The sequence below is a fragment of the Enterococcus sp. AZ088 genome (assembly GCF_051714845.1).
Taxonomy (GTDB): Bacteria; Bacillota; Bacilli; order Lactobacillales; family Enterococcaceae; genus Enterococcus; species Enterococcus faecalis.
Genome location: NZ_JBIOSQ010000001.1, coordinates 2,666,030 through 2,723,700 on the forward strand (window position 1 = coordinate 2,666,030; position 57,671 = coordinate 2,723,700).

The window sequence follows — 57,671 nt, forward strand, 5'->3', positions numbered from 1 at the left end:
AATTTATTCACTTTCATTGATAGTCACCTTTTCTTTCATGATTTTCACAAACATCAAAAGTTTGTGATACATTACACATTATAATGGTTTTAAAAACGTTGTCAAGACCATCCCCTAAAAATATTTACATTTCGGTCTTTTTTTCATCAAAAACTCATCGTTGGAGTAAATTTGTTGACAATTAAAATTTATATTAGACAAATTCGTGAAATACTTATATAATGTTAGTCGATTGTGTACTTATTAATCATTATCACTATTTTACTACTTACAATATTAAGGAGCGGATTGTCAATGACAAAGCAAAATATTGTCGTTGTAGGTGCTGGGTATGCTGGCGTTTCAGCTACTAAATTTCTAGCAAAGAAATTTAAAAAAGATACGGACGTAACAATCACATTGATTGATCGCCATTCTTACCACACTATGATGACCGAATTGCATGAAGTAGCAGGCGGACGTGTTGAACCAGAAGCAATTCAATACGACTTACAACGTTTGTTCTCACGCAAGAAAAACGTAAAATTGGTAACAGATACTGTTACTGGGATCGACAAAGAAAACAAAGTTGTGAAAACTTTAGCAGGTTCTTATCCATTTGACCAGTTAATTCTGGGTATGGGTGGCGAACCAAACGACTTTGGAACACCAGGCGTGAAAGAAAATGGTTTCACCTTATGGTCATTTGATGATGCAGTGAAAATTCGTCATCACATTGAAGCAACCGTTGCTAAAGCAGCCATCGAACCAGATGCTGAAGTCCGCAAAGCAATGTTAACATTCGTTGTCTGTGGTTCTGGTTTTACTGGGATCGAAATGGTCGGCGAATTAATCGACTGGAAAGATCGTTTAGCGAAAGATGCCAAAATTGATCCAGACGAAATTACATTAATGGTTGTTGAAGCAATGCCAACCATCTTAAACATGTTATCTCGTAACGATGCTGCCAAAGCAGAACGTTATCTAGAAAAGAAAAATGTTCAATTATTATTGAACTCACCAATCGTTGAAGTTGCAGCAGATCACATTAAATTAAAAGATGGTTCTGAAGTACCAACGCATACGTTAATCTGGACAGCTGGTGTGAAAGCAACTTCTGATGCCGCTGACTTTGGTTTAGAAGCAGCACGTGGTAGTCGTTTAGTTGCGAATGAATACATGCAAGCAAAAGGCTACGAAGACAAAAACATTTATATCATTGGTGACTTGGTTTATTACGAAGAAACACCAAATACACCAACTCCTCAAATCGTTCAAGCAGCTGAACAAACAGGTCATACTGCAGCTGCCAACATCGTTGCAGATATTAAAGGCGGCGAAAAACATGCCTTTAAAGGAAACTACCAAGGATTCATGGTTTCCATCGGCGCGAAATGGGGCGTTGCCAACTTATTCGATAAAATTCATTTGAGTGGTTTCTTAGCCATCATTATGAAACATATCGTTAACTTGAAATACTTCTTTGATATTCGTTCTGGTTACTACATGTTCCAATACATTATGCACGAAATCTTCCATATTAAAGATGATCGTTCTGTTGCTCGCGGACATACGTCTCGTTACGGCAATGTCTTGTGGAGTGTTCCGCTACGTGTCTTCTATGGTATGGTTTGGTTAGTCGAATCAATGAAGAAAATTGTCGGCAACGGCGATTACTTGAAACCAAGCACTTGGTTTGGTGACGGTTCTTGGTTCACAGATAAAGTCGTTTTCCCATTCCCTTGGTTACAAGAACAAGTAACAACAGGTGCTTCTCAAGCAACTGAAACAGCAACAACTGCTGCAAGTGGTGCGGCGGATGCGGCGGCAAGCGGTGGTGCCGATGCGGCAACACAAGCAGCGCACTTTGGTTTAAGCTACGCTTACGGCGAAACACCAATGCAAGTGTTTGATCACATGCCTAAATGGTTCGAAAGCGTAATGAAATTTATGATGCCAAACCAAGAAGTTGCTTTGTTCATGCAAAAATTCATGACAATCGTTGAAGTATGTATTGCTTTAGCATTGATTGCTGGTTTATTCACTTGGTTATCAAGTGCTGCTACAATTGGTTTAACAATTGCCTTCTGTTTATCTGGCATGTTCTATTGGGTAAATATCTGGTTTATCTTTGTCGCTTTTGCTTTGATGAACGGTTCAGGCCGTGCTGTCGGTTTAGACCGCTGGGTAATTCCATGGATTCAACGCAAACTTGGTAAAGCGTGGTATGGTACCCCGAAAGCTAGATACGGCGGTAAGTAAGCAATCGATAATCGATTGACAACTACGAGCAAAAGCTGAGACACATGTCTCCAGCTGACTATCATAGGATTTAGTATGTGGGACAGCAGTCAAGCATGACTTTTGTCCCACATATTTTCTTTTATATAATATGGTGGCTCAACTGGAAAAGAATACTTCTTTTCCGTTCATTATGTTATGATAGACAAGAAAAAAACACCAAAGGAGAGAGAAGAAAATGACGATCAAAGAATTCATTAAGAAAAGTCGCTTGAAAACATGGGACGTTATTATTATTGCTGTTTTAGTTCTTGGTTCTTTTCTGCCCCTTGTTGTTTTTGCCATGCAAAACCGTGGTCAAGAAGCGGCTACGTATCAAGCAGTCTTGAAAGTAGACAACAAAGTAATCAAAGTCTTTGACTTAAAAAAGGACGGCCCGCATTATACATATAAATACGAAGCAAAAGACGGTGATTACAACCTGATTGAAGTAGATGGTGATCGTATCCGCGTGAAGGAAGCCAACTGTGCTGACTTAGTGGATGTTCGGCGAGGCTGGATTTCCAAACCTGGTGAAACCCCGATTGCCTGTCTACCCCACAATTTGTTTATCACCGTGGAAGCTTCTGATGGGAGTGAAGACGGTAGCTTAATTTATTAAGCACGACAACTATGAGCAAATTACACAAGAATATTTATATTGCTATGCTCGTTGCCCAAGGGGTCATTATTGGCTTAATCGAAAATATGATTCCTTACCCTTTCGCATTTGCTCCTGGGGCAAAGCTCGGTCTAGCAAATTTAATTACTATTATTGCGATTTTCACCATGCGTAAGCGTGATAGTTTTTTCCTAGTCTGTTTACGTTTGATTTTAACGACATTACTGGGCGGTACACTTTCGACCTTTTTCTATAGTGCCAGTGGTGCCTTATTAAGTTATTTCGGCATGTTGCTTGTCAAGCAGCTGGGGCCAAAACGGGTCAGCATTATCGGGATTAGTGCCGTTGGTGGTTTCTTACACAACGTTGGTCAGTTGCTAACGACCTCTTTCTTTGCTCATTCGTGGGCGCCGATGCTGTACTTACCATTTTTATCTCTGTTTGGGTTACTCTCAGGGATTGCCATTGGGATTGCCGCTAATTATTTACTACAACATGTCCAGACGTTACGAAAATTCCAACTGAATTATGAACAAACAACGAAACATAAGTGGAGTCAATTTTTCTAATTGAAAACCTGTCCGCCACAATTAAAGGAGTCATCTTATGAATATACATCCTATGTGGAATACCTATCCTACGTTATCAAAAGAATTAACAACTACTCTTCGCTTGATGGAACAAGCGGTTCAAATCGATAATCAAGAGATTCAAGCTGCTGTCCATGATATGATTCATTCTGGCGGCAAATTGCTACGTCCAGCCTACCAACTGTTGTTCTCTTATTTTGGTGAACAGCGGGACCCTAAAAAGGCGACAGCGTTAGCGGCTTCCATTGAATTACTGCATACCGCCACGTTAGTTCACGACGATATTGTCGATGAAGCTGATACGCGTCGTGGCTTGCCAACATTGCGTTCGCGCTTTGGAAATAGCACAGCCGTGTATACAGGCGATTATCTTTTTGTTTGCTGTTTCAAGCTCTTATCTGATTATTCTTCTTCATTAAAAAGCATTCAATTAAATTCGCGTAGTATGGAAAAAGTCCTGACTGGTGAGCTTGGTCAAATGGACAATCGCTATAATTTCGAGGTAACGATTGACCAATATTTAAAAAACATTTCTGGGAAAACAGCGGAATTGTTTGCGCTAAGTTGTTTTGTCGGTGCCTATGAAAGTGGCACCTCCCAACGTTTTGCCAAACGTTGTGGTGAAATCGGCGAAAATATCGGACTGGCTTTTCAAATTATTGATGATATTTTGGACTATACACAAACTGCTGACGCTATCGGCAAACCCGTCTTAGAAGACGTACGTCAAGGCGTGTATTCTTTGCCCTTGATTTATGCACTTGAAGCCAATCGTGAAGTCTTGTTGCCACTTTTAATGAAAAAAGAAGCCTTGACCGATGAAGAAACACAGGAAATTTATCGTCTTGTCCATGAACTAGGTGGCGTAGAAAAGGCCCAACAATTAGCCACTCATTACACAGAAAAAGCGCTGAAAGAAATCAGCAAACTTCCTGAAACAAAGGCCCAAGCGAAAGAACAATTGTATGAAATTACACAAACGATTTTGACAAGAGAAAATTAAAAAAGCCGCTGGATCCTATTGAGGATTTAGCGGCTAGCTTTTTAGGTGATACCTTGGTATAATAAACACGAAGAGAGCGTACTAGACATACGCTCTCGGGTAGACCGTTTAAGACGGTAGCTGAATTAATTAGGAAATAAACCCGTTAATCCTGGCTAAAGATTATGACGGGTTTATTTTTTGTCGTTTTTATTACTGATTTTGACAATTAATGTTGCGAAAGCGATCGCAAGCATCAATGCTTCAAAGACAGTCACTACTATTCCTTTCTAGGGAAAGAGCAAACAAGCAAAAACATTGGCAGTCCCCCTTTTTTTGAGAAATTGCCACCGTCATAAACTTCCTACTTGTGTAGTATAACACATTTATGCCTTCCTAGAATACGCTTACTTTTTTATTTACTATTCGACTTTTCCGTTTCAACTTGCTATAATAAACACGAAGAGAGCGTACTAGACATACGCTCTCGGGTAGACCGTTTAAGACGGTAGCTTTAATTGTGGATAAATAAACCCGTCAATCTTCGCTAAAAGTTATGACGGGTTTATTTTTTGTCGTTTTTATTACTGATTTTGACAATTAATGTTGCGAAAGCAATCGCAAGCATCAATGCTTCAAAGACAGTCACTACTATTCCTTTCTAGGGAAAGAGCAAACAAGCAAAAACATTGGCAATCCCCCTTTTTTGAGAAATTGCCACCGTCATAAACTTTCTACTTGTGTAGTATAACACATTTGTACCTTCCTAGAATACGCTTACTTTCCTGATTATTCAACAGCCGCTTTCTTTTGTAATAAAAATCGCGCACCGTTTACTGGGATAAAACGATTCAGCCAACTAAAATTTTTTAGACTAAACAGACCGACCATCTTTTTTGATGGTCGGTCTGTTTAGTCTATTGCTCCGCCCTTACTCCTTCTCCGACAATGCTCGCCAGACATCAAATGTTTGTTTTAAGCCTTGGACATTATGAACACGTAAAATTTCTACGCCTTGTTGTGCTGCATACAAGGAAGCAGCGGCTGAGCCAAAATCACGGTTGGCTGGTTCTGGTTCGTTCGTTAAAGCGCCGATGGTTCGTTTGCGAGAAACGCCGTATAGTAACGGATAATCTTGGTAGCGAAAGGCGTTAGGATCTTTTAACAGTTGAAGGTTTTCTGCGACAGTTTTATGAAAGCCAATCCCTGGATCGAAACAAATTTTTTCTAAGGAAAGCCCATATTTTTGGCATTGTTCAATTTTTTCTGTATAAAATTGGTGCAACTCTTCTTTTAAAGAAAGCGATTGGCGTTTTCTAGAATGCATAATCACAACTTGGACTTCAGGATATTGTGCGAGGACTTCTGCCATCCCCGGAGTGTCTAATCCTTTGATGTCATTAATCATTGTGGCGCCAGCTTGGATCGCGGCTTCTGCTACTTCGGGATAGTAGGTATCCACAGAAATCTGCGCTAGAGAAGTCTCACGTATTTTTTTAATTAACGGTAATACTCGTTCTGCCTCAACTTGTGGAGAAACTTCTTCGTAGCCAGGACGTGTGGATTGGCCGCCAATGTCTAAAATATCGGCCCCCGCTTCTAGTAAATGAAGCGCATGTTGATAGGCCACGTCGACCGTTGTGTAGCTACCGCCATCAGAAAAAGAGTCGGGGGTCGTGTTGACAATCCCCATAATTTGGTAATTCTTTTTTAAATCAATCATTGTCACATTGCTCCTTTATCTGCTGAATCATCTTTCGTAAAGCCCGCATTCTAGGACTTATCTTCATTCGTTCACTCGTGGACAACTCCGCTAAGGTTTTGCCTCGATCTGGTAAATAAATAATCGGATCAAAGCCATAACCACCTGTACCGCGCGGTTCAACTAATTCACCAGTCAAAGTGGCTTCCGTTTGCAACAGTTTGTCGTCGTCGAGTACATAGACCAACGTGGCTGATAAGGTTAACTCTCGGGTCGACTGTTGCCCTTCAAATAAGTGCAACAGTTCGCGGTTCTGTTCTTCCGGATTGGCTGAATGGAAAAAGCGGCTTGTATGAATACCTAATAAATCAGGAAAAGCAGTTAACGTTAAGCCGCCATCATCACCTAACACTGGGCGGCCAATTAATTGTTGGAAAAAGCGAGCTTTTAGATAAGCATTTTCAGCATACGTAGTGCCAGTTTCTGCAGGTTGTTCTTGACTGGTTGTATACTTTCGATAAGAGACAAGTTGAATAGCGGGGTCCTTAAGTCCTGATTGCATTTCTTTTAACTTACCTTGGTTATTCGTGCCAACAATGATTTCCATTTTCTAACGTATCTCCATTAAAAATTGATTTTTCCACTCTTGTTCTTTAAATAGTCCGGTAAATTGAAATGTTTTGGTGCTACTTTGTGGTGTTTTCACGCCGCGCATCGTCATACACATATGTTCCGCTTCAATGGCTACTGCAATGCCTTTAACGGGAATATTTTCTTGAAGTTTGCGGGCAATTGTCACTGTTAAATCTTCTTGAACTGTGGGACGTTTGGCACAATGTTCTACTAATCTTGGTAACTTGCTTAGTCCCAATACTTTGCCACCTTCTGGCAGATAAGCGACATGTACTTTTCCATAAAATGGCAATAAATGGTGTTCACACATTGAATAAAAGGCAATATCTTTTACTAAAACCATTTCGCCTTCATTTAAGCTATCAAATAATTTATAATCGTCAAATTCAGGTTCGGTTAATCCACTAAAAACTTCTGCATACATTTTAGCTACACGTTTGGGTGTATCAATGAGTCCTGACCGTTGAGTATCTTCCCCCACTGCTTCTAAGATTGTGGTAACTGCCTGCTCAATTTGCGCTTGTTTTTCCTGCTCCATCTCTACCATTCCTTTTCGCTTACTCGCACTTCTTCTTGATTGCCACTGCGCTGAATCCATGTAGCTATTGGCGCGCCCAATAGTTGTTCCTCTGCGTAAACATCACTTAAGGGAATCAAAACAAATGACCGTTTTGTTAATTCTTGATGAGGAACTTGTAAGTGGGGCAATGTGACTGACTGCTCCCCTAATAATAAAATATCAATATCAATAATCCGCGGACCCCAGTGAATTAATTTTTTACGTTTCATTGCTTGCTCAATCCCTTGGGTAACAGCCAATAACTCTTCAGCGGTATAGCTAGTATCAATTTTCAATACGGCGTTCAAAAAATCATCTTGGTCTGTATAGCCGTAAGGATCCGTTTCATAAAGTTTTGAAGAAGCCACGACCTGAATCTGCGGGTCTTCGTTTAAATAATTGCGGGCTTTCACTAAATTTGCGTACGGATCGCCGACGTTACTACCTAATGCTACATAGCCAATCATCTATACTTCTCGCTCCATTTCAATTTCAATATTGTCAAAAAGGCCGGGCATCGGCACACTATATTTTCTAATTTTAATGATAATTTTGTTCAATTGTTCTTGATAATCTGCAGAAATATCATCTAAAATAGCACTCGCTAAACCTTCGATTAAATCGTACGAGTGATTGTTTACTCGTTGGGCAATCAATTCATTCACTTCGGCATAATTGACAGTTTGAGTGACATCATCTGTTCGCCCTGCCTCGGCTAACGACAACTGCATTTCAAGGTCGATTTCTACTTGCTGTCCTAGACGTTTTTCTTCTGCCAAAACACCATTTTTTGTGAAAAATTTCAAGTTGTTGATTCTAATTTTATCCATCCTCTAACTCCCTACCCTCTGTTTTGCTGATTTTTTTAATCATAGCATATTTCTTGGAAAAGTCAGTAGTTAAAAGATGGAAAAGTGGTTATTGGCATGATATAAAAAATTACTTTTTACGAATCAAATAGTATAACTCGTGTATTCAAAAAAGAGCGTTGCTGATGCAACGCTCTTTTTCGGGGTTTATTCTCCTTTTATCGCATTGTTACAAATTCTTCTGAGCCTGTTGGATGAATCGCAACAGTATTATCAAAATCTGCTTTGGTCGCGCCCATTTTAATAGCGACTGCAAAGCCTTGTAGCATTTCGTCAACACCGATGCCGATGCCATGCAAACCGACAATTTTTTCTTCTTTGCCGACACAAATTAATTTCATGTCGCATTTTTGACGGTATTCTCCTAAAGCAAAATACATTGGTGTAAAGCTAGAGCGATAGATTTTCACTTGGTCTTCACCATATTCTTCAAGCGCTGCTTTTTCCGTCAAGCCAATTGTCGCAACTGGTGGATGGGTAAAGACCACCGTTGGTACCAAGTTATAATCCAAATATAAATCGGTTTGTCCGTTAAATAAGCGTTCAGACAGGCGCCGACCAGCGGCAATTGCGACTGGCGTTAAGTCGATTTTCCCAATGACATCGCCGACTGCGTAGATGCCATTTTGCGTGGTATTTTGGAATTTATCTACTTTGACGTAGCCTTTTTCATCAAGGGCTACTTTCGTATTTTCTAAGCCTAATTGATCCGTGTTCGGCTGACGGCCTGTCCCGAAAATCACGGCATCTGTCGTGATTGATTCACCATTTTCAAATGTAATAACGTACTCATTCTGCGCCGTTTTTTCAATTTTAGCTGGTGTTGCATTCGGATGAATTTGCATGCCCATTTCTTGATAGCGTTCTACGACTTTTTCAGAAAGCATGTCATCAAAGCTTCGTAATGGTCGTTCATGACGGAAGGCCCAATGTGTTTCTGCACCTAAGCCATGTAAGGTTCCTGCTAATTCGGCTGCGATGTACCCTGCACCCACAAAGACCACACGTTTTGGCATTTCTTCTAACGCAAAGAAGCCGTTTGAATCTAAGGCATATTCTTCTCCTGGAATACCTAGTTTTTTCGGACGACCACCTGTCGCGATTAAAATGTGTGGCGCCGTATATTCTGTTCCATTGACTTCAATTGTTTGCTCCCCAGTAAACGTAGCGTAACCATGGATACGTTCAATGTTGTTACTGTCTAAACCACGATTATACGCACCATGTAAGAAGTCAATATATTTTTCACGATTTTCAACTAATTGTTTAAAGCTAAAATTTTTGATTTCAACATCAAACCCGTAGCCTGCTGTGTCTCTTTCCATCATTTCCATCATGCTGCTGGCTTGCCACATGACTTTTTTAGGCACACAACCAACGTTGACACAGGTCCCACCAATTTCGTTGCCCTCAATTAAAAGGACGTTGGCTCCGTGCATTCCTGCGCGGTTAGCAGAAGCAATCCCGCCACTACCGCCACCAATAACAATATAATCATAGGTTTTCATTTATTCTGGCTCCCTTTCAATTTGAACTTTCTCCCTTATTATCGCAAAAAATAGCAAAAAAAGACAGTCGTATTACTTACTTTTGTTTAGTTTTCTGCTGCTTCTGTTTTATTGATTCGTTCCGTAAAAGCACTGGGGGAAAGGAATTCAATCGTAGCATTGTCGAAGGGAATTCCTAAATCTTCTTTCGTTACGTTTGGATTCATTGTAATGACGTAAAGTTTTTTGCCTAAGGAAAGTGCAATCCCAATTTCTAAATAACTTAGTCGGTCAAAGTCACCATTAATAAAAACGTAGGTTGCTTCGTGAAGATACCGTTTTATCACTTCAATATCTGTAAACATTCCGGTTTGAACACAATCTGCTAAACCGAAGCCCACCCCCCCACAGCCATGCTCATCTTCAAACAGCTGAGGATCTACCAAAAGGTCCGTTTGAATATGAGGGTTTTGACCAATTTGGTAGGCGAATAATTTAGCCATAGTTATTCCTCCTTCTTTTTCTTTTACTATAGCACAAAAAGGAAACCCTCATATGCCAGAGGATTTCCTTTCTTTTAATACATGTTCCCAACCACTTTTACTCGTAAGCGGGTTGCATTTTCTGGATGATAGGCGAGTGGTGTTTCTTCCACCTCGACTAACTCGATTGTGCCAGGGACTGCACCCGCAAGTTCAGCTTGTTGGACGGCTTTTTCTTGGGCATCGGCCAATGCCGCGTCTCGTTGGATTTTTGAATAGACATAAATTTGTTCGTATTGTCCGCTAATCTGAGCGATAGAGGCACCGATGGCATTCGCCACTGCCCCGTTTTCGTTGCGAATTAGCGCTTTAACGCCTGTCAATTCTTCGGGGATGATAATACTCCCACCACCAACTAAAACGACCGTCACGTCTGCGGAACTGGTTTTCATGCGATCAATCGCTTCACTGACCAATTCGCCAATTTTTTGGTACACTTTTTCCGCAAACGCTTGGTCTAAATGAGCCACTTTACTAGGATCACCAACTTGGGCATGGCCTAAGCGAACCGCAATATCAGTGGTCGTTAATTGTGTGCCGCCAAAAACAAGGGCCTCTTGTGTAATACGGTAGCCGACACTATCGGGGCCAACTGTCACAGAACCATCTGGTTGTTCACGCACTAGACTGCCGCCGCCGACACCGATTGACACGATATCTGGCATTCTAAAATTGGTCCGTACTCCGCCAACATCAACGGCCAGTGAAGATTCTCTTGGAAAGCCATCCACTAACACGCCAATGTCTGACGTTGTGCCACCAACATCTAAAACAACCGCATCTTTCAAGCCGGCTAAGTAAGAAGCCCCACGAATACTATTGGTTGGTCCACAAGCAATGGTTAAAATAGGAAACTGTTTGGCATACGTTAACGACATTAACGTACCATCATTTTGACATAAGTACACTTGGGCGTGATGAATTTTTTCTTGTTCTAAGGCTTGTTCAAAGCCCTCGCTGGTCACTTTAATTACTTTGTGCAACGCAGCATTCAAAATTGTCGCATTTTCCCGTTCAATTAAACCGACAGACCCAATCATTGAGGAGCAAGATACAGGAACATCTGCCCCTAACACTTCCTTCGCAAGTGCTTGAACAAACAATTCTTGGTCATTTTTTAAAGAAGAAAAAACGCCAATTACTGCGATTGCCTCTACTTCTCCTCGCCAAGAGGCCAAAATCCCACGTAATTCTTCTTCGTCCAGTGCAGTCAATGGTTGTCCATCATATTCGTAGCCGCCATGTGCTAAAGCATACGTTTCTGAAAGAGTGGCCACTAAATCCTTGGGCCAAGCTGTGTAAGGCAAGACCGAAGCGGTTGCTGGATAGCCCAAACGAAGGACCCCAACTTTTGCTAATTTTTTTCGCTCAACAATGGCATTCGTACATTGGGTCGTGCCCAACATTGCATGTGTGACTTTGGTTGGGTCCACTGCTGATTCTGCCAAGACTTTATTTAAGGCACCGGCAATCCCTGTTTGAATATCATCGGTTGTTGGAACTTTCACTGAATGAATCAAGTTTAATTGATGATCTAAAATAACAGCATCTGTATTTGTGCCGCCGACATCGATACCGATTTTATACATTTATTTTTCCTCCTTCGCTACTAAGTTTTCTAGTGGTTGATAATCCATTTCGTAGCCGAAATACCGAGGACCCACTGTTTCGATACCTTTTTTCGTTCGCCAAGCGGCATTCGCTTTCAAGCCCATTACTTGGACACGTTTGCCGTATTTCAAGCTTTCTGTTGTCACAGGCGTTAAAGTTTCTAAATCTACCATACAAATCAAATCAGGCGTCATCGCAATCACCTGACCATCTTTCTCGGCAATTAAATTTTCATTTTGAAAATGGACGACTGCTTCTGAACCAGCATCACTGTTTAAGCCACTCAATTTGACACGTCCCAAATTGAAGCCACCTTTTACTTCTCGTTCCACATCTAGAATTTTTCCTTGGAACAATTCAAAGCCATCCGTAACTTCTACTAATGCTTGGCGTTTTTCTTGTTCATCTGCATAGGTACCTCGAATCACTTTGCCAATTTCTTCTGATAATGTCACGATGTTGTGAATACCATAGTCTTGTAATTGTTTGCCTGTCGCGGGATAAATACTCACTAAAGCACTGGCGCCCATTTCAACTGTTTGAACACGAGCAAGACGTTCTGTCCAAGTATTATCAATCGTTTCCATAATGCCAATATTTCCTTTTTCATCGGTAATTGCCATAGGGGTCGCTGACATCCCATTCAAATGGAACGTTACCATAGGCAATTCTGGAAAGGCCCGACCCATACCATCACAATCCACCAAGGGAATGCCTAGCTTCGCTGCAACAACAATTGGAATCATTGAATTGACGCCCCCAGCTTCCATTGGAAAGGTCCCCGCAATCGTTTCTTGGTCTAAATATTTTCCTAACTTCTCAAAGACACGGACGAATTCGTCGCCTTTGGGAAATTTTTCAATTGCGACAGATGGGGCACCCATCATTGCGGCAGGTAGGAAAAAATCCTCCGCAGCTATCTCTTCTGGAGAAACCAGTTTGACAGGTCCGTTTTCTTCGATGGCGGACAAAGCCATCATTTTACCAATATAGGGATCACCGCCACCTCCTGTCCCTAAAAAAGCTGCTCCTGTGGCTATATTCTCAATTGCTTCTGCATCTAAATAACGCATTCTCCGACACTCCTCTTCTTCATTCCATTTCTAATGATTCGGTGTTCGTCTGTTGACGTTTTGCACCGAAATAATAAATAACAAACGATAAAACAATGCCAATTAGCGGTTGGTTAGGCAATTGAGGGGCATTGGGAAAGAAACTCATAATCACCGGAATGCCCCCCACTGCAGCACCAATTAGCCATGAAAAAACACCTAATTTATTCACGCCAGGCGTTGGCTGCCATTTGGTTCGATCGCCTTTGTTAATCAACCAATAGGCAGCAATCATTACACCAGCCACTGGTGGCACCATCGCAGAAAGGACAGACATAATCGGCGTAAAGTAATTTAAGATCCCCACAACTGCTAATAAGGTTCCAATGGCGCCGGCCGCACCGACAGCGACTTTTTCTTTTTCTTTTGGAATATCAAAGACATTAATCAAGGCCAGTCCGCCAGAAAAAGCATTCACGGCATTCGTGGTCCAAGTTGCTAAAATTAGCGCAATAATTCCTAAAACTGGAAAACCGAGATTCATAAAAACTTCCGTGATATCTGCGGTGTTCGAAGCAATGGTCAAGACCGCACCAACGCCAATCATCAACAAGCCTGTCGGTAAAATCCCTAAGGTGGCCGCTTTAACCACATCTTTACGAGAAGAAACATACTGAGAGTAATCTCCAGCAATTACTGCGCCTAATGCAAAAGAACCGACAGTCATTGAAAGACCTGACATAAAGCTTCCTGCTGTTTGAGGTGTATATTGACTAACAGCTTCCCAACCGTTGTTTCTTAACGAAGCCACCAAGCCATAAAGACAAACCAGAACTAACACAGGAACCGCAAAATAATTCAGAATTTTCAATATTTTTATGCCATAAAGAGCCGAAATAAGCATGATAACTCCCCAGATTAAGGAAGAAAGCGACACAGGTAAATCAATGCCGTAAATTTTTAAAAAGTTCGTGAAAGCGCCGCCGCTGACATTGGCTTGCAAACCAAACCAACCTAAGCAAGCAATCGCTAGAATAATGGAAATAATCTTTTGCGAACCTTGAATGCCAAACACTTGAGAAGCGACTTTGACAGAAGGTTCTTGTAAGTCGGAACTTTGAATTCCTTGTAAAATCATTAAAATAACAATAATACCGTAACCAATAAATCCTGTTAACAAAGCTTCCCATAAAGGCATGCCTGCAACTAACGTTCCTCCAATAATTAATCCTGGCACGCTAATCATTGCGCCCGCCCAAACAAATGCTAAGCTAAGCCACGATTGTTGTTGCTCGTTTTTTAATTTCATTCTCATTCCTCCTTAATTATTTTTTCAATTATAACGAAAAATCAGTCATAGGTCTTTTTCAAATTGAAAAAAATATCAAGGAAGTTTTGGCTTAAAATAAAAAAGCAGACAATCGGCTACTGCCGATTGTCTGCTTTTTTCATTCATTCATTCGTGACCAAGCGATATAAGATCATCGCCAAATAGACTTCATAGGCTTCGGCGGCGTTGGTCATATCATAGCCGAGCGCTTCATTAATTTTACTGATACGATATTTGACCGTATTTTTATGAACAAATAGGCGTTCTCCGCATTCTTTAAAATCACTACTTGCATCTAGTAAAAACGTCCCTAATGTCATTAACTGTTCTGATTCTTTTAAGAGAGGTTGGATAACTGCTAAGCGTTGTTGGATTGCTTCTTCTCCTGCTTGGAGATACGTCATCATTTGTTGAACTGTACGAATTTCTGCGATTGATAACACTTTTCTTTGTGGATAGACACGCTTTAAAAACGGCGCGACTTGATTAGCAGTTTGGTAGCTGACACGCACTTCAGTCGTGTTACGAACTTTCGGACAAAGGATGATTTCACCTAAATAGTCCTGATAGTCTGTGGCTTGCAAGTATTCTTTACTAATCGTGGCTTCAGGCTGTTTGTGTAAATAATTACCTAAGAGAACAATCAGGTAATTTTCTGTTTGCTGGACAATCGTTGTTTGGTAATAGTAACGTAGGAAATCTTTCAAATCTTGCTGAATAGCGTGGATTTCTTGTCCTTGTTGCCAAATAGGCAAAAGCCACATCGTTTCGACAGAAGAAATATCAATCATTAATTTTTTGGCTAATTGGTACATCTTATCACTTTCATCGTTAATGATTGCTTGGACTAAGGCATACTCACTGACTTCGTCATAGTTTTTCCCCCATAAATTCAGAGCCATCTGAACGACTTCCACCGCTTGATTCATCTCAAAAGAGGTTAACTGCTCTTCTTCTCGAATGAAGTAAAGCTTCAATGTTTGTCCATCTTTCTGAGGAAGTTTTTGCGAGGTAATGAAGTAGGTCGTTTCTCCTAGCGCTACTTTCTCTTGTGATTGATAAAGTAACTTGGTTAAGGGTAATTTCGTGCTTCGCGGCCAATTGATGGTGCTGATGATTTCATTGGTATAGGTGGTTAACGCAATGTTGACTTTTAAAAAATCGGATAGGATTTTCAAGGTCATTTCCACACTGCGGTTTTGTTCAGGCAAAAGGGAAACTTTTTCCAAGAGGTCCGTTGCAAAAGAAGCCATTTTATTTTTATTGACTAACAATTTCATGACTTCATAAATGACTTCGTTGTAGCGTAATGTGGGATCATTTTTAGGCATTTGGATTAAAATAAAACCTAAAGAATCCGCTAATTGAATCACTTCCTCTGCAACTTTCGGTACGATAATCCCAACGTAGTACAAGATTAGGCCTACTTCGCCTAATTCATGGAGATGCCGAATCGTTTCACATTGCTTCACCACATCATGACGAATGGCACAAAATGAACCAATCAAAATTTCGCCAGCATGGTATTCATTTGTTTTGTGAAGTTTTTCCGAAAACAAAGACATATCAGAGACTTCTAAAAAAGAAAGAGAAGCAACAGATGTGTCCAATTGGTTTTTACCAGAAAGTACCGTTGCTTCTCGCAAAGACGGTAATTTTAATAAATCATTCACGCGGACACTCATAATTACTCCTCCTTTTGGCTGGTTTATTTTTTCTTACGAATCATATCGCCGACTGCAACAGGTTGCGTCACTTCCATTGTTAATAACATCATGGGATTAGGTGCCCGATCGATCGCTTCACCGTCTTCATTATACATCTCTTTAACGGTTTGGTGGAAATGGGTAAACCCGGGACCATAAAATTCAATTTCATCGCCGACACTGAAAAGGTTCCGTTGACGAATTGTCGCGACTTGCGTCTTTTCGTTGTACGCAATCACTTCGCCAACAAATTTATATTGTGGAATTTTACGACGTTCGCCGAATAATTGTTCATTTTCACTTGGTGTATTGTAATAAAAACCAGTTGCTAATTCACGTTGTGCTACTTTCCATAATTCATCAATCCACTCTTGTTGGCAGACATAGTTTTCAGGATCTTCCATGTAAGAATCGACGGCTTTTTTATACACATTAGCGACTGTCGAAACATAGTGAATGGATTTCATGCGGCCTTCAATTTTAAAACTATCGACACCATTTTCAATTAATTCTGGAATATGTTCAATCATAGACATATCTACGGCGCTCATTGAAAACTCTTCTTCAACTTCCCCTTCACTGGTTTTGCTCCGACGTTCTGTCCCAAAAGGCATATCAAATAACTCGTATTTCCAACGACAAGATTGAGAGCAACCGCCACGATTGGCATCCCGCATCGACATATGGTTGGATAAAGTACAACGACCTGAATAAGAAATACACATTGCTCCATGAATAAAGGCTTCAATTTCAATGTCCGTATTTTCACGAATCGCTGCAACTTCCTCCATTGAAACTTCGCGCGCTAAAACCACACGTTCTAAGCCTTCATTTTTCCAAAATTCTAATGTTTCATAATTAGTTGCTGAAGCTTGTGTCGATAAATGGATAGGTAAACCTGGTGCTTCTGTCGCACAAATTTCGATTAAAGCTGGATCGGAAACAATCACAGCTGAAATTCCGATGTCTCGCAATTCTCTGAAAAACGCTCCTGCCCCTTCCTGGTTTCCTTCATGAGTGACCATATTGGCAGCGACATAAACTTTCGCATTATGTTCGCGGGCAAAGGCTACGCCTTCCGCCATTTCTTCTGGCGTGAAATTTCCTGCGCGGCTACGCAGACCGTAGGCATTCCCTCCGATATAAACGGCATCGGCACCGTAACGAATTGCGACTTTTAGTTTTTCTAGCGTCCCGGCTGGAGCCAACACCTCGGGACGCTTCAATGTTCGTTCTGTCATTACTTTCATGTTCTTCTTCCCCTTAAATGAATCAATTTATTTTATTGCATCGGCACTTAAATCAAAGAAACCATTGTCTAAGCCACGACCTGTTGGATGTAATTTTTCAATTTCAGCTGTTGCATGAGCTGCTTGATCTTCTGACCAAGTTCCCGCTTCAAGTGCTGCTTTCGCTTCAGCAAATAAGCGAGCAATCGCGACAAAATTTTCACCTGGCGTGTAAAGGCCATCGAGCTTCCATGTACGATAGTGATGGTCATACAAGTTTGTTAACTCATTCATCAAGTTCACATCGTTATTGGCAAAAATATGCGTACCATGACTATCTTCATAAATGGAATAGTGGGTTTCTGGTTTTTTGGGTTCAGAAATAAACAGCCCTTCGTCTTTCGTAACCCCTTTGTCGTTCTTTGTGTAATTGTAGTAATTTTGAATTAATGGGCGTTTCGATTGATGAATACAGGTCGCCCCATAGACAAGAATTTCAGCTGGAACTGCTAAGTTTTCTTCCATTGCGACCATTTCTTCAAAAGGTACTTCCCGAGCTAGGACAGCTCCGATGGCTCCTCGTTTACTCCAAAAATTGATTTGACGTGAGCTCGTTACTAAGGTTTCGCCATCATAAACGTAAGGAATTTCTAATCCATCTCGTTGCATAATAAACACAATCCCTGGATCACCCAAAGTAATTTTATCGACGTTGATTTCTTTTAAAAATGTCAGATACTCTGGGACTAATTTCATTTTTTCAGGGTGCATAATGCCATTTACTGCAACTAGCACTTGTTTGCCCATTTCATGTGCACGTTTCACAATCTCGCGTTGTTCATCTCGTGTAAAAGATACGGGCAAACGCAACCCGAATGTTTCTTCTCCAATATATAATGTATCCACACCTGTTGCGAGTAATTCTACAGCCTGCTCAACAGATTCTGCAGTTGCAATCAGTTCAATCATAAATATAGCCTCCTTCTTTATGACCGTTTAATAGTATCATACGTTCACAAACTTTAAAAGAGCCTATCTGTATTAAACGTACATTTTTCACAATGTTTCCGAAAAAAATTTTGGTAGAAAAGCGCCAACCGCTTACCTACCAAATGCTCTTTTTTTAATTACTGGTCATCTGTTCTTTGGTCACTCGTTCAAGTGGTATTTTCGTTCATAAAACGTTACTACAACGGTGAATAGCCACGCTGCCGCTAAGCCTAACAAGCTGCCTAAAACAATCCCCAAAAAGCGGAATTGAATCAACGTTATCACGTACTGCTGACGAACGAGCAATGAAAGCATCAGAGCCATAGGCGTTGTGAAAAATTGCGCCAATCCATAATTACGACGAATAAAATACTCAACGGTCACAAATAAGATTGTAATCACGACAATCGATTCAAAAGTTGTCAAAGCTAAATTAAGCAGAAAAGCGGAAATAACCAATCCAATCGTTGTGCCAAAAATTCGCTGAATATTTCGCTGCTTAATCGCACGTAAATTGTCTCCTTGTAAAATGGATGCACAGGAAACGACTAACCAATACGGATTCTGTAAATGTAAACTTTCGCTGATATATACAGCAAAAAATAAGACAAAGCTATAATATATGCTATCTAATGGCGCTTCTGGATGCCGATAAATTCGTTCCCGTAATGATCGCTTAGCTAGCGGGGCACTGATTTCCTTCTCTGTAAAATGCAACACTAGTGCAAACAAAATGGAAAAGCCAATGCCTAATAACATACAGCCACTCATGAACGGAATTTTTGCTAACGGAATACTCGTACTGGCACCCATCGCTGTCACCATCACACCAAAGAAGGCCCCTGGTTTTGAAATATCGTAGACTTCAAAGAAAAAGCGGCCACCAAAACCGACCAGTGCAACAACAATGGGAATGAGCCATGCAATATGGGTCGATAACATGCCTAACAAATTTCCTAAAAAAAGGTAACTACCGACCACAGATAAACGAGTCATTAACTGTTTTAATGGTAACGGCTGATAATATAAAAAAGTAAAAATACCTAACGAGCCAAAGCTTGAAATCAATAATTGATGATTGATATAGCCCAAAAAAAGAATGCTGAACATAACCAAGCCAGCAAACACTAGTCGAAAAGGATTATCCTTTGGACGCTGATAATGTAGTAATTCTCGAAAAAAAGATTGTTCCATTCCATCACCCCTCCTTATTAACGTAGCACAGAAAAATCAATCTGGCAATTCTCAAAAAGAAATCGCCACTGGAAAATAGAAAAGCCTGGCATAAAAACCCTAAATGGTTTTTGTACCAGACTTCGCATCTCATCTATACAGTTTGTAATTCTTTCGCTTCTGTCTTTGGTGCTTTTGGTGCCCGCACATTTAACGTGATTTTGCCTTTGCTAGCGCCTAAAGTTACTTTATCCCCTAACTGAATTTGACCAGAAAGAAGGGCTTCACTTAAACGATCTTCCACTTCTTTTTGCAAGGCCCGACGAATTGGACGTGCGCCATATTCTGGATCAAACCCGACTTTACCAATAACTTCAATTGCAGCTGGTGTGATTTTCACTTTAACCTCTTGTTCGGCCATCCGTTTCACGACAGATTGACTCATAATTTTCACGATTTCATGAATTTCCTCTTGTTTCAAGGAATGGAATACAACCGTTTCATCAATTCGGTTTAAGAATTCTGGACGGAAGGCTTTTTTCAATTCTTCCATGATTCGTTTTTGCATTAATTCATGATTTTTAGAAATGTCTTTCACATTGAAGCCGACATGTTTTTCTTCACGAATCGCTGTTGCTCCTAAGTTGGAGGTCATGATTAAAATCGTGTTACGGAAATCGACTTTTCGTCCTTTGGCATCCGTTAAATGGCCATCATCTAAGACTTGTAATAAAATATTAAAGACATCTGGATGGGCTTTTTCTACTTCATCTAGCAAAATAACGGAATAAGGACGTTGACGAATTTTTTCAGTTAGTTGGCCGCCTTCTTCGTAGCCGACATAACCTGGAGGAGAACCGATTAAACGGCTAGTACTGTATTTTTCCATAAACTCAGACATGTCCACGCGAATCAAAGCTTCTTCGCTGCCAAACATCGCTTCGGCTAAGGCTTTGGCAAGTTCTGTTTTCCCAACCCCAGTTGGTCCTAAGAACATGAAGGAACCAATCGGTCTTGCTGGGTCTTTCAAGCCACTACGCGCACGACGGATAGCGCGTGAAACAGCTTCAACTGCTTCATTTTGGCCAACGACCCGTTGATGTAAAATGGTTTCTAATTCCATCAATCGTTCGCTTTCTTTCTTCTCTAGCTGCTGCAAAGGAACGCCTGTCCATTGTGAAACAACCCCAGCCACGTCTTCTTCTGTTACTTGTGTACTGTAACCAGACAGACTTTTTTCTTTCACTGCAATCAATTCTTCTAGTTTTTCCATCACTTGTTTTTCTTTTTGACGAATCCGAGCAGCACTTTCAAATGATTGGTTTTGAATGGCCTCTTCTTTTTCCGTAATTAATTGAGAAATTTCGGTACGCAATTCATTAATTTCTGAAGGTTGATCTGCCTTATCTAAACGAACTTTTGCTGCAGATTCGTCCATTAAATCAATTGCTTTATCTGGTAATTGGCGGTCATTTAAATAGCGAATCGATAATTGAACCGCTGCATGTAGAGCTTCATCTGTAATTTCTACGCCATGATGTTTTTCATAGCGTGAACGCAAGCCTTTTAGAATTTCTTCTGCTTCTTCTGGCGTTGGTTCTGCTACTTGAATACGGGCAAAACGACGTTCCAAAGCGGCATCTTTTTCAATATATTTTTGGTATTCATCCAGAGTTGTCGCACCAATTGTTTGCAACTCGCCACGTGCTAAAGCAGGTTTTAAAATATTTGAAGCATCAATCGCCCCTTCTGCACCGCCAGCACCGATCAAGGTATGCAATTCGTCGATAAATAAAATGACTTGTCCATCTTGATAGATTTCATCGACAACTTTTTTCAAGCGATCTTCGAACTCACCTCGATATTTGGTTCCAGCAACCAAGGCACCCATGTCTAGCATCATTAAACGTTTGCCTTGCATATCTTCAGGGACTTCCCGGTTGACAATTTTCTGGGCTAACCCTTCTGCTATCGCTGTTTTCCCAACACCTGGTTCACCGACTAAGACAGGATTGTTTTTGGTACGGCGACTCAAAATTTGGATCAAACGACGGACTTCGGTCCCGCGACCAACTACTGGATCCAAGCTTTGTTCTCGTGCTAACTTGGTTAAATCTCTTGCTAAAGAATCCAATGTTGGCGTCCCTTGTGGCGCATTTTTATTTTGACCATTCCGACGACGTTGTGCGCCATTGGGTTCGGAAACGCCCATTTTTTTCAATAATAATTGACGCATTTTGGATAAGCTTAATCCTAAATTCACTAAAATTCTAGACGCTAAAATTTCTTCGTCTCTTAACAAGCCTAATAATAAATGCTCAGTACCAATCTTTTGAGCCCCTAAGCGCTTCGCTTCATCTCCAGCATAGGCAAAGATTTGTTTGGCTCTTGGTGAATAAGGTAAGTATAAGTTGTTATTCCCCATTGGACTTTGCATGGTGCCATAGCCACTTAAATGCTCAATTTCTTCACGGATGTCTTCTGTGTCAGTATTCAATTGTCGTAATGTTTTTCCGGCAATCCCATTCGGTTCTAAAACGAGTGCTAATAATAAATGCTCAGAACCGACGGATTGATGACGAAAATACTTCGCTTCTTCTTGGGCAATCGCCAGTACGGCTTTCGCACTTTCTGTAAATAGTTCATCCATAGTTATTCCTCCTCATAGCTCAAGCGCTCTAAAAATGAACGCATTATTTGAGCTCTTAGAAAATCTTCGTGATTCCCCAGACCATTTAATGTGCTTTTACTTAAAGCAGCTAGCATTAAATTGCCTTCCTTTTTCGTAATCACTTCTTCTTCATACAATGTTTGAATAAATGTTAGCGCATCTTTTTCTGTTAAGGTTGCGCCAATCAATTGATCCATTTGTTTTAGTAATTGATCGTTATCTGAAATTTGTACTTTGACAATGCGAATATAGCCGCCTCCACCACGTTTACTTTCAACTGCGTAGCCTCGTTGGATGGTAAAACGTGTATTAATTACATAGTTAATTTGTGAAGGAACGCAATTAAATAAATTAGCCATTTCCGCCCGACGGATTTCAATTTTATTACTTTCTTCTAAAATCTTTTTTAAATAAGCCTCGATTAAATCTGACGTATTTTGATTACTCATAGTCTTCCATCCTTCTTCTCTCTTGACTAATATTGACCATTATTATATCGAACTTTGCCTATTAAATAAAGAGGAACGCTTTGACTTTAATAAAAAAATGCAAAACAGGAGGAGTAACCTCAGTCAAACTGACTTAAGTTCCCCTCCTAAAAATGAAAATATGTTATTGAATTACAGGCAGACAATGGCTCCGCCTTAATGTCTCACAAAAGCGTTTCTTCGCCGTAGGCTTGATCCAAGGCTTGTTGAATATCTTCGATAATAGATGTTGGCTCTTCCAAACCAACGTACATGCGAATGTGCGCTGGCGACAAGCCTCTTTTCTGAACAGCCGTCAAGTTATTGCCTTTGAATACAGGCAAGGCCAAACTTTCAAAGCCACCCCAACTGACCCCAATTGTGACCAGCGTCAATGCGTTCACAAATGTTTTCAAACGTTCAAAATCGGTATCTTTTAAATCAATCGCAAACAAGGAGCCATAACCTGTTAAATATTTTTCTGCTAACGCTTGTTGTTGTTGATTTCCTACAAAAGGATGATATAAGCGACTGATTCGCGGATCCTTTTGCAAAGCCGACAGCACCGTTTGGATGGCTTGAGACTGATGCGCCAACCGAACGGGCATGGTACGAATACCTCGTAACGCTAACCAAGAATTGAAGGGACTATTGACTGCGCCTAATGCTTGATGACCATGTTCAAAAATTTGATCTACAAGCGCTGCTTTGCCAATGACAGCCCCTGCTACAATATCCGAATGACCACCAATATATTTGGAACAAGAATGAATCACCAGGTCCACATTATGGCATAAAGGATGCTGAAATAACGGTGACGCCCACGTATTATCAATGACAGTGTATGCGCCGATTTTTTGTGCTAACGCAGTTATTTTTTCTAAATCTAGCAGTTCAAACTTTTGTGAGGACGGACTTTCAAAGTAAATGACTTTGGTGTTTTCCTGAACAAATTGAAAAAGTTCTTCTGTTTCTGCAACGTCTACCTTGGTCAAGGATACGCCAAATTTCTCTAAATATTGCACAAACGAAACAGATTCTCCATAAATTGTATTGACCATTAAAACATGATCACCTTGTTGGAGCAACGTAAACAGCGTTGCCGAAATAGCGCCCATTCCTGAGGCAAAAACTTTACATTTTTCTCCACGTTCCAAACGAGCAATTTTTTTCTCTAAAATTTCTGTTGTGGGGTTGGTGCCACGTGTGTAAACATAATTATTTTTTTCATCTATACTCGCCGCCATAAATTCTTCGTAAGTTGGAAAATAAAAGGAAGAGGTTTGAACCAACTCGGGCACCATCGGATGATACATTTTTTCCATTCCTTTTTCCACTTCACAGCAAATATTTTCATCATTCTCAACATGCATTTCCTTCACTCCTCTTTCTCTACAATGTTTCTGGTACTTCATGGGCTTCTTCTTTTTGATATTGTCGATCTAAGGCTTTTACAAATGGATAATAAATAACGACACTAGCGGCAACAGCTAAAACTTGCGTCACTGCACCTTGCCATTTTCCCACTAAAAAGCCCGAAAACAGAAAGGGCGTAGCCCATGGTGCTTGAATGTTTGTAAACATTGGCATGAACCCAATTTTCATTGACAGAAAGGCAATCAAGACCGATACAATCGGCGCGACCGCAATCGGAATCAATAATAAAGGGTTAAAAATAACTGGGAGTCCAAAAATCAAGGGTTCATTAATGTTGAAAAATGCTGGAACAAACGAAATTTTCGACATGGCTTTCATTCTAGATGAATGTCCGACGATGGCCATTGCAATAGCCAAGCCAATCGTGCAACCAGCGCCTCCAATTGTGGCAAATTGATCGAGCATTTGGACCGTGCCAAAGTTGCCACTTTGAGCAGTTAATTGTCCTAATTCCGCTAAGCTTTGGTTTTTGTCTGCATTCGCATATAAAATAGGATATAACATGGAATTGATGACAGTTGGATGAATCCCAAACCACCAGAACAATCCATTTAAGCCAGCCACAATAATAATTGCAAAAGGGGTTCCGATTAAACCTTGCAGTGGCGCTTGAATCACCGCATAAATTAATTGCGGGAAGGAATCCGCAAACGAAAGCCCAATCCCATTAATCAATAAAGCCACCGCTACCACAAAAATCCCAGGAATCAATGCACTAAAAGCTTGGCTCACCATAGAAGGCACGCTGTCAGGCATTTTGATGACTAATTTTTTCTTAATACAGAAACGAGTCAACTCAACCGAAAGAATTGACATAATAATGGCCGTAATCACCCCTTGCGTTCCTAACCAATCAAACGATAAAACTTTCGTCACAACTTCGCCTGATTCAGTGGTCACCGTTTTCGGTAAAACGACTACGTAAGCGACAATTCCTAAAATTAATGAAGTTAAACGGTCCATTTCGTAACTTTCCGCCAATTTATAGGACATCGTCCCAGCAAAAATAATTCCCATCATGTTGAAAGTTGCTCGATAAGCTGGTGAAATCATATCCGCCCAACCTGCACCGAAAATTCCAGCCATAAAATCGCCATACCCTGCTACTGGAAAATCTGTAATCAACATAAAAATCGATCCAATAATTGTTAACGGCATAATTGCAAAAAAACCATTTCTTAAGGCTTGAAAATAACGTAAACTTGTAATCCTTGAAACTTTAGGCACTACGGTTTGCTCCACCCAGTTTGTTAACTTATCCATTTCACTTCTCTCCTTAATCCTTTGTGATATCCTCATCATAAAGAAACCGCTTTCTGATGTAAATACAACTAACTGATTCTGTAACTATGTTTCATAATTCATACGCTTAAGGTATACTGAAAGCGAAACAAAGTACCACAGAGAGGTGAACCCATTGAATCTAATCGAATGTTTAGAACAAAAAGAACGCTATACATATAACGAAGGGCTAATTATTGATTTTATTTTATCTCATACTGAACGAGTCCTGCATATGTCGATTTATGAACTAGCAGAAGCCACCAACTCTTCAACCTCCACGATTGTTCGTTTGTGTAAAAAAACAGATACTAGCGGTTTCAAAGAATTTAAAATCCGCTTGTCCCGCGACTTAGAAATTCACTACCAGGCAATTCGGAATGTTGATGCGAATATGCCTTTTTTAGCTCAAGATTCTGATTTACTAATTGCCAAGAAAATTGCGCAGTTAACGACTGAAACCGTTCAATCCACTCAACAGTTATTAACCGAGGCCATGTTAAATAAAAGCATTGATTTACTTTTAACCGCTGAAAATATTTTAGCAGTGGGTGTCAGTAACTCCTACATTCGCTTAACGGATTTTCAAACAAAGTTATTACGCATTCAGCTATTTATCCATTTAATCCCTTATCAAGCTGAACAATTTTATTTAGCCATCAATGCCACCAAAAATGACGTAGCCATCCTCGTCTCTTACAGTGGTAACACTGCAGAAATCGTAAATGAAGCACGGATTTTTGCAGAAGGAGGCACCCCGATTATTGCCATTACTTCAGACTTGAACAGCCAATTAGCTAAATACGCCACAGTGATTTTGCCCATTCCTAACGTTGAACATGCAGATTTCAAAGTCTCGACCTTCTCCTCTCAACTAGCCATCGAATATATTCTCAATGTCCTTTATTCCTGTATTTTTAGTCGCAATTTCGATAAGAACTACACATCACAAAAAAATACACCTACTTCGATACTTAAATTTTAAACAAAACAAAAAAACAGTACTGATGATCAGTACTGTTTTTCACAATCGGGAAGACAGGATTCGAACCTGCGACCCCTTGGTCCCAAACCAAGTGCTCTACCAAGCTGAGCTACTTCCCGAGCTATGAAGTTAAAGTAATAAAAAAAGACTATCGAATTAAAAAGAAACTCACGTGCACCTTTTTAAAACTTAGTCAATCACTCAACTATGCACCCAAAGGGAGTCGAACCCCTAACCTTTTGATTCGTAGTCAAACACTCTATCCAGTTGAGCTATGGGTGCTAAAAATAAAACAATGCCGAGGACCGGAATCGAACCGGTACGGTGATCACTCACCGCAGGATTTTAAGTCCTGTGCGTCTGCCAGTTCCGCCACCCCGGCGTAATGAATTGGCTAAGCGGAAAACGGGGTTCGAACCCGCGACCCCCACCTTGGCAAGGTGGTGCTCTACCACTGAGCTATTTCCGCAAAATGGTGCCGGCTAAAGGACTTGAACCCTCGACCCTCTGATTACAAATCAGATGCTCTACCAACTGAGCTAAGCCGGCTAAATATGCGGGTGAAGGGACTTGAACCCCCACGCCTTGCGGCGCTAGATCCTAAATCTAGTGCGTCTGCCAATTCCGCCACACCCGCAAATGAAATATGAATATGAGCCGTACAGGGCTCGAACCTGTGACCCTCTGATTAAAAGTCAGATGCTCTACCAACTGAGCTAACGGCTCAAAAAATGGAGGTTAACGGGATCGAACCGCTGACCCCCTGCTTGTAAGGCAGGTGCTCTCCCAGCTGAGCTAAACCTCCAAAAACAACAATTCGCGTGGCGACGTCCTACTCTCACAAAGGGAAACCCTTCACTACAATCGGCGCTAAGAAGCTTAACTTCTGTGTTCGGCATGGGAACAGGTGTATCCTTCTCGCTATCGCCACCACACTGGGTGTTGTTTCTTATTGAGTTGAATCTTCATTCACTCAAAACTGGATTGAAGTTTGAATCAAAATAACCAAGTTGCTTTTACTTATCCATTCTTTGGTTAAGTCCTCGACCGATTAGTATTGGTCCGCTCCAACTATCACTAGCCTTCCACTTCCAACCTATCTACCTGATCATCTCTCAGGGGTCTTACTTTCTTAAAGAAATGGGAAATCTCATCTTGAGGTGGGCTTCACACTTAGATGCTTTCAGCGTTTATCCCTTCCCTACATAGCTACCCAGCAATGCCCTTGGCAGAACAACTGGTACACCAGCGGTAAGTCCATCCCGGTCCTCTCGTACTAAGGACAGCTCCTCTCAAATTTCCAACGCCCGCGACGGATAGGGACCGAACTGTCTCACGACGTTCTGAACCCAGCTCGCGTGCCGCTTTAATGGGCGAACAGCCCAACCCTTGGGACCGACTACAGCCCCAGGATGCGACGAGCCGACATCGAGGTGCCAAACCTCCCCGTCGATGTGGACTCTTGGGGGAGATAAGCCTGTTATCCCCAGGGTAGCTTTTATCCGTTGAGCGATGGCCCTTCCATGCGGAACCACCGGATCACTAAGCCCGACTTTCGTCCCTGCTCGACTTGTAGGTCTCGCAGTCAAGCTCCCTTCTGCCTTTACACTCTTCGAATGATTTCCAACCATTCTGAGGGAACCTTTGGGCGCCTCCGTTACCTTTTAGGAGGCGACCGCCCCAGTCAAACTGCCCATCTGACACTGTCTCCCACCACGATTAGTGGTGCGGGTTAGAGGGTTCATAACACAAGGGTAGTATCCCACCAGCGCCTCCTCCGAAACTAGCGTTCCGGTCTCATCGGCTCCTACCTATCCTGTACATGTGGTACAAACACTCAATATCAAACTACAGTAAAGCTCCATGGGGTCTTTCCGTCCTGTCGCGGGTAACCTGCATCTTCACAGGTACTAAAATTTCACCGAGTCTCTCGTTGAGACAGTGCCCAAATCGTTACGCCTTTCGTGCGGGTCGGAACTTACCCGACAAGGAATTTCGCTACCTTAGGACCGTTATAGTTACGGCCGCCGTTTACTGGGGCTTCAATTCTGAGCTTCGCCGAAGCTAACCCATCCTCTTAACCTTCCAGCACCGGGCAGGCGTCAGCCCCTATACTTCATCTTACGATTTTGCAGAGACCTGTGTTTTTGATAAACAGTCGCTTGGGCCTATTCACTGCGGCTGACCGAAGTCAGCACCCCTTCTCCCGAAGTTACGGGGTCATTTTGCCGAGTTCCTTAACGAGAGTTCGCTCGCTCACCTTAGGATACTCTCCTCGACTACCTGTGTCGGTTTACGGTACGGGCAGTTGTTTTCTCACTAGAAGCTTTTCTTGGCAGTGTGACATCAGGAACTTCGCTACTATTATTTCGCTCCCCGTCACAACTTGTCCTTAAAGAGTAAAGCATTTAACTCTACTCAAGACTCATTGCTTGGACATGCACTTCCAATCGCATGCATTCCTTAGCCTACTGCGTCCCTCCATTGCTCAAACAAAAACAACTGGTACAGGAATATCAACCTGTTGTCCATCGCCTACGCCTATCGGCCTCGGCTTAGGTCCCGACTAACCCTGGGCGGACGAGCCTTCCCCAGGAAACCTTAGTCATACGGTGGACAGGATTCTCACCTGTCTTTCGCTACTCATACCGGCATTCTCACTTCTAAGCGCTCCAGCCGTCCTCACGATCGACCTTCAACGCCCTTAGAACGCTCTCCTACCACTACACCTAATGGTGTAGTCCACAGCTTCGGTAATATGTTTAGCCCCGGTACATTTTCGGCGCAGGGTCACTCGACTAGTGAGCTATTACGCACTCTTTAAATGGTGGCTGCTTCTAAGCCAACATCCTAGTTGTCTGTGCAACCCCACATCCTTTTCCACTTAACATATATTTTGGGACCTTAGCTGGTGGTCTGGGCTGTTTCCCTTTCGACTACGGATCTTATCACTCGCAGTCTGACTCCCGGATATAAATGAATGGCATTCGGAGTTTATCTGAATTCGGTAACCCGAGATGGGCCCCTAGTCCAAACAGTGCTCTACCTCCATCATTCTCAATTCCGAGGCTAGCCCTAAAGCTATTTCGGAGAGAACCAGCTATCTCCAAGTTCGTTTGGAATTTCTCCGCTACCCACACCTCATCCCCGCACTTTTCAACGTACGTGGGTTCGGTCCTCCAGTGCGTTTTACCGCACCTTCAACCTGGACATGGGTAGATCACATGGTTTCGGGTCTACGACTACATACTCATTCGCCCTATTCAGACTCGCTTTCGCTGCGGCTCCGTCTCTTCGACTTAACCTCGCATGCAATCGTAACTCGCCGGTTCATTCTACAAAAGGCACGCCATCACTCATTAACGAGCTTTGACTTGTTGTAGGCACACGGTTTCAGGATCTATTTCACTCCCCTTCCGGGGTGCTTTTCACCTTTCCCTCACGGTACTGGTTCACTATCGGTCACTAGGGAGTATTTAGCCTTGCGGGATGGTCCCCGCGGATTCCGACGGAATTTCTCGTGTTCCGCCGTACTCAGGATTTTCCTAGGTGTTGTTAGCATTTCGTCTACGGGGCTTTCACCCTCTTTAGCGGAATTTTCCAAATCCTTCAACTATACTAACAGACTACCATATTGGAGTCCTACAACCCCAACAAGCAAGCTTGTTGGTTTGGGCTCTTCCCGTTTCGCTCGCCGCTACTCAGGGAATCGAATTTTCTTTCTCTTCCTGCAGGTACTAAGATGTTTCAGTTCTCTGCGTCTACCTCTAATCAGCTATGTATTCACTGAAAAGTAATATCCTATAAAAGATATTGGGTTCCCCCATTCGGAAATCTCTGGATCATAGCTTACTTACAGCTCCCCAAAGCATATCGGTGTTAGTCCCGTCCTTCATCGGCTCCTAGTGCCAAGGCATCCACCGTGCGCCCTTATTCACTTAACCTTATCAACCTTACGGTTGGGTCTTGATCACTTCTTCTAGCGATAGAAGGTTAATCAATAAATAAGCAATTGAACTTATTAAAAAACTCATTCAACGCGGTGTTCTCGGTTTGTTTTGATTCTTTTTACTTCAATATCCAGTTTTCAATGAACGAATCTGATAGCAAAAGCTATCAATGGAGCCTAGCGGGATCGAACCGCTGACCTCCTGCGTGCAAAGCAGGCGCTCTCCCAGCTGAGCTAAGGCCCCGAACTTATTTGATTGAGAGTAGACCTCTCAAAACTGAACAAAGTAAAGACGAAATGTGTATTTCCGTAATATTCCTTAGAAAGGAGGTGATCCAGCCGCACCTTCCGATACGGCTACCTTGTTACGACTTCACCCCAATCATCTATCCCACCTTAGGCGGCTGGCTCCAAAAAGGTTACCTCACCGACTTCGGGTGTTACAAACTCTCGTGGTGTGACGGGCGGTGTGTACAAGGCCCGGGAACGTATTCACCGCGGCGTGCTGATCCGCGATTACTAGCGATTCCGGCTTCATGCAGGCGAGTTGCAGCCTGCAATCCGAACTGAGAGAAGCTTTAAGAGATTTGCATGACCTCGCGGTCTAGCGACTCGTTGTACTTCCCATTGTAGCACGTGTGTAGCCCAGGTCATAAGGGGCATGATGATTTGACGTCATCCCCACCTTCCTCCGGTTTGTCACCGGCAGTCTCGCTAGAGTGCCCAACTAAATGATGGCAACTAACAATAAGGGTTGCGCTCGTTGCGGGACTTAACCCAACATCTCACGACACGAGCTGACGACAACCATGCACCACCTGTCACTTTGTCCCCGAAGGGAAAGCTCTATCTCTAGAGTGGTCAAAGGATGTCAAGACCTGGTAAGGTTCTTCGCGTTGCTTCGAATTAAACCACATGCTCCACCGCTTGTGCGGGCCCCCGTCAATTCCTTTGAGTTTCAACCTTGCGGTCGTACTCCCCAGGCGGAGTGCTTAATGCGTTTGCTGCAGCACTGAAGGGCGGAAACCCTCCAACACTTAGCACTCATCGTTTACGGCGTGGACTACCAGGGTATCTAATCCTGTTTGCTCCCCACGCTTTCGAGCCTCAGCGTCAGTTACAGACCAGAGAGCCGCCTTCGCCACTGGTGTTCCTCCATATATCTACGCATTTCACCGCTACACATGGAATTCCACTCTCCTCTTCTGCACTCAAGTCTCCCAGTTTCCAATGACCCTCCCCGGTTGAGCCGGGGGCTTTCACATCAGACTTAAGAAACCGCCTGCGCTCGCTTTACGCCCAATAAATCCGGACAACGCTTGCCACCTACGTATTACCGCGGCTGCTGGCACGTAGTTAGCCGTGGCTTTCTGGTTAGATACCGTCAGGGGACGTTCAGTTACTAACGTCCTTGTTCTTCTCTAACAACAGAGTTTTACGATCCGAAAACCTTCTTCACTCACGCGGCGTTGCTCGGTCAGACTTTCGTCCATTGCCGAAGATTCCCTACTGCTGCCTCCCGTAGGAGTCTGGGCCGTGTCTCAGTCCCAGTGTGGCCGATCACCCTCTCAGGTCGGCTATGCATCGTGGCCTTGGTGAGCCGTTACCTCACCAACTAGCTAATGCACCGCGGGTCCATCCATCAGCGACACCCGAAAGCGCCTTTCACTCTTATGCCATGCGGCATAAACTGTTATGCGGTATTAGCACCTGTTTCCAAGTGTTATCCCCCTCTGATGGGTAGGTTACCCACGTGTTACTCACCCGTCCGCCACTCCTCTTTCCGATTGAGTGCAAGCACTCGGGAGGAAAGAAGCGTTCGACTTGCATGTATTAGGCACGCCGCCAGCGTTCGTCCTGAGCCAGGATCAAACTCTCATAATAAAAGTTAGAACAATCTTACGATTGTTAAGCTCAATTTGTTTGCTAGCATATTGCTTGCTTGTTAAAAATGTTTGTTGTCTTGAATTGAATCAAGACGCCCTACACATTTGGTTCGTCTATTCTTTGTTCAGTTTTCAAAGGTCTACGTTACCTCGCAGCAACTTTTATATCATAACAAACTTTCGTTTGAATGTCAAGAACTTTTTTGAAAAAGTTTTTTAAGTTGTTTTGCTCGGTTGTTGTTGTCTGTCGTGACAACTTCTATATCTTATCATCTCGTTTGTTATTTGTCAACAACTTTTTTGTTGTTTTTTCAAACTTTTTTCGAGAGATTTGAAATCAAGAATTGTTATTTAATTATTGATTTCTGAATCGCTCAGCTGTGTGACTCGCCTTGCGACATGTAATAATATACCAAGATTTCAAGCATTGGTCAATCATTATTTTCACTTTTTTTAAACTTTTTTTCAATACCGATTATTATGATTGGTATAGGTATTTTCGTTCGTTTTTTACCCCCTTTCATCCTTTTTTGGCTATAGTTTATTAACTTTTAGCAAAATCTTCTAAATTTATCGTAATATATCAAGGATTTTGTCCTTTTTAGCAATTATTTGTTAAAATATGGAAAAGAGATTTTTTATATATGGAGGAAATGAACGCTTATGAAAATTTTAGTTGCAGATGATGATAAAGAAATTGTAGAACTATTGAGTATTTATATTCATAATGAAGGATACGAAGTCGTGAAAGCTTATGATGGAAAAGAAGCATTATCCAAATTGCACACAACACCAGATATCGATTTATTAATCTTGGACATTATGATGCCAATTATGGATGGAATGGAAGTAGTGAAAGAACTTCGAAAAGAATCGCAAATTCCAATTATTATGTTAACAGCAAAAACAACCGATATGGATAAAATCAAAGGCTTAGTTGCTGGTGCAGACGATTATGTCACCAAGCCTTTTAATCCTTTAGAAGTAATGGCTCGGGTGAAGTCTATTTTACGTAGAAGCCAAATGCAATTAACCAAAGAAGAACCCGATGAATTAGAAGTCGGCCCATTAATGATTAATAAGGACTCTCACGAAGTCAAAACAATAGAAGGAAAAGAAATTCAATTAACCGCTCTTGAGTTTGGTATCCTCTATCTATTAGCTAGTCATCCAAATCGTGTGTTTAGTGCGGATGAAATTTTTGAGCGTGTGTGGCAACAAGAAAGTATTGTTTCTGCTAAAACCGTGATGGTTCACGTCAGTCATTTAAGAGATAAGATTGAAGAAGCAACTGGTGGAGAAAAAGTCATTCAAACAGTGTGGGGAGTTGGATATAAGATCGATGCTCGTTAAACCTAAAAAGATTGAAAAACAAAAACGAATTACCTTAACTTCTAAAGAAATCAGCGAGTTATTAGCAGAAGCAATTGTGACAATTGTTTTATTACTACTATTAAATGTCTCAATTATGTTCCTTTTAGGACAACTACTTAGTGAAAACTCGCCCTTAGCTGGTGTCATCTGGGCCACTAAGGATGCGGTCGCTAAAGAATTAAATACTGATTTGTTTTGGAGCTGGAATAAATTTGTCTTACCCATTTTCTTTTTAGTAGATGCAGCTGTTCTCTATTGGCGCTTAATTCGTCGCTACCATCAAATGCAATTGCGTCATATTATCAGTGAGTTACATTACATCGCTGATGGTAATTACAATCACCGCATTCCGTTTGAATTAAGTGGTGATTTAGCAAAAGTCGTGACGAGTATTAACGGTCTAGTGGATAGTACTGTCGCAGCCATTGAAGATGAACGGCGAATTGAAAAATCAAAAGATGAATTAATTACGAATGTCAGTCATGATATTCGAACACCGTTAACTTCTATTATTGGTTATCTGGGATTGATTGAAGATCGTCAATTTCATAGCCAAGAAGATTTACTGAAATATACGCATACCGCTTACGTCAAAGCGAAACAAATGAAATTATTAGTTGATGATCTTTTTGAATATACAAAAGTCCGTCAACCAAGTGTACCGATTCATACGACGACTTTTGATATGGCACAATTAATTGAACAGCTTGCTGCCGATTTTGAATTGGAAGCGAAAAAGATTAATATGCAAATCCAAGTAAAAGCCAATCCAGCTTCTTTAATGATGGAAGGCGATACGGAAAAACTAGTCCGAGTCTTTAACAACCTTCTTTCAAACGCTTTGAAATATGGCAAAGGTGGCCATCATATTGTGATGGAAGTAGACAAAGTCGGCACCGAAGCAATTATCGCTGTTCGCAATGATGGACCAGCTATTCCTAAACATTCTTTAGATCAGTTATTTGATCGCTTCTATCGTGTCGAAGAATCCCGATCACAAGAAACGGGTGGAACTGGTTTAGGTCTGGCTATTGCACAAAGTATTGTCGCTTTACATGGTGGATATATTTATGCGAAGTCTGATCAAAAGTGGACCTCCTTTATTATTCATCTACCCTTACAGCGTACCAACAAGAAATCAGAGAGTTAATTGACATCCCTGAACTTTTTCGGTATTCTATAGAAAAGAGAAAACTAAGAGAAAAAGTATTTATGGCACTGAATTCCAGAGAGTTTGCGGGGGTGCGAGCAAACATTCATCTATAAAGAAGTCCGTCTCTTCCAGGTGTCCAGCGAAATAAGTTGGAACGGTCTGCAGCCGTTATCTGCAAATCAAGGGCAGTAACATTACTGAACTTGGGTGGTACCGCGAGATTTCCAGTCATTTCGTCCCAAGAATATTTATTTTTGGGGTGAGATGGCTTTTTTGTTGTTTTCTACAACAGTTATTATTGATTATGTACTAATTTTAAGGAGGAAAAAATATGTTAGATGTAAAAATGATGCGTCAAAATTTTGACGAAGTAAAAGCAAAGCTACAAACCCGTGGCGTGAAAGAAGAAATCTTAGTGGAATTTCTGCGTTTAGATGAAAGTCGCCGTGATTTATTAGTCAAAGTCGAAGAAATGAAAAAATACCGGAATGATGTGTCTGCTGAAATTGCTCAATTAAAACGGAACAAAGAAGATGCAACGGCCAAAATCGCGGAAATGAAAGAAGTCGGCGGCAATATTAAAGCATTAGATGCAGAAATTAACGCTATTGACGAAGAGCTACGTGGGATCACAACTACTTTACCGAACTTGCCAGATGCTTCTGTGCCTGTTGGTGCTGGTGAAGAAGAAAATGTAGAAGTACGTCGTTGGAGTGAACCAAGAACTTTTGCTTTTGAACCAAAACCACACTGGGAAGTCGCTGAAAACTTAGGCATTCTAGATTTTGAACGTGGTGCCAAAGTAGCTGGTAGCCGTTTTGTTTATTACAAAGGCTTAGGTGCTCGCTTAGAACGTGCGTTATACAACTTCATGTTAGATTTACATGTTTATGAACATGGCTATACAGAAATGATTACGCCTTATATCGTTAATGACACCGCCATGTTCGGAACTGGCCAATTTCCTAAGTTTAAAGAAGATGTCTTCCAATTACAAGATACGGATTTAACGTTAATTCCAACTGCGGAAGTCCCTTTAACCAATTACTACAACAATGAAATTTTAGATGGCAAGGATTTACCGATTTACTTTACGGCCTTGAGCCCTTCTTTCCGTTCTGAAGCTGGTAGCGCTGGTCGTGACACACGTGGGTTAATTCGTTTACACCAATTTAATAAAGTCGAAATGGTTAAATTTAGTGATGCAGAGCATTCTTATGAGGAATTAGAAAAAATGACGAATAATGCCGAAGAAATTCTGCAAAAACTGGGATTACCTTACCGTGTCATGGCTCTTTCAACAGGTGACATGGGCTTCTCAGCTGCGAAAACTTATGACTTGGAAGTTTGGATTCCTGCTCAAGAAACGTACCGTGAAATCAGTTCATGCTCAAACTGTGAAGATTTCCAAGCGCGCCGTGCGATGATTCGTTACCGTGATGAAAATGATAAAGTCCAATATGCGCATACACTCAACGGTTCTGGTTTAGCCGTAGGACGGACAGTCGCTGCTATTTTAGAAAACTACCAAAACGAAGATGGCTCTGTAACTGTACCAGAAGTCCTAGTTCCTTACATGGGTAACCTAACAGTTATTAAATAAAGGGAAGATGAAGGTCGTTGTCTGATATCAGATAACGGCTTTTATTCTACAGGCTTAAATATTGATAAACGGTGGAAACAGAAGCAACTCCTTCATTCTACAGAAAAAGAGGCAGACGTCGAAATGATGTCTGCCTCTTTTAAATTTCAAAAAAATCAGCTTTTATTTTATTGAACAGAATAGTTTGGTGCTTCTTTTGTGATTTGAACGTCATGTGGATGTGATTCTTTCAATCCGTTACCACTCATTTGAACAAATTGTGCTTCTTCACGCAACGCTTTCAAGTCTGCTGCACCGACGTAACCCATCCCTGATTTCAAGCCACCGATTAATTGGAAGACAATATCAGAAACGCTTCCTTTGTAAGCGACACGTCCTTCGATTCCTTCTGGCACTAATTTATTTGCTTCATTGACACTTCCTTGGAAGTAACGATCACTTGATCCTTTTTCCATTGCGCCCAATGAGCCCATGCCACGGTAAGTTTTGAAACGACGGCCTTGATAAATTTCAAATTCGCCTGGAGATTCATCTGTACCTGCTAACATACTTCCTAGCATTACAGCATGGCCACCAGCAGCTAAGGCTTTCACGATATCACCAGAATATTTAATACCGCCATCGGCGATAATTGCTTTACCATATTCTCTAGCTACAGAAGCAGCATCATAAATTGCTGTTAATTGAGGAACACCAACACCAGCAACGACACGTGTTGTACAAATTGAACCAGGTCCAATACCAACTTTAACAACATCAACGCCGACATCATACAATGCTTTGGTTGCTTCAGCAGTGGCAACATTACCAGCAATTAATGTTGCTTCAGGGAACGTTTCACGAATTTCTTTAATTTTGCGAATAACGCCGGCACTATGGCCATGTGCAGTATCGATAACAATCGCATCGGCACCTGCTTCTAATAATGCTTCCGCACGTTCGAACGTATCACTAGTGACGCCGACTGCTGCCGCCACAAGTAAACGACCGTGTTCGTCTTTGGCAGCATTTGGGAATTCAATCACTTTTTCAATGTCTTTAATTGTAATTAAGCCACTTAAGCGACCTGCTTCATCAACGATTGGTAATTTTTCGATTTTATGTTTTTGTAAGATTTTTTCTGCATCTTTTAAAGATGTGCCTACTGGCGCAGTGACTAAATGATCTTTTGTCATGACTTCTTCGATTTTGATTTGGTAGTCGGTTACAAAACGCATATCACGGTTTGTAATAATTCCGACTAATTTACGGTTTTCCATTGTTTCTACAATTGGCACACCGCTAATACGGTAACGACTCATTAATTCTTCTGCATCCGCTACTAAGTTTGTTGGTGTTAGAAAGAATGGATCAATGATAACGCCGCTTTCAGAACGTTTGACTTTACGTACTTCGTCTGCTTGTTGGGCGACAGTCATATTTTTATGTACGACACCTAGTCCACCTTGACGAGCCATCGCAATTGCCATATTACTATCTGTAACAGTATCCATACTGGCACTCATCAATGGAATATTTAACTTGATATTTTTAGCTAATTGTACACTCATGTCTACATCATTTGGTAAGACATGGCTTTCTGCAGGGATTAATAGCACATCATCAAATGTAAGACCTTTTTTCGCAAATTTTGTTTCCCAATTTGACATTTTTTTGTCCACTCCTCAACTTAATTTTATATATGAAAATAACAGATAATACTAAGGAAGTCAACTAGATTTGTTTAAATAATCAATGAGGAATAAAGGACAAAACGCCAAAATCGGTTTGTCCTTTATTCAACTCTTCCTAATTAAAGTCCTATTTTCATCGTTGTTCTTTTATCTTGTGTTTCTTTTTTTGTTGTAAAAATCGGCTAAATCCAAAACCGCCAACAGAAAGCAAGGTAATCATTGTCCCTATTTTTTGCACTTTTGTTCTTTGGTAACGGATGTCGACATGTCCTGTACCAGATAAAGAAAGAGCGGCTAAGCCTCCTTGATTGGTTAGGCTCATTTTTTTAGCGCCCGTTTGGTTTTTCATTTGAATCGTGGCTTGATAGCCTAAGTAATAAATAAAAGGAACGGTCACCTTCGCTGATTGATTCACCACTTGGTAGTCAAATGAAATTTTCCCATAAGGCATTCTAACGTTTGTAATGGTTACTTGTTCTTCCGAATAATCAAGTTGTCGTTTTTTCTGTTTCAATAATTCCTGATAATTGATTTCATCTGGCAAATATTCATGGCCCGCACCGATATAAAAAGGCGCTGGCTGCTCATACTCAGCTTTTGTTAACAGGCGGCCTTGTTGTGACTGAATACTTTGATATTGATAAATACCTAAATTGCTGATGGCAAGGAAAACCAACAAAGCCACGGTCCAAGATTTACGGAAAACACCCCATTCGTCTTGTGCAATGAAAAAAGCGAGCATTACGGAAAGAATCCCTAAAAACCGCCAAGGAAACTGAATCGTATTTAAAGGCGTGTGGTTCAGCCAGTGCCAAGGAAAAAGCGTAGTAACCATCAATAAGAGTACCAGCGTCAAACCAATAAACCGTTTGTTCTGAATTTTTTTGCTGGCAAGCGAAACCACTGCTACAACAAGTCCCACAAACAAAAGGGTTCCTAGATTCGCTGTTTTCGCGTGAAAAACACTGCTCTTTAAACTATTAATGAAAAGAGAATCAATGGGATAACTTCTTTCGGAAATATAAGTGAGTGGATTGGATGTAACTTTAAATACTTGATTTTTCATTTGTTCAGCAACTGGTAAAAGATAAAAGGCCAGCCAAAGTAGTGTCAGACCTGCAGCCTTCGCTAATGCCCACAGGACCTCCTTTTTAAAAAACTGCTGCCAATAAAACAGAATGTATAACCCAATCCAAATAGAAACCATTTCAATAGAAATAAAGTGAGCCAACCCAATGCCAGTCATCGCCAGCGTTAACAACGGCCAATATTTCGTGGTTCCCTTTCGTAATAAAAACAGGCTCGCTAAGACCAACGGAAAAAAACTTAGCGCCAAAAATTCTCCTAACGCTTGGCGATTAAACAAGTCTTGCATGCGGTAAATAGATAAGCCATACAAAATGGCAAAGAGATAGCTTCTTTTTTTAGAGAGCGCCATGAATCGGCCTGCATAATAAGTAAGGCTAAATGTTGCCAAGTTTACCGCAAACACAAAAATCGCCATACTAGCGACAAAGGAAAAACCCAGAACACGCAAAAGCGCAGGTAAATAAAGATACGCATCTGGATAAAACAAACTAGAGGCATAGCCATAGCCTCCCAAGAAAAAATAATTGATTTTAGGAAACCAGTCGTTGTTTTTAATTGCTAATGCGAGACCTTCCACCCGATTTTGATGAAAGCGGAAATCACTTGCTCGTAAAAAATTCTCTTGAAAATAGACAAAATAGAGAGAAAGTCCACTTAATAAGAGAAAACTAATAAAAATGAGTAGCCGCTCGTGTTGACGGCACCAAGACTTCACTTGTTGTCCCATAAGAGGCTCCTTTCTTTAGCAAACTTCTGAAAACAGAAGCCTGGGACACTAGTTTTTTCGACTAATCCCCCAGGCTTTAACTGTTAAAACGCTCTATTGAGAGAGCGACTTTGCTTGTTGCAGTTTCTGCGTCAGCCGAGCGCATTCACAATTGAGCGCGCGCCGTTTATTGACGTGTCATGAAACTACCTTGAATATTGTATTTTTTCTTGAAGAAATAGCGTGCTACAAAGGCTAACGCACCGATTACTAAAGCAATCATCGGATCTAAGATGGGATTGATCACTGGTGGCAGCATCGCTGAACCGGCGAAAACTGCAATCCACAAGAACATCCCACCAAATAGAATGGCGGTCGTTTTTAACCAACCAGGACGTTTGCTTTTGTCGCCACCTTGACGATCAAAACGGTAAACATATTTGTGCATTAGATAGAAAACATAACCCCCAGCCATCGCACCTAAGATATATGTGGTTAATCCGAGAGGCTGTGCGGTTCCTTTTGAAAATAGAGACATCGCCGCTAACATGATTGTTAATAAACCAAGTAATAGTAAGGTATTGTCGAGCCAAATCATCCAGCCCGCTGGTTCTTTGACTTCTGCTGGTTTATTTAAAATCGCTTCCGTCCGTTCTGAAACAGTGCCAAATAACTGACGGGCTGTTTTGCCTGTTTTTTGACCGGCTACTAATTCTGGTAAAATACCGTGTAGAGCCAATGCTAGTTCTTCTTCAGATAAATTAGCCGCTTTTAATGATTTTTTTAAGTCAAAAATGTATTGTTCATTTCTTTTAGTCAAATTCTGTTCTAATTGACGATTCTCAGCCACGATTGCTCGTAATGCTTCTGCTTCCATAGTTGTATCCTCCTCACCCTCATGTAGAGGGAACCTCTTTCTAAACGGCTGAATGGCCTTAAATATGTGGGCTTAGCCCAAAACAAATTGCTTGTTGGCACATTTTTTTAAACGTTAAAACGGAACAACATAACATCGCCATCTTGAACGACGTAGTCTTTTCCTTCTAAACGAACACGGCCCGCTTCTTTGGCAGCTTGCATATTGCCATATTTATCTAGGTCTTCATAAGAAACTGTTTCCGCACGAATGAAGCCTCGTTCAAAGTCACTGTGGATAATCCCAGCTGCTTGAGGTGCCTTGATTCCCTTACGGAACGTCCACGCACGAACTTCTTGTTCACCAGCTGTAAAGTAGGTAGCTAAGCCTAACAAATCGTACGCCGCACGAATCAATTGATCTAAGCCAGATTGTTCAATGCCCATTGCTTCTAAAAATTCAGCCTTGTCTTCTTCAGAATCTAATTCAGCAATTTCTTCTTCTGCTCGCGCACTAACCACGATTACTTCCGCATTTTCACTAGTTGCAAAATTACGAACTTGTTGTACATACTCATTGTTGTCTGGATCCGCCACTTCATCTTCTGAAACATTTGCTACATAAAGGACCGGCTTTGTGGTTAATAAGAAAAGAGATTTAACAATTTTCTCTTCTTCTGGCGTAAATTCAATCGTACGAGCAGATAAACCTTCTTCTAAAACTGGTTTAATTTTGTCTAAAACAGCTAATTCTTCCACCGCTTCTTTATCTTTTGCTTTCGCCATTTTAGCCACGCGAGTATAGCGTTTATTGATTGAATCTAAATCTGCTAAAATTAGCTCTAAATTAATTGTATCAATGTCTGCTAAAGGATCAACGAAATCCGCATCCCGATTTTGTTCACGCATGATATTTTCGTCATCAAAACAACGAACCACGTGACAGATTGCATCTACTTGACGAATGTGACTTAAAAACTGATTTCCCAGCCCTTCTCCTTTGCTGGCACCTTTAACAATTCCGGCGATGTCTGTAAATTCAAACGTTGTGGGAACTGTTTTTTTCGGTTTTACTAGTTCTGTCAAGCGTTGTAAACGGGCATCTGGTACTTCAACCATGCCGACGTTCGGATCAATCGTTGCAAAGGGATAATTTGCAGCTTCTGCTCCTGCTTTTGTAATTGCGTTAAATAGGGTCGATTTACCAACGTTTGGTAAGCCGACAATTCCAGCTGTTAGTGCCATTTGTTTTCCACTCTTTCTCTCAGTCTATTCTCTTTTCTATTAGAGGCATCAAAGCATTAGTCTGCTTTTTTCTCGATTACTTTTTTTAATTTTTTAGTAAAATCACGACGCGGCATCATGACAATATGCCCGCAATTCGTGCACTTGATTTTGATATCAGCGCCCATGCGAATGATTTGCCAACGATTTGCTTGGCAAGCATGCGGCTTTTTCATTTCGACAATATCGCCTAAATCATACATGTTCCAAGCCTTCTTTCTTCTCTTACTTATATAAAAATACCATGATTACAATACCATTTTTTACCGAAACTAGCAAAAGGATTTGTGACTTTCTGTCTTACTTTCTCACTTTGCTTTTTATTCCTCGTCAAAATGAATATCTAAAATATCTAAAATTCTAGCCAAATCCGAAGAGGACAAGTACTCAATTTCAATTTTTCCTTTGCCTTCTTTTTCTTGAATCGCTACGGTTGTCCCAAATTTATCCATTAAGCGGTCTTCACTTTCACGAATATAAATGGGTTTTTCCTTGATGGCTTTTTTCGCTTTTTTGCCCTTTTTGCCTTGTGTTTCGTTTAATTCAGCGACAAGTTGTTCTAATTGTCGAACCGTTAAATTGTCTTTAATACAACGATTAGCTAATGGCAATAGCTGTTCTTTGTTCTTCAAACCTAATAACGTCCGTGCTTGACCCATTGACATGCTTTGTTTTTGAACCATTGCTTTGACCGCATCTGGTAAGGTTAGCAACCGTAAATAATTGGCAATATACGGACGACTTTTTCCCAAACGTTCTGCGACTTCCGCTTGTGTTAATTTCAAATTTTTCATTAGCATTTCATAGGCTTCTGCTTCTTCTAGCGGATTTAAATCTTCCCTTTGTAAGTTTTCCAAAACAGCAACTTGCATCATGGATTCTTCATCAAATTCGCGAATAATTGCAGGAATTTTTTCTTTGCCGGCTAATTTAGAAGCCCTGAACCGACGCTCACCTGCAATAATTTCATAGCCTTTAACTGCCGATTTACGGACAATAATCGGTTGAAACACACCGGAATGTAGAATCGAGTTTGCAAGTTCTTGTAAAGAAGTTTCATCAAATGTTTTCCGCGGTTGGTAAGGATTGGGACGAAGTTCGTTTAATAGAATTTCTGTCACTTGTTCGTTCTTAACGTCGACATCTTCTAGCTTTGCGATATCTTGAAACAAGGCATCGATGCCTCTGCCTAAACCTTTGCCTTTATTCATTCTCCAACACTTCCTTTGCTAGTGCTTGATACACTTCGGCACCTTTTGAGCGAATATCATAGTCAATGATTGGTAAACCATGACTTGGTGCTTCGGATAAACGGACATTTCTTGGAATAATCGTGTCATAGACTTTTTCACGGAAATATTTACGGACTTCTTCAACGACTTCGGCACCTAAATTGGTCCGAGCATCGTACATGGTTAACAAGACCCCTTCAATTTTCAATTCAGGGTTAAAATGTTTTTGAACCAAGCGAATCGTATTTAGCAATTGACTCAAGCCTTCTAATGCGTAATATTCACATTGAACAGGAATTAGAATCGAATCACTTGCTGTAAAAGCATTGATTGTTAAATGCCCTAGAGAAGGCGGGCAATCAATTAAAACGAAATCATACATGTCTCTTACTTCATCAATTGCTAATTTCAAGCGCGATTCTCGAGCCATCATTGAAGTTAATTCAATTTCAGCGCCTGCTAATTGAATAGTTGCAGGGACAATATCTAAATTTTCACGGCTGGTATGTTGAACCACGCTAGTGATTGGTTCTTCATTTACAAGGACATCATACACATCGTGTGCGACATCTGGTTTAGGGACACCCATGCCACTGGTAGCATTTCCTTGTGCATCAATGTCGATCAGTAAGACTTTTTTGCCTAAGTTTGCTAAACATGCGCCTAAATTTACAGTGGTCGTTGTTTTACCAACGCCGCCTTTTTGGTTCGCTACAGAAATAATTCGTGTCATGTGTGTGCCTCCATCTTATTTAATCGGTTGTTTATTTGGTAATCCAGGTTTTCTGGGATATTTTTTAGGGGTTTCTTTTTTCTTTTGAATCACGACAATGTGGCGTTCGTCTGCCGTAATCGGCAAAGTAAAACCAACTTCTTTTTGAAATTGACCGCCTAATGTAGCGATTGCAGGTTTTGCTTCATTAATTTCTTCTTCACTTTTCGATGCTTTTAAGGCTAAAAAATAGCCTTCTTTTTTAACTAAGGGTAAACACAGTTCACTTAAAACATTTAATCGTGCAACTGCTCGCGCTGTAACGTAATCAAACGCGCCACGAAATTCTGCTTTTTGACCAAATGTTTCTGCACGATCATGATACAAAGAAACATTAGCCAAACCTAGTTGATTCACCAACTCTGTTAGGAAAGTAATTCGTTTATTTAAAGAGTCAACAATTGTGACATTTAATGAAGGAAAAACAATTTTCAAAGGAATACTTGGAAATCCTGCGCCTGCGCCAACATCACAAATGGCTTTATCGCTGGCAAAGTCTTCAAAGAATGCCAACGAAACAGAATCATAGAAATGTTTCAAATAAACTTCTTTTTCTTCTGTAATGGCTGTTAAATTCATTTTTTCATTCCATTCTACTAATAAATGGAAATATTGGTCAAATTGTGTCATCTGTTGGTCTGTCAATTCAATGCCTTTTGCGGCTAATAGTTGTCTAAATTCTTCGGGTAGCATAAAGACTCCTTCCTTTTTTGTGAAACAGAAAAATGTTTCACAATCATCTTTTCCTACTTTAACGCAAATAGCAATTTCTTGCAATGCTTTTCGGAAGATTTTTGCCTGAATGATAAAAGAAAAATCCGCCTTTTTATGTGGTAAAAAGTCTCTAGCCACGGGCCAAAATGTTCAATTGGCGGCAACGAAAACCGCCTTTCTCTAAGAGTAAAACAAGCCAATGTTTCATGTGAAACATTGGCTTGTTTTACTTACTATAATCATCGCACTTTATTTGTCGTTCTCTGCGGTAGTCGTATTCTTGGATACGGGGACTTAACCAACCTTTTTTGGCTGTTTTTCGTAATTGATGATCAAATCTCCCTGGTGGTGAACTATCTAGTAATTCATGGGTACGATTATTCCGATTTGCATAATTAAACGATTCACCATTCAAGACTTTTTCCTGGTATTCATTGTTTTTGGCCGCTTGATAATAAGCTGGATTACTAATTAATCTGCCTCGCCAGTCTTCAACTAACACATCCCACTGGGTCACAAAGGTCCCTTCTTCATTCAAAATAAACTCACTGTGAAAATTAGGCGTCAATCGTTTCTTATTAATTAAAGAATAAGATGCCCCCTCAGGGTATTTGTTGTGCAAACGAGCAGAGCTTTTTTTCAGCTTCCGCCCACCCATCCCTTGCGGCTTGGCCGCAAAAACATAACGTTTTAATGCCTGTTCATCGGTGTCCCCTTCTTGTTTAAAAAAATCGCGGATATACGTGATATTTTGACGATCAATATACATTCTTAATTGATGTATCTTTTTCGCTTTCTCTTGGTTAAAGCTCCCAAGAAGACCTAACGGATAGGCTTTTTGAACTGTTTTTGCCAACAAATGCCAAAACGTCGCATGCGGTGCAATCGTCTTCGAGAAACGATAAGGCCCTACTAATTGCAACATGCCATGCTGATCCAACACTGCACCTAATTGCCATAACAGTAACGAGAGCTTTTCTTGCGGACGATAAGCCGAAAAGCGAAATAATCGCTCATACGCTGAAGAGCCCACTTCTTCCACTTCAGAAAACAGTTCCGCGACTGCTGTTTTCGCTTGCTCAAGTGGCAAGAAACGCGTGTCTTTTATGGCGCTTTCCACTAATCCATAAACAGCTTGGCGGTCCCAGCCAGCGTCAATCGCCGCCTCTACACCAGCACTCATTGCTTGTTGTAATTCTTGCCAACGTCCCATCTTCTCGCCGCCTTTTTCTATATACTTCTTCTATAATGATAATCCTTTCCCCGCAAAATGCCAACTGCTTTAACGCAAAAAAACAACCCGCCCTTTGGGGAAGGGCGGGCGGAGGAGTTAAAAAATGAAAAAGTGTTTTGTTAGGGTTTTGTTTATCGGGTATGTTTAAATAATAGCCGTTAAATGTGAAGAAACTATGGTAAAAATGCGCCTTCTTTTCAACAAAATTTTGAAAAAGTCTCTTCAGAAATTAAGATTTTTTTGCGAAGTTGCCCACTGGCTACCCTCATTCAACATATTATATATTTAATATCCACAAAATCATAAAATAAATATACACAATAATGAATATTTATTCAACGGTTAATAAAACAACCAAAAAAGCGAGTGATTTACACTCGCTTTTTCATCTAAATTAAATGATTTTCTCTTAAAATATCACCAATATACGTATCCTCAAATTTCTTCACAAAGTGTTCAACCATTTTGCGTTCCACGAACGGCATATCCATTTCTGTTAATTTTTTCTTGTCAGATAAATAATAAACAGAGTTTGCTAAGACGCGCAAGTCGTATGCAGAAGCAAACACTTCTGGTACTCCGCGTTCAACCTCTAGCAATTGATAAACAGCTTCCATCGCTGTCCGTACAGAATACTCTGTTGTAAACACCGTATCTCGTTCAGTATCTGCGAAGTTCCCAATGAAAGCAAGATTTTTAGAGCCGTTTGGTACAACTAATGGTCGATCGCCTGGTTCTCTTAACATAAAGTAAGAAGTGATAAACGGCATATAAACCGGAATAGTGGTAGCCGATTCTTCTGAAATACGTTCAATTTCCCCTTCTGGGACCCCTAAATGATAAAGTAACTCTTGCGTAATTTCTTGGCCGGTACATTGTTCGATTGGTTTTTTGATATAATTTCCTGGTTTATTAGAAAGTAATCCATATACCCAAGTTATAGATTGTTGATCATTTTGTTCTTTGAAATGCGGTTGTCTATGCATAGCGAAACTCATCATCCAATTAGAGTCTTTGATAGTAATAATACCACCTGTGACAATTTTTCCTGTGCGTAATTTACGATGTGTTAACCGAGAAAGATACGGTTCAATATCGAAATTTTCCCACGTAATCGTTGCTGAGACAAACCAACTTTCATCTGGTAAATTTTCACAGAAAACTTCTGGGTGCCCAAATTCTGGGGATTGTTTTGCTAAGTTTTTCCAGAGATTCCAACTTCCCCCTAGTTCATGAGTAATTGGTGCTGGTGTATGATGATCTCCTTGCGTCGAACTTTCAGTAATTGAGCCATTCGTTACGAAGACTAAATCATTTTCAGTTAAAGGAATTTCTTTGGTTTTGCCCGCTTGTGTCAGCAATAATCGCCGAGCAACTTTAGTAGCTCCTTTGATGTCGACTTGGATATCATTGATCGTTGTTTCATATTGAAAGTCTACCCCTTGATTGGTTAAAAAGCTTAGTAATGGTTTCACTAACGATTCGTATTGATTGTATTTGGTAAACTTCAAGGCTGTAAAGTCAGGCAACCCTTTGATGTGGTGGATAAAGCGCATGATGTAACGGCGCATTTCAATGGCAGAGTGCCATTTTTCAAAAGCAAACATTGAACACCAATAGATCCAAAAGTTGGATTCAAAAAATTCTTCGCCGAAAACATCTTCAATTTTTTTGCCAATTAATTGATCTTCAGAAGTCATAAATAAATCAACGATTTCTTTTTGTGCTTTTTTGGATAAAGTAAATTGTCCATCATCGGGGACACGTTCGCCACGGTTATGAATAATGCGGCAATTTGAAGAATTCGGATCATCTAAATCTAACCGGTAAAACTCATCTAGGACAGAGGCATCTTCTACTTCTAATGATGGTACCGAACGAAATAGATCCCACAAACACTCGAAATGGTTTTCCATTTCGCGTCCGCCGCGAGTGACAAAGCCATCATGGGGAATAAATTTACCATCTAAAGAACCGCCAGACAGCGTGAGTTCTTCAAAAATGTGAATATTTTCGCCCTTCATTTGACCGTCACGAATTAAGAAAACAGCCGTTGCTAAACCTGCTAGGCCACCACCAACGATATAGGCACTCTTGTCATCTACACCTTTTGGTTTTCTTGGTCGAGCAAATGCTTCATAATTTCCATTTGTGTATCTCATTCTCGTTTCCTCCTATCATTTGATACCCTCATCATACTGCTACCAAAAAAAATACCCAAAAGATAACCCTTTTTTTTAAGAAATTCTTTGACAAATAAAGAAAATTGTCTAATTTTTAAGCAAGTGAATAATCGTAGATGTTTCATGTGAAACAAAAAAAGAACGAGAAGAAAAATGGCCGCTTTTTCTTCTCATTCTTTTTATGCTAATTCGTTTACCGTTTCTACTCCAAAAACAGCAACCCAATCTTCCTGAAAATCAGTTACTGCTTTTTGAATGGCGGGCATTGCCAAGCCTTGTGTCACGAGTTCTGGTGCGATAGTGACCGCTTGCGCCCCCATTTGACAGGCTTGATTAATTTGTGCCACGTTTTTAAAACTAGCAGCTAAGATCTTACTCTTTGCGTTCGTCCGTTTAATTTCTGCAGCTAAATGCTCAATAACCTTTTGAGAATCAATTGTTAAATTCTCCATCCTATTATAATACGGCGCTAAATAATCTGCACCTGCCGCAATCGCTAGATAACCTTGAAATTCTGTATAAATAGCGGTTGCTGTTATCCGATAATTTGCCTGCTTTAGTTGTTTGATGGCTGCCAAGCCTGCTTCATTGACTGGGATTTTAATGAATGTTTCTTGGCCTAATTGTTGTACAATGGTTTGGGCATCTTCTAGCATCTCTTCTGTCGTTTGACCGACCACTTGGACGTGCAAACTCGCTTGTCCAATCGTTTTTTTGATTTCTTTCATCTGCGCAAAGAAGTCAATTTTTCCTGCTTGTTTAACAATACTGGGATTAGACGTCACGCCTGCCAGTGGTAAAATTTTCTGATACTTTCGAATAGCCTCAAGATTAATTGTATCTAGCATAAATTCCATCTTTTACGTTCCTCCCTTAAACGATAATTATAGAATAGTGATTGTTGTACCAACAGTTATTTCAGGAATAGCTTTTTCTTCAACATATAATGTACCTGGTAATTCAGGTGTTGTTGCGCCATCAAATTTAATAGTAATGTGACCCAATGTGTCTAAATTAGTTAATACTACCTCGCCTACAGCGGTAATCTGGTAAGTTTGTTCATCAATCACTAACGTTTGCTTGTCCGTAATCGCTTCTGTGACTGGCTGAACCTCAATGTTATAACAATAATCTGCTAAAGCATCTGGTGCATCTTTTCCAAATAAGATGACCATTTTTTCTTCTTTAAATAATTCGGCTTCTGGTCCAATAGACTGAACCTTTGTTGTAAATACTGACATTTCCCATCCTCCAAAAAAAATTTTTAACTATACAATCCAAAACTTGCTAACCAAGCAACTAGTACTCGAGGGGCACCATTTAAGAAACGAGAATATAAAACAGAAGGGACCCCGACTTCAACGGTTTCGGCTTCAGCTTCTTCCAAGCCTAAGCCCACGGGAATAAAGTCGCACGCGTTTTGTGTATTAATAGCAAACAATGCTGGTAGAGCTAGTTGTGGCGGAATGTTGCCTTTTCCAATTTCCACACCAATTAACGTACCAATTACTTGGCTGATTACTGCTCCAGGACCTAATAAAGGAGAAAGAAACGGCAGAGAACAAATAAAACCAATAATTGTTAACCCCACAATGTTTCCTGCTAAGGGCGCCATGATATTGGCAAAAAATTCACCAATTCCTGAACCTTGGATCACACCAATTAATAAAGAAACAAATGCCATAAACGGAATCACTGTGTTGATCATCGTTTGTACGCCTTCACGGGCTGATTGGTTGAATGTCGCTACAACTTTTCCTGCACCCATACCAATTTTCGCAACAAAACTTTGTTGTTCCGCTTTTTGTTCAGTAATTTTTTTACTTGTATCATATTTAAATTCTGTTTTTTTCGAGGTGGGCTTTTCTGTATCAGCAGCAGCTTCTTCTGATGTCAATGTAATCTGTTTCGGGCCTACAGCGGAAACATAAATTGTCTCATTAATGTATTGTGCTAAGGGACCACTTTTGCCAGTTGGAACAACGTTAATAGTAGGAATTCCTTTTTTAGGATAAATTCCGCAACGAAGAGTGCCTCCACAATCAATAATGGCTAATGCGATTTCATCATCTGGAATCGATGTCTTAAAACCATTGACCGCTTCCATTCCTGTCAATTCTACGATTTTATCAACAATTGCGGGTTTCTCGCCGCCACCTGTAATGTAAATAAATTTATGTTTTTCTTCTGTCGGTGTAATCACTAAGGGCCCACCATAACCGCCATTTCCTTTAACTACCTTAATACTATTGTACGTCATCTCACCTTGCTCCTTTCTAATCCACAGCAATCTCTACTGTTTTACTAAGGGTAATTCCTTGTTGTTTGCAAACATAGGCGGTAGTGAAATCGGTAACCCAACCGCCAATAAAATTCATTAATATCCCTACAAACATATAGCGAATCGCTAGGTCCATCGAATTTAGTCCTAACGTATCAATCCCTTGCGCAATCCCTAACCAAACGAACAATTCACCAGGATTAATATGAGGGAAAACTCCATTACTGGTATGACAAAATTGCGCTTGTGCAGCATAATAGCTAGGTTTATAGTATTCTGGTAAAAATCGAGCCATCGTAAAGGACATTGGATTGCCTAACATAAAAGCGGATAAAAAAGGCAACACTAAATACCGCGTAACAGGATTTTTGGCAGAAAGTTTGGCTACCTTGGTTACTCTTTCTTCTCCTAGAAAAGCAATTAAAGTATTCATAGCTACCATTAACATCAAAACAACAGGTACGATGCCTGTCATCCAAGAAATAAATGTTTCTGCTCCTGTTTGGAAAAGGTGCATAAATCCTTCCGCAAATTTTGTAATATAAGACATTACTCGACACTTCCTTTCAATTTTGTTTGTACTTTATTTTTCCATAATTGCCATTGAATTTTGGCTCCATTAAGCGGCGTTAATGGTTGTGTTTCTTGATAATTGCCAAGCTCAACACGTAAGTAAATTTCTCGTGCATTTTCCATCGCTTGTTGGGTTAATTTATTTTCCTTTTGTACGAGTGGATGGTAATGATCCATATAATGAATATCCTCGTTCACGTACTGAGGTAAGGGATGAAATTTAGCTAGAACAGTGACACCTTGCATCTTTCTAGCGGCTAAGATTTTCCCTTGCGAATCCACAGCAAACAAGATAATCGTGCCTGCTTTTAACTTCCCTGCACGTCGACCAATCGCGACTTTCCCTAATTGTCGCAATTCTTGGTAGTTTTGATTAAAGTGTTTAATCTGTTTCATTCCCATAGCTATCTGAACGAAGTAAGCTGTTAAAAAAAGCGCCCCGAATACGTAGATAAAACTCATATGATAATCCCCTTCCTTTGCATCCACTCTTTAACCGCTAAAACATCTCGTTGCTTCCGTAACTCATTACGTAAACGTTCGTCTCCTGCGATTGTAAACAAGCGGTCATATAGTTGTAGTAACTCTGCTTCAACAGTGGCAGTCAGCTCTTCTGGAATACCCAACAGCAAAATAACATCAACTTTACCTTCTGGTGTAACCAGTGATTCTTCAAAAACCCCAATCGATAAAATAATCGTTGGTAAGGCTTGATTAATTGTATGGGGAAAGGCAATCCCCGATTCAAAAATAGTTGTTTGTTGATCTTCTCTAGTAAAAATTCGTTCGATAAATTGAGGATCTACTAATTTTTCTGCTTCTAAATCAGCAATCATTTTCTGAATATTCGCTCGGTAACCTTGAGTATTCTCTAATAATTGATAGGTCATATGAATATTTTGAGATTCCACGGAACGAATTTCTTTTGCTCTCTGCCACTCATTTCTGAGCCAAGTATCGTTAAATAAATTAGTTAAATGGATCATCGGTGTTTGTGGTCGAATATTTTTTAAGGGAATGGTTGTAAAAATAGCAAAATATTGATTCAATTCTCTTCTCTCTGCCTCTTCTTCAGAAAAATGGGCAATCTGGATGTCTGGACCCAAAACTTTTTCCAATTGCCGCTGAATGATCAAGGCCGTTCCATGACCTGTACTGCAGATTACAGCGATTTCTTTTTTGGCTCCCGCTTCATAGTTCCCTCTCAATGCTAGCTCAAAATACAAAGCGAGATACCCAAATTCAACCGTCGGCACACAACGATTTAACAAACGGCCCAATTCTTGCAAGCCAATCTTGGCTAATTCATAGGCCAAAGGATATTGTCGTTCAATTTCTCCATAAAATAAATCGTGACATTCCACATGAAAAACGAGTCGATTCATCACGTTTCTTAAATGATCTTTCATTTCTGAAAACAAGAAGTCCTCATCAAATTCAACAACAACTGAATGATGAATTTTTTTCATCATTTTTTGAAAATAGTCAGCTAAGAGTCCTTCATCAGCCAATAAAGAATTACGAATATGGTTTGTGTTGATGTTAAAAGGAAAGCTGATAAAGGAACGTTCCCATTGGCTTAACGTTACATTATAGGTTATTTCCAAGTGATACATCAGTTCTTCAATCTGCTCGTTATGACGAACATAATCAACATATTCTGGTGGTAGTTCCGTAATGAGTTTTCCAGCTAAAACACGCTGCAAAACAATTGAAACCACTCTTCGTAAAAGAAAACTATCTTGTTTTGCTAGTCTTGTTTCTTTGATTATTTTTTGTATCATTTGTTTGGTAGTTTCATGAAGAAACTGTTCTTCAAAATATTCTTGGACGTAATTCACATGAAGTAAGCGTAAATCAAACTCTTTTCCTTCTAAATGAATGCCACGGTTTGGCGTACCTACAACCGCAACCTGCCAAGGAGCAATCAGCTCTTTCATGCGCTTAATGTCTTTATTAACTGTGCCGCGACTAACGGCGAGTTCTTCGGATAAATCATAAGTTGAAATAAATTGATCTTCTTCTATTAATCGTTTGATAATGTAGGAAACACGCTTGCTTGAAGAATTAAAATCAGATTCCCTTTTTAGCCGTCCAGACAAAACCTCTTCAAAACCTTCAAAGTTATTGATTTCTAACTGAAAGAGATTTTCCTTCTGAATAATTTGGGCAATACCGATTAATTCATCATTCAATGTATCAATGTTTTTACGAACTGTTTGAGGACTTGCGGCTAATTTCTCTTGCAATTCCTGTAAGCTCATTCCTTTGTGATCAACTAGTAATTTTATTACTTGGTACCATCTATTTACTAGCGTCATTTAGTTTTCCCACCTCTATCCTCTTGTTTTACCTCCAGCTACGTTTGTGGTGATGCCTGTAATATAGCTTGAACGGTCTGATAAATAATAGCATACTAAGTCAGCGACTTCATGGAGTTTTCCGCTACGACCTAATGGAATCGTACTTGTTTTTGAATAACCTGCTCGCAATTGCTCCACAGAAATGTTTCGTGTATAAGCCAATGCTTCTTCGTATGCTAAAGTGCGCAAGCCCGTTTCTTCCATAATGCCTGGCGCAATCCCCACGACACGGACGTTTGATTTTCCTAACTCTTTAGCCCATGAACGTGTATAACTGCTGACCGCTGCTTTCGTTGCAGCGTAGGCGCTTTGCCCTTCGGAGCCTTCTAATCCAGCTTCTGAAGACATATTAATAATGACACCTGCTTGTTTTTGTACAAGAATCCGGCCCACTGCTTGGCTCATTAGGTAGAGCCCTTTTTGATTGATGGCTACAATTTTGTCGAATACCTCATCCGATAATTCATAAGGCCCATGAGGATGATTTTTATCCACCAATAGACGAGGAATATTGATTCCGGCGTTATTTACTAGGCCATCTACGGTTCCAAATTTTTCCACCACTTGAGCGACACCCGCTTCTACTTCTGCTCGAGAAGTTACATCGACTTTCACAAAGAGTAAATGCTCATGTTGCGTTTCTGATGCTGAAATATCAAAATTAGCGACATAGACCTCTTGTGCTAACAAGTTTTCAACAATGCTGCGACCAATACCAGATGAGCCTCCTGTAACAATCACTACTTTTCCTTTAATTCCTAACCAATCTGTCATTTGTTCCACTCCTATCATTTGTTTGCGCTTTCAGTATAGGTCAGTTTGTGAAATTATTTAAGACAGTCTTTTTTTGCAGCTTAGAAAAAAGAGTAGACTAATTCAAAACAAAAAAGCAGTTGCTTCTTCACAATCAATCATCCGTGAAGAAGCAACTGCTTCAAATTTTTATTATCTTTGCACTTTCGCGATTTTTCCTTGTTCGATGTAGACCATCAAAATGCTAATGTCAGCGGGGTTCACACCGCTGATACGGCTTGCTTGGGCAATCGTTTCTGGTTGGATTTTTTGTAGTTTTTGTTTTGCTTCTGTAGCCAAGCCGTTAATCGCTTGGTAATCAATGTTTTCTGGAATGCGTTTTTCTTCCATGCGTTTTAGTTTCTCAACTTTTTCCATGGCTTTTTTAATGTAGCCTTCGTACTTGATTTGAATTTCTACTTGTTCAATCACTTTCGGATCGAGTGCCTCTTCAGGTGCGGGGATAAATTGAGCGACTTCTTGATAACTGATTTCTGGGCGTTTCAGAAAATCTCTAGCTAAAATACCATCTTTTAAGCCAGCAGCGCCTTTGGTTTCCAAAAATGCTTGCACTTCTTTGGTTGGTTTAATCCGATGTTTGCCTAAGCGGGCAATTTCCGCTTCAACAGCCGCTTTTTTGACTAGATAGGCGGCATATTGTTCTTCTTTGACTAAGCCAATTTCATGACCCATTTCTGTTAAACGTAAGTCCGCATTGTCATGTCTTAAAATCAAACGATACTCCGCACGTGACGTTAATAAGCGATAAGGTTCGTTAGTGCCTTTTGTAACTAAATCGTCAATCATGACGCCAATATAGCCATCACTACGTTTTAAAACAAGAGGCTCTTTGCCTTGAATTTTCAATGCAGCATTAATTCCTGCCATCAAGCCTTGACCAGCAGCTTCTTCGTAGCCACTAGTTCCGTTCGTTTGACCTGCTGTATAAAGATTTTCAATGACCTTTGTTTCTAATGTTGGGCGTAATTGATGAGGGACTACCACATCGTATTCAATGGCGTAACCTGTACGCATCATTTCTACTTTTTCTAATCCTTCAATAGAATGAAGCATTTCTGTTTGGACATCTTCTGGTAAAGAAGTAGATAAGCCTTGGACGTAAACTTCTTCGGTATTCAACCCTTCTGGTTCCAAGAACAATTGGTGTCTTGGTTTGTCTGCAAAACGAACAATTTTGTCCTCGATGGATGGGCAATACCGAGCGCCCACACCTTCCACAATCCCAGTAAACATTGGGGCGCGGTGTAGATTTTTTTGAATAATTTCATGCGTTGTTTCATTCGTATAAGTTAACCAACAAGGTTCTTGGTTTTGATTGTAGGCACTATCTGGCGTGCTGTAACTAAAGTGGTTGGGTTCTTTATCGCCTGGTTGTTCCTCTGTCACAGAATAATCAATCGTACTTGATTTTACTCGCGGCGGCGTTCCTGTTTTAAAGCGATCGATTTCTAAACCTAATTCTTTTAAATGATTGGCTAAACCAACGGAAGGTTGCGAATTGTTTGGTCCTGAAGAATATTTTAATTCACCAATAATAATTTCGCCACGCAAGGCAGTACCGGCAGTAATCACCACTGCTTGACTACGGTATGCGGCACCTGTTGAAGTTACAACACCACGACAAACGCCATCTTCCACGATTAATTCTTCAACAATCCCTTGACGAAGGGTTAAATTTTCTTCTTTTTCAATGGTATGTTTCATTTCTGTCGCATAGGCATGTTTGTCGGCTTGCGCGCGCAACGCACGCACTGCTGGACCTTTACCAGTATTTAGCATCCGCATTTGGATGTAGGTTTTATCAATGTTTTTACCCATTTCGCCGCCTAATGCATCGATTTCTCGGACAACGACTCCTTTGGCAGGTCCACCAACAGAAGGGTTACATGGCATAAAAGCAACCATATCTAAATTAATTGTTAAAAGTAACGTTTTAACGCCCATTCGTGCGGCTGCTAAGGCTGCTTCAGAGCCAGCATGTCCAGCACCGACGACAATAACATCATATGATTCTGCTTGATATTGATTCATAAAAAATTCCTCTCTTGTCTTATTTTCCTAAACAAAATTGACTAAATAACTGTGTAATTAATTCATCTTGGACACTATCGCCGACGATTTCCCCTAAATAATCCCAACAACGGGTCATATCAATTTGAACTAAATCGACTGGCATACCTGCTTCGATGCCGTTAATCACTTCTTGTAACGAAAGCGCTGCTTGATCTAGCAAAGCAATATGACGTGTATTAGAAATATAGGTAGCATCTTTTTCGCCTGTTTGGCCGCCAAAGAAAAGATCAGCAATTTTCGCTTCTAACTGGTCTAAGCCTGTGTTTGACAACACCGAAACGGATAAAATTTCTTCTGCAGGGACTAATTCTTGTAATTCGTTAGGATCCAGTTTTGTCGGTAAGTCCATTTTATTTAAAAGAATAACGCGTTTTAAGCCTTTCGTTGCTTCCAACAGTTGACGATCTTCCTCTGTCAATTCTTCGCTTTGATTTAAGACTAACAAAATTAAATCCGAATCTGCTAACGCTTTGCGGCTGCGTTCGACACCAATTCGTTCCACAATGTCTTCTGTTTCGCGAATCCCCGCTGTATCAATTAATTTTAAAGGAACGCCGCGAACGTTAACGTATTCTTCAATGACATCACGTGTCGTTCCAGCAATATCTGTAACGATAGCTTTTTCTTCTCGTAACAGATGGTTTAACAAACTGGATTTCCCGACATTTGGTCGGCCAATAATTGCTGTACTTAGACCTTCTCGCAAAATTTTTCCTTGTTTAGCGGTCGTTAATAATTGTTGAATCTGCGCTTTCACAAATTCGGCTTTTTCTAAAAGTAATTTCGTGGTTAATTCTTCGACATCATCATACTCTGGATAATCGATATTAACTTCTACTTGTGCTAAAGTATTTAAAATTTCTTGTCTTAATGAACGAATTAACGCCGACAAGTTACCATCCAATTGATTCAATGCAACATTCATCGCTTTATCTGTTTTAGCACGGATTAAGTCCATCACTGCTTCTGCTTGTGAAAGATCCATTCGGCCATTTAGAAAAGCACGTTTTGTAAATTCCCCAGGTTCGGCCATTCGTGCGCCTTCACGTAACAGTAATTGCAGTAGTTGGTTCACCACGACAATGCCGCCATGACAGTTAATTTCTACCACGTCTTCTCGTGTAAATGTTTTCGGTGCCCGCATCACAGAAAGCATGACTTCATCAATCAATTGATCGTTTTGCGGATCAACAATATGACCATAATGAATCGTGTGCGTGGGGACTTTAGCTAAATCTTTAGTGCCTGACCGATAAACTTTGTTTGCAATAGCAACTGCTTGCTCGCCACTTAAACGAACAATACTAATCGCACCTTCACCTGGCGGCGTAGAAATCGCCGCAATTGTATCAAATTCCATTGTAGCTGATTGCATAATTAGCTTCCTTTCTTCATAACAACAAAAAAAGCGCCCACTCCTCCTGCATTAAAAAATTCAGGTTGGATTTAGCACTTTCACTGCTTGTTCCTTCGATTTTCTGAAAATAGAATAGCACATTTTATTCTATTTGGCAATTTTTCTTCATTAAATGGAACGAGAAAACGTATCATTGAGTGGGGAATTCTCAACAATACGTTTTCTCATCTATAGGAATTAAAGGAGAGAGCTAGTTTTTACGTTTGCGTTTGATGATTCCCATGCTCGCAAGGAGTGCGACAAAGGCGCCAAACAAACTTGTTGTCA

General features: G+C 40.6%; 47 protein-coding genes, 9 tRNA genes, 3 rRNA genes and 1 other annotated feature (2 of these 60 running past the window's edge). Of the genes, 8 read left to right on the top strand and 51 right to left on the bottom strand.

The window, feature by feature from the left end; genetic code table 11:
• On the bottom strand, positions 1-17 hold the 5' end (the start) of the coding sequence (gene pplA, locus IGL17_RS12810) for an extracellular electron transfer flavoprotein PplA (RefSeq protein ID WP_002381005.1). The gene continues 913 nt to the left of window position 1, outside the view; 17 of the gene's 930 nt are visible here — the first part of the coding sequence; it begins with the start codon at positions 15-17; its stop codon lies beyond the left edge, outside the window.
• A gap of 277 nt (positions 18-294) precedes the next feature.
• Between pplA and IGL17_RS12815 the strand changes: the two genes are divergently transcribed.
• The 4 genes from IGL17_RS12815 to IGL17_RS12830 all read left to right on the top strand — a co-directional run bounded on the left by IGL17_RS12815 (position 295) and on the right by IGL17_RS12830 (position 4,474).
• Entirely contained in the window at positions 295-2,241 is a 1,947-nt protein-coding gene (locus IGL17_RS12815; protein WP_002354747.1) for an NAD(P)/FAD-dependent oxidoreductase, read from the top strand.
• 217 nt (positions 2,242-2,458) lie between these two features.
• Positions 2,459-2,881 (top strand): NusG domain II-containing protein, encoded by a 423-nt coding sequence (locus tag IGL17_RS12820; RefSeq protein WP_002358956.1) that lies wholly within the window; start codon positions 2,459-2,461, stop codon positions 2,879-2,881.
• Between the two features lie 11 nt (positions 2,882-2,892).
• The gene (locus tag IGL17_RS12825) at positions 2,893-3,450 is read left to right on the top strand and encodes a Gx transporter family protein (RefSeq protein ID WP_002354743.1); all 558 of its coding nucleotides are present in this window, start codon (positions 2,893-2,895) and stop codon (positions 3,448-3,450) included.
• A gap of 37 nt (positions 3,451-3,487) precedes the next feature.
• On the top strand, positions 3,488-4,474 hold the full coding sequence (locus IGL17_RS12830) for a polyprenyl synthetase family protein (protein ID WP_002358954.1): 987 nt from the start codon (positions 3,488-3,490) through the stop codon (positions 4,472-4,474).
• Between the two features lie 910 nt (positions 4,475-5,384).
• On the opposite strand, the gene folP is transcribed toward IGL17_RS12830, so the two are convergent.
• From folP to IGL17_RS12920, 18 genes are all read right to left on the bottom strand, one after another.
• Positions 5,385-6,176: a dihydropteroate synthase gene (gene folP, locus IGL17_RS12835; protein ID WP_016617991.1), complete on the bottom strand. Its 792-nt coding sequence runs from the start codon at positions 6,174-6,176 to the stop codon at positions 5,385-5,387.
• Positions 6,169-6,762 carry a non-canonical purine NTP pyrophosphatase gene (locus IGL17_RS12840; protein ID WP_002354736.1) on the bottom strand — a complete coding sequence of 198 codons (594 nt, stop codon included), beginning with the start codon at positions 6,760-6,762 and terminating at the stop codon, positions 6,169-6,171. The genes folP and IGL17_RS12840 overlap by 8 nt, the downstream gene beginning before the upstream one ends.
• Before the next feature lie 3 nt (positions 6,763-6,765).
• The gene (gene folE / locus IGL17_RS12845; protein ID WP_002381007.1) at positions 6,766-7,335 is read right to left on the bottom strand and encodes a GTP cyclohydrolase I FolE; all 570 of its coding nucleotides are present in this window, start codon (positions 7,333-7,335) and stop codon (positions 6,766-6,768) included.
• The gene (gene folK, locus IGL17_RS12850) at positions 7,329-7,814 is read right to left on the bottom strand and encodes a 2-amino-4-hydroxy-6-hydroxymethyldihydropteridine diphosphokinase (RefSeq protein WP_002365443.1); all 486 of its coding nucleotides are present in this window, start codon (positions 7,812-7,814) and stop codon (positions 7,329-7,331) included. Before folK ends, folE begins: the two co-directional genes overlap by 7 nt.
• Positions 7,815-8,177: a dihydroneopterin aldolase gene (gene folB / locus IGL17_RS12855; RefSeq protein WP_002354733.1), complete on the bottom strand. Its 363-nt coding sequence runs from the start codon at positions 8,175-8,177 to the stop codon at positions 7,815-7,817. It lies immediately after the preceding gene.
• Positions 8,178-8,374: 197 nt separating this feature from the next.
• Positions 8,375-9,724 carry a glutathione-disulfide reductase gene (gene gor, locus IGL17_RS12860; RefSeq protein ID WP_002354732.1) on the bottom strand — a complete coding sequence of 450 codons (1,350 nt, stop codon included), beginning with the start codon at positions 9,722-9,724 and terminating at the stop codon, positions 8,375-8,377.
• Between the two features lie 86 nt (positions 9,725-9,810).
• A complete protein-coding gene (locus IGL17_RS12865) occupies positions 9,811-10,206 on the bottom strand; it encodes a hypothetical protein (protein WP_071646846.1) in 396 nt (131 codons plus the stop codon).
• Positions 10,207-10,280: 74 nt separating this feature from the next.
• A complete protein-coding gene (locus IGL17_RS12870; RefSeq protein WP_002365445.1) occupies positions 10,281-11,834 on the bottom strand; it encodes a hydantoinase/oxoprolinase N-terminal domain-containing protein in 1,554 nt (517 codons plus the stop codon).
• Entirely contained in the window at positions 11,835-12,929 is a 1,095-nt protein-coding gene (locus IGL17_RS12875; protein WP_010820367.1) for a DUF917 domain-containing protein, read from the bottom strand.
• Positions 12,930-12,948: 19 nt separating this feature from the next.
• Entirely contained in the window at positions 12,949-14,223 is a 1,275-nt protein-coding gene (locus IGL17_RS12880) for a cytosine permease (protein WP_002358943.1), read from the bottom strand.
• A 137-nt stretch (positions 14,224-14,360) separates the two neighbouring features.
• Positions 14,361-15,923, bottom strand: coding sequence for a PucR family transcriptional regulator (locus tag IGL17_RS12885; RefSeq protein WP_016617993.1), 1,563 nt, complete (start codon positions 15,921-15,923; stop codon positions 14,361-14,363).
• 23 nt (positions 15,924-15,946) lie between these two features.
• Positions 15,947-17,194 (bottom strand): peptidase U32 family protein, encoded by a 1,248-nt coding sequence (locus tag IGL17_RS12890; protein WP_002368523.1) that lies wholly within the window; start codon positions 17,192-17,194, stop codon positions 15,947-15,949.
• 27 nt (positions 17,195-17,221) lie between these two features.
• Entirely contained in the window at positions 17,222-18,142 is a 921-nt protein-coding gene (locus IGL17_RS12895) for a peptidase U32 family protein (RefSeq protein ID WP_002354722.1), read from the bottom strand.
• A gap of 180 nt (positions 18,143-18,322) precedes the next feature.
• Positions 18,323-19,357, bottom strand: coding sequence for an FUSC family protein (locus IGL17_RS12900; RefSeq protein WP_002354721.1), 1,035 nt, complete (start codon positions 19,355-19,357; stop codon positions 18,323-18,325).
• Positions 19,358-19,490: 133 nt separating this feature from the next.
• The gene (locus IGL17_RS12905) at positions 19,491-21,986 is read right to left on the bottom strand and encodes an ATP-dependent Clp protease ATP-binding subunit (protein WP_002378875.1); all 2,496 of its coding nucleotides are present in this window, start codon (positions 21,984-21,986) and stop codon (positions 19,491-19,493) included.
• A gap of 2 nt (positions 21,987-21,988) precedes the next feature.
• Positions 21,989-22,456 (bottom strand): CtsR family transcriptional regulator, encoded by a 468-nt coding sequence (locus IGL17_RS12910; RefSeq protein WP_002354715.1) that lies wholly within the window; start codon positions 22,454-22,456, stop codon positions 21,989-21,991.
• Positions 22,457-22,659: 203 nt separating this feature from the next.
• Positions 22,660-23,889 (bottom strand): aminotransferase class I/II-fold pyridoxal phosphate-dependent enzyme, encoded by a 1,230-nt coding sequence (locus IGL17_RS12915; RefSeq protein ID WP_016617996.1) that lies wholly within the window; start codon positions 23,887-23,889, stop codon positions 22,660-22,662.
• Positions 23,867-25,174: a PTS sugar transporter subunit IIC gene (locus tag IGL17_RS12920; protein WP_033624256.1), complete on the bottom strand. Its 1,308-nt coding sequence runs from the start codon at positions 25,172-25,174 to the stop codon at positions 23,867-23,869. Before IGL17_RS12920 ends, IGL17_RS12915 begins: the two co-directional genes overlap by 23 nt.
• 145 nt (positions 25,175-25,319) lie before the next feature.
• Here IGL17_RS12920 and IGL17_RS12925 point away from each other — a divergent pair, with 145 nt between their 5' ends.
• Entirely contained in the window at positions 25,320-26,177 is an 858-nt protein-coding gene (locus tag IGL17_RS12925) for a MurR/RpiR family transcriptional regulator (protein WP_016617997.1), read from the top strand.
• A gap of 45 nt (positions 26,178-26,222) precedes the next feature.
• Here the strand turns inward: IGL17_RS12925 and IGL17_RS12930 are convergent.
• The 12 genes from IGL17_RS12930 to IGL17_RS12985 form a co-directional block, all read right to left on the bottom strand.
• Positions 26,223-26,296: transfer RNA gene (locus IGL17_RS12930), tRNA-Pro, on the bottom strand.
• An 89-nt stretch (positions 26,297-26,385) separates the two neighbouring features.
• Positions 26,386-26,459: transfer RNA gene (locus tag IGL17_RS12935), tRNA-Arg, on the bottom strand.
• Between the two features lie 14 nt (positions 26,460-26,473).
• Positions 26,474-26,559: transfer RNA gene (locus IGL17_RS12940), tRNA-Leu, on the bottom strand.
• A 15-nt stretch (positions 26,560-26,574) separates the two neighbouring features.
• Positions 26,575-26,646 (bottom strand) — tRNA-Gly (locus tag IGL17_RS12945).
• Positions 26,647-26,650: 4 nt separating this feature from the next.
• Positions 26,651-26,726: transfer RNA gene (locus IGL17_RS12950), tRNA-Thr, on the bottom strand.
• Positions 26,727-26,732: 6 nt separating this feature from the next.
• Positions 26,733-26,814 (bottom strand) — tRNA-Leu (locus IGL17_RS12955).
• Between the two features lie 16 nt (positions 26,815-26,830).
• A tRNA-Lys gene (locus tag IGL17_RS12960) sits at positions 26,831-26,903 on the bottom strand.
• A gap of 6 nt (positions 26,904-26,909) precedes the next feature.
• Positions 26,910-26,982: transfer RNA gene (locus tag IGL17_RS12965), tRNA-Val, on the bottom strand.
• Positions 26,983-26,996: 14 nt separating this feature from the next.
• Positions 26,997-27,112 (bottom strand): 5S ribosomal RNA (rrf, locus tag IGL17_RS12970).
• 96 nt (positions 27,113-27,208) lie between these two features.
• Positions 27,209-30,121, bottom strand: a 23S ribosomal RNA gene (locus IGL17_RS12975).
• 176 nt (positions 30,122-30,297) lie between these two features.
• A tRNA-Ala gene (locus tag IGL17_RS12980) sits at positions 30,298-30,370 on the bottom strand.
• Between the two features lie 79 nt (positions 30,371-30,449).
• Positions 30,450-32,010 (bottom strand): 16S ribosomal RNA (locus tag IGL17_RS12985).
• The 16S, 23S and 5S rRNA genes sit together here with 9 tRNA genes alongside, the layout of an rRNA operon.
• Before the next feature lie 665 nt (positions 32,011-32,675).
• Here IGL17_RS12985 and IGL17_RS12990 point away from each other — a divergent pair.
• The 3 genes from IGL17_RS12990 (at position 32,676) to serS (ending at position 36,142) form a co-directional block, all read left to right on the top strand.
• Positions 32,676-33,365 carry a response regulator transcription factor gene (locus tag IGL17_RS12990; protein WP_002355963.1) on the top strand — a complete coding sequence of 230 codons (690 nt, stop codon included), beginning with the start codon at positions 32,676-32,678 and terminating at the stop codon, positions 33,363-33,365.
• Entirely contained in the window at positions 33,355-34,536 is a 1,182-nt protein-coding gene (locus IGL17_RS12995; protein ID WP_002363566.1) for a sensor histidine kinase, read from the top strand. The genes IGL17_RS12990 and IGL17_RS12995 overlap by 11 nt, the downstream gene beginning before the upstream one ends.
• 40 nt (positions 34,537-34,576) lie before the next feature.
• Positions 34,577-34,783, top strand: a binding site (T-box leader).
• An 87-nt stretch (positions 34,784-34,870) separates the two neighbouring features.
• Positions 34,871-36,142: a serine--tRNA ligase gene (gene serS, locus IGL17_RS13000; RefSeq protein ID WP_002373670.1), complete on the top strand. Its 1,272-nt coding sequence runs from the start codon at positions 34,871-34,873 to the stop codon at positions 36,140-36,142.
• A 167-nt stretch (positions 36,143-36,309) separates the two neighbouring features.
• Here the strand turns inward: serS and guaB are convergent, their stop codons facing one another.
• From guaB to IGL17_RS13100, 20 genes are all read right to left on the bottom strand, one after another.
• Positions 36,310-37,791 carry an IMP dehydrogenase gene (gene guaB / locus IGL17_RS13005; RefSeq protein ID WP_002355966.1) on the bottom strand — a complete coding sequence of 494 codons (1,482 nt, stop codon included), beginning with the start codon at positions 37,789-37,791 and terminating at the stop codon, positions 36,310-36,312.
• A gap of 157 nt (positions 37,792-37,948) precedes the next feature.
• Positions 37,949-39,631 (bottom strand): 6-pyruvoyl-tetrahydropterin synthase-related protein, encoded by a 1,683-nt coding sequence (locus IGL17_RS13010; protein WP_016618481.1) that lies wholly within the window; start codon positions 39,629-39,631, stop codon positions 37,949-37,951.
• A 166-nt stretch (positions 39,632-39,797) separates the two neighbouring features.
• Positions 39,798-40,487 (bottom strand): DUF1129 domain-containing protein, encoded by a 690-nt coding sequence (locus tag IGL17_RS13015; RefSeq protein ID WP_002363563.1) that lies wholly within the window; start codon positions 40,485-40,487, stop codon positions 39,798-39,800.
• 107 nt (positions 40,488-40,594) lie between these two features.
• Positions 40,595-41,710 carry a redox-regulated ATPase YchF gene (gene ychF, locus IGL17_RS13020; protein WP_002355971.1) on the bottom strand — a complete coding sequence of 372 codons (1,116 nt, stop codon included), beginning with the start codon at positions 41,708-41,710 and terminating at the stop codon, positions 40,595-40,597.
• Positions 41,711-41,766: 56 nt separating this feature from the next.
• Positions 41,767-41,952, bottom strand: coding sequence for a DUF951 domain-containing protein (locus IGL17_RS13025; RefSeq protein WP_002355974.1), 186 nt, complete (start codon positions 41,950-41,952; stop codon positions 41,767-41,769).
• A 117-nt stretch (positions 41,953-42,069) separates the two neighbouring features.
• On the bottom strand, positions 42,070-42,960 hold the full coding sequence (locus IGL17_RS13030) for a ParB/RepB/Spo0J family partition protein (RefSeq protein ID WP_002355975.1): 891 nt from the start codon (positions 42,958-42,960) through the stop codon (positions 42,070-42,072).
• Positions 42,953-43,714, bottom strand: coding sequence for a ParA family protein (locus IGL17_RS13035; RefSeq protein WP_002355976.1), 762 nt, complete (start codon positions 43,712-43,714; stop codon positions 42,953-42,955). The genes IGL17_RS13030 and IGL17_RS13035 overlap by 8 nt, the downstream gene beginning before the upstream one ends.
• A 15-nt stretch (positions 43,715-43,729) precedes the next feature.
• Positions 43,730-44,446, bottom strand: coding sequence for a 16S rRNA (guanine(527)-N(7))-methyltransferase RsmG (gene rsmG, locus IGL17_RS13040; RefSeq protein ID WP_002355977.1), 717 nt, complete (start codon positions 44,444-44,446; stop codon positions 43,730-43,732).
• Between the two features lie 247 nt (positions 44,447-44,693).
• Entirely contained in the window at positions 44,694-45,680 is a 987-nt protein-coding gene (locus IGL17_RS13045) for a DUF3114 domain-containing protein (protein WP_002404164.1), read from the bottom strand.
• A 410-nt stretch (positions 45,681-46,090) separates the two neighbouring features.
• On the bottom strand, positions 46,091-47,863 hold the full coding sequence (locus IGL17_RS13050) for an oleate hydratase (protein ID WP_002361446.1): 1,773 nt from the start codon (positions 47,861-47,863) through the stop codon (positions 46,091-46,093).
• A gap of 200 nt (positions 47,864-48,063) precedes the next feature.
• Positions 48,064-48,741: a fructose-6-phosphate aldolase gene (locus IGL17_RS13055; RefSeq protein WP_002355980.1), complete on the bottom strand. Its 678-nt coding sequence runs from the start codon at positions 48,739-48,741 to the stop codon at positions 48,064-48,066.
• 27 nt (positions 48,742-48,768) lie between these two features.
• A complete protein-coding gene (locus tag IGL17_RS13060; RefSeq protein ID WP_002355981.1) occupies positions 48,769-49,125 on the bottom strand; it encodes a PTS glucitol/sorbitol transporter subunit IIA in 357 nt (118 codons plus the stop codon).
• Positions 49,126-49,148: 23 nt separating this feature from the next.
• Positions 49,149-50,144, bottom strand: coding sequence for a PTS glucitol/sorbitol transporter subunit IIB (gene srlE, locus IGL17_RS13065; RefSeq protein WP_002355982.1), 996 nt, complete (start codon positions 50,142-50,144; stop codon positions 49,149-49,151).
• A gap of 16 nt (positions 50,145-50,160) precedes the next feature.
• Positions 50,161-50,715 carry a PTS glucitol/sorbitol transporter subunit IIC gene (gene srlA / locus IGL17_RS13070; RefSeq protein ID WP_002355983.1) on the bottom strand — a complete coding sequence of 185 codons (555 nt, stop codon included), beginning with the start codon at positions 50,713-50,715 and terminating at the stop codon, positions 50,161-50,163.
• Complete coding sequence (locus tag IGL17_RS13075) at positions 50,715-51,200, bottom strand: transcriptional regulator GutM (protein ID WP_002355985.1); 486 nt, start codon at positions 51,198-51,200, stop codon at positions 50,715-50,717. Before IGL17_RS13075 ends, srlA begins: the two co-directional genes overlap by 1 nt.
• Positions 51,197-53,059: a BglG family transcription antiterminator gene (locus tag IGL17_RS13080; protein WP_016618482.1), complete on the bottom strand. Its 1,863-nt coding sequence runs from the start codon at positions 53,057-53,059 to the stop codon at positions 51,197-51,199. Before IGL17_RS13080 ends, IGL17_RS13075 begins: the two co-directional genes overlap by 4 nt.
• 15 nt (positions 53,060-53,074) lie before the next feature.
• Positions 53,075-53,875 carry an SDR family oxidoreductase gene (locus tag IGL17_RS13085; RefSeq protein WP_025193378.1) on the bottom strand — a complete coding sequence of 267 codons (801 nt, stop codon included), beginning with the start codon at positions 53,873-53,875 and terminating at the stop codon, positions 53,075-53,077.
• Between the two features lie 171 nt (positions 53,876-54,046).
• Positions 54,047-55,945: a tRNA uridine-5-carboxymethylaminomethyl(34) synthesis enzyme MnmG gene (gene mnmG, locus IGL17_RS13090; RefSeq protein ID WP_016618484.1), complete on the bottom strand. Its 1,899-nt coding sequence runs from the start codon at positions 55,943-55,945 to the stop codon at positions 54,047-54,049.
• A gap of 19 nt (positions 55,946-55,964) precedes the next feature.
• Positions 55,965-57,362 (bottom strand): tRNA uridine-5-carboxymethylaminomethyl(34) synthesis GTPase MnmE, encoded by a 1,398-nt coding sequence (mnmE, locus tag IGL17_RS13095; protein WP_002355989.1) that lies wholly within the window; start codon positions 57,360-57,362, stop codon positions 55,965-55,967.
• 232 nt (positions 57,363-57,594) lie between these two features.
• A protein-coding gene (locus IGL17_RS13100; RefSeq protein WP_202255394.1) for an Ig-like domain-containing protein crosses the window boundary here: on the bottom strand, positions 57,595-57,671 show its final stretch. The gene runs 4,618 nt beyond the window's last position; 77 of the gene's 4,695 nt are visible here — the last part of the coding sequence; the start codon falls outside the window, past its right edge — the gene reads right to left on this strand; it ends in the stop codon at positions 57,595-57,597.

Bases quoted from the DNA above. Each gene is read 5' to 3' on its own strand.
- IGL17_RS13025 (WP_002355974.1), bottom strand. From the start codon at position 41,952: ATGTATGATTTAGGCGATATTGTCGAAATGAAAAAGCCGCATGCTTGC.
- IGL17_RS12895 (WP_002354722.1), bottom strand. From the start codon at position 18,142: ATGATTGAACTGATTGCAACTGCAGAATCTGTTGAGCAGGCTGTAGAA.
- ychF (WP_002355971.1), bottom strand. From the start codon at position 41,710: ATGGCACTAACAGCTGGAATTGTCGGCTTACCAAACGTTGGTAAATCG.
- IGL17_RS12875 (WP_010820367.1), bottom strand. From the start codon at position 12,929: ATGCGTTATTTAGATGCAGAAGCAATTGAGAATATAGCCACAGGAGCA.
- rsmG (WP_002355977.1), bottom strand. From the start codon at position 44,446: ATGCTACCCGAAGAATTTAGACAACTATTAGCCGCAAAAGGCATTGAA.
- IGL17_RS12865 (WP_071646846.1), bottom strand. From the start codon at position 10,206: ATGGCTAAATTATTCGCCTACCAAATTGGTCAAAACCCTCATATTCAA.
- IGL17_RS12885 (WP_016617993.1), bottom strand. From the start codon at position 15,923: ATGAGTGTCCGCGTGAATGATTTATTAAAATTACCGTCTTTGCGAGAA.
- IGL17_RS13035 (WP_002355976.1), bottom strand. From the start codon at position 43,714: ATGACACGAATTATTTCTGTAGCGAACCAAAAAGGCGGCGTTGGTAAA.
- mnmE (WP_002355989.1), bottom strand. From the start codon at position 57,362: ATGCAATCAGCTACAATGGAATTTGATACAATTGCGGCGATTTCTACG.
- IGL17_RS13080 (WP_016618482.1), bottom strand. From the start codon at position 53,059: ATGACGCTAGTAAATAGATGGTACCAAGTAATAAAATTACTAGTTGAT.
- serS (WP_002373670.1), top strand. From the start codon at position 34,871: ATGTTAGATGTAAAAATGATGCGTCAAAATTTTGACGAAGTAAAAGCA.
- IGL17_RS13010 (WP_016618481.1), bottom strand. From the start codon at position 39,631: ATGGGACAACAAGTGAAGTCTTGGTGCCGTCAACACGAGCGGCTACTC.
- IGL17_RS12900 (WP_002354721.1), bottom strand. From the start codon at position 19,357: ATGGAACAATCTTTTTTTCGAGAATTACTACATTATCAGCGTCCAAAG.
- gor (WP_002354732.1), bottom strand. From the start codon at position 9,724: ATGAAAACCTATGATTATATTGTTATTGGTGGCGGTAGTGGCGGGATT.
- IGL17_RS12840 (WP_002354736.1), bottom strand. From the start codon at position 6,762: ATGGAAATCATTGTTGGCACGAATAACCAAGGTAAGTTAAAAGAAATG.
- IGL17_RS13045 (WP_002404164.1), bottom strand. From the start codon at position 45,680: ATGGGACGTTGGCAAGAATTACAACAAGCAATGAGTGCTGGTGTAGAG.
- IGL17_RS13060 (WP_002355981.1), bottom strand. From the start codon at position 49,125: ATGTCAGTATTTACAACAAAGGTTCAGTCTATTGGACCAGAAGCCGAA.
- srlA (WP_002355983.1), bottom strand. From the start codon at position 50,715: ATGTCTTATATTACAAAATTTGCGGAAGGATTTATGCACCTTTTCCAA.
- IGL17_RS12995 (WP_002363566.1), top strand. From the start codon at position 33,355: ATGCTCGTTAAACCTAAAAAGATTGAAAAACAAAAACGAATTACCTTA.
- srlE (WP_002355982.1), bottom strand. From the start codon at position 50,144: ATGACGTACAATAGTATTAAGGTAGTTAAAGGAAATGGCGGTTATGGT.
- IGL17_RS13030 (WP_002355975.1), bottom strand. From the start codon at position 42,960: ATGAATAAAGGCAAAGGTTTAGGCAGAGGCATCGATGCCTTGTTTCAA.
- IGL17_RS12905 (WP_002378875.1), bottom strand. From the start codon at position 21,986: ATGGATGAACTATTTACAGAAAGTGCGAAAGCCGTACTGGCGATTGCC.
- IGL17_RS12880 (WP_002358943.1), bottom strand. From the start codon at position 14,223: ATGAGAATGAAATTAAAAAACGAGCAACAACAATCGTGGCTTAGCTTA.
- IGL17_RS12815 (WP_002354747.1), top strand. From the start codon at position 295: ATGACAAAGCAAAATATTGTCGTTGTAGGTGCTGGGTATGCTGGCGTT.
- IGL17_RS13015 (WP_002363563.1), bottom strand. From the start codon at position 40,487: ATGGAAGCAGAAGCATTACGAGCAATCGTGGCTGAGAATCGTCAATTA.
- IGL17_RS13085 (WP_025193378.1), bottom strand. From the start codon at position 53,875: ATGACAGATTGGTTAGGAATTAAAGGAAAAGTAGTGATTGTTACAGGA.
- mnmG (WP_016618484.1), bottom strand. From the start codon at position 55,945: ATGAATCAATATCAAGCAGAATCATATGATGTTATTGTCGTCGGTGCT.
- IGL17_RS13050 (WP_002361446.1), bottom strand. From the start codon at position 47,863: ATGAGATACACAAATGGAAATTATGAAGCATTTGCTCGACCAAGAAAA.
- guaB (WP_002355966.1), bottom strand. From the start codon at position 37,791: ATGTCAAATTGGGAAACAAAATTTGCGAAAAAAGGTCTTACATTTGAT.
- IGL17_RS13075 (WP_002355985.1), bottom strand. From the start codon at position 51,200: ATGAGTTTTATCTACGTATTCGGGGCGCTTTTTTTAACAGCTTACTTC.
- IGL17_RS12915 (WP_016617996.1), bottom strand. From the start codon at position 23,889: ATGAAGTACCAGAAACATTGTAGAGAAAGAGGAGTGAAGGAAATGCAT.
- IGL17_RS12870 (WP_002365445.1), bottom strand. From the start codon at position 11,834: ATGTATAAAATCGGTATCGATGTCGGCGGCACAAATACAGATGCTGTT.
- IGL17_RS12920 (WP_033624256.1), bottom strand. From the start codon at position 25,174: ATGGATAAGTTAACAAACTGGGTGGAGCAAACCGTAGTGCCTAAAGTT.
- folK (WP_002365443.1), bottom strand. From the start codon at position 7,814: ATGATTGGCTATGTAGCATTAGGTAGTAACGTCGGCGATCCGTACGCA.
- folB (WP_002354733.1), bottom strand. From the start codon at position 8,177: ATGGATAAAATTAGAATCAACAACTTGAAATTTTTCACAAAAAATGGT.
- folP (WP_016617991.1), bottom strand. From the start codon at position 6,176: ATGATTGATTTAAAAAAGAATTACCAAATTATGGGGATTGTCAACACG.
- IGL17_RS13055 (WP_002355980.1), bottom strand. From the start codon at position 48,741: ATGGAATTTATGCTAGATACAATTAATCTTGAGGCTATTCGAAAGTAT.
- IGL17_RS12820 (WP_002358956.1), top strand. From the start codon at position 2,459: ATGACGATCAAAGAATTCATTAAGAAAAGTCGCTTGAAAACATGGGAC.
- IGL17_RS12990 (WP_002355963.1), top strand. From the start codon at position 32,676: ATGAAAATTTTAGTTGCAGATGATGATAAAGAAATTGTAGAACTATTG.
- IGL17_RS12890 (WP_002368523.1), bottom strand. From the start codon at position 17,194: ATGAAAGTAATGACAGAACGAACATTGAAGCGTCCCGAGGTGTTGGCT.
- IGL17_RS12830 (WP_002358954.1), top strand. From the start codon at position 3,488: ATGAATATACATCCTATGTGGAATACCTATCCTACGTTATCAAAAGAA.
- IGL17_RS12910 (WP_002354715.1), bottom strand. From the start codon at position 22,456: ATGAGTAATCAAAATACGTCAGATTTAATCGAGGCTTATTTAAAAAAG.
- folE (WP_002381007.1), bottom strand. From the start codon at position 7,335: ATGGTAGAGATGGAGCAGGAAAAACAAGCGCAAATTGAGCAGGCAGTT.
- IGL17_RS12825 (WP_002354743.1), top strand. From the start codon at position 2,893: ATGAGCAAATTACACAAGAATATTTATATTGCTATGCTCGTTGCCCAA.